Below are 57,671 nucleotides of genomic sequence, written 5' to 3'. Positions count from 1 at the left end.
GGTCGGATTATTAGGATAGTTAACGAAAAACATTTTTGCTTTTTTAGCAACATCTTCAGGGATGGACTTTAAATCAGGCAAATAATTATTCTCTTCCTTAAGCGGCACATGATATACTTCCCCGCTTGCAATCCAGGTTCCTCTGGATAAAACAGGGTAATAAGGGTCGGGAACGATGTTTATATCACCCGGATTAGTATAAGCCAACGCTATATGAGCTAACCCTTCTTTTGCACCTATAAGTGTCTGTATTTCTGTTTCAGGGTCGATATCAACGTTGTATCTCAGTTTCATCCATTTTGCAATATCACGGCGGAATTCTATCCTGCCTTTAAACGAAGGGTAACCGTGATTTACAGGATTTTTAATAGAATCTACAGCAGCACGCACAATAGGGTCAGGGGTAGCTCCATCAGGATTGCCCATTCCTAAATCGACGAATGCAAAACCTCTCGCTCGTGCGGCTTCTTTCCATTCATCCAATTCTGCGAAAATGTAAGTCGGTAAATTTTGAATTTTTTCTGCCGGAACGATGTTTGGTTTCTTGTGCATTTCTTCTCCAATAAATAAGATTACTAACGAAACTAATATATTACTAGCCTTAATACTGCAATTTTATAGCAAAAAACTTTTTTCTACAAATAGACCTTGTGGCTGATGTTTTTTTGCTCGAAAAATTGCAAAATTATACTAAGAGATTCTTAAAGAAGGGGGAGATTACTTGATGAGAAGAGGTATCAGCAAGTTTATTGAAGAAAACAGTTCAGAGCAAACAGATACAATGAGTTTATTATGGGCATGGAAAAATCAGCCGCCTATTATGCGTTGGTGGTTTGCGTTTTCTTGTGTCAGTTTATTTTCAGTTTATTATGTTTTGCTTGTAAAATTATAGAGCGAAGCTATCGTAAGTTGTGAATTATCCGTCTTGATTGCCTTTGGCAATGCCAAAGACCCGATATTCTATACTTCGCGGTAAATACGGCGGCAATTCATAGGACAAGCTCTTAACAAGTCCAAATCCCTGACCATTCCGCCCCAAATACAGGCATTAACATTTTCTCTCAGATAATCGCATTCCGAGCAGCATTGGGGTTCTGCGTCAAGCGTCATAGACGCTCGTCTGCATTTTGCATAATCCTCCAATGTAGGTATATAAGTTACCCTTTTGTTCATTTATCTTCAAATCCCCTAAAAAAATCATATGTTTGTCTTATAATTCTAGAGCATATCCTTTAGACTTTCAAATTGTAAATAAAATTTAATATTAATGTTTGTTTGAACATTTTGTTTCAGATATAATTTTATTGTGGTTAGATTAATTAATAGCAGACTATGGATTTTAAATGTCTTTTTGTCAAACAAGATGAAAATGTTTACAACAGCTTTCCCGATGCGGTAATTGTTTTAGACTTTTTAAAAAATATTACCATTGTAAATAAAAGAGCTGAATTGCTTTTAGGTTACAGTGCAAACGAATTAAAAAACAAGAATATCAAAATGATATTCGGAGATGAGCTTGATAAATTTTTAAAAATTATAGGACTGAGCCACGGTACTATTTTAAGAGCAACAACATCCGCAGGCGAAGTTATTTTTGTAGATGTAACGGCTTATGACGCCCATAATTCCGCTAAAATAATAATCTCGTTAAGAGCGGTAGCTGATAAATATCTGGCGCTTGAGAGCCTGCTTGACGATTACAAACAAACAAAAGAGTTGTTAAATAACAGGGACAGCTTCTTAAGTGAAATGAAGCTTGATTTTATGACACCGTTAAATGCTATAACAGGCTTTTCGCAAAGTCTGCTTGAAAGAGTTTGCGGAGAAATCAATGAAAAGCAGGAAAAATATATTTCCATAATAAACGCTAACAGCAAAAAACTAGCTTACCTGATGGAAAAAACGTTTGATATTATTTCACTTGATGCAAATAAAAGAGAGCTTAATTTCAAGAATTTTGATATCATAAATGTTTTAAATTTTGTGCAGGAAAACTACAGCAAAGCCGCTCAGGCTAAAAGTCTGGAATATAGCTTTCATTACGGCGAGATTGATAAAAGAAATGTTTTCAGTGATGAATACGCTTTTATTCAGATACTGTCTATACTTGTTGAAAACGCCGTAAAATTCACAAATTCCGGAAAAATAAAAGTTGAAGCAGCATTTCCCCAGCCTGAATTTCTTGAAAAAAACGGAATTAAAGTTCCTCCGGGGTACAATGAACGTTCATATATTTTCATCAAAGTTTCTGACACAGGTGTCGGAATAGAAGAAGAACTTTTAAATTCTGTGTTTGATGAATACTCATACAAAAATCTCGCACGTGCCCGCAAAAACGAGGGCAGTGCATTGGGCCTCTCTATAGCACGCAAATTAACCGATAAATTAGGCGGCATGATTTGGTGTGAAAAAGGAAATGAGGGTTTTGCCACGGCATTTAACCTTATTTTGCCTATTGAAAGAATGAGTTTTGAACAGTAAAAACGGCTGATTTATGGATTATTTTGAAGAAAAGCTTTATAAAATTAAAGAAAATGATTGCTTTCGCAGTATAAAAAACATCACTGCAAAAGATGAGAAGTTTGTCTTTTTAAACGGTAAAAAACTCTTAAACCTCTCTTCCAACAACTATCTTGGGGTGGCAGATAATCAAAAAAATTTAAAAGAATTTTTAAAATCACAGGATGAACTTTATTCACTTGGCAGCGCTTCGGCAAGACTGTTGAGCGCTAATCTGCCCGTTTATGATGAGCTGGAACGCACAGTGGCAGGGCTTTATAACAAGCAAAAAGCTCTCTTGTTTAACACGGGGTATCAAGCTAATTTAGGGCTGATAAGCGCTTTAAGCAACTCTGATACAATGTTTTTGGCAGACAAACTTGTTCATGCCAGTATGCTTGACGGCTTAAAGCTCAATAAGGCAAATTTTGCAAGGTATAACCATTTGGATTATGAGCAGCTTGAAGAGCTTTTAAAAAAATATTCTCCCAAATACAAAAACATCTATATAGTATCAGAGTCCGTCTTTAGTATGGATGGTGATATAGCGGATTTAAAAAAATTGTGCGAATTAAAGGAAAAATACAGCGCCAAAATTATACTAGATGAAGCCCACGCATTCGGAGTTTTCGGTCCAAACGCACTTGGAATAGCGGAGCAGGACGGCTTAATTGATAAAATCGATATTATAATAGCAACTTTTGGCAAGGCAATAGGTTCAATGGGTGCGTTTATCGTGTCAGATACCGCAATCATTGATTATTTGATAAATACTGCACGTTCTTTTATATTTTCTACCGCTCTGCCGCCTATGAACATAGCTTTTAGCCTTTGGGTAATAAAGAATATTCTGCCAAATACGCTGGAGCAAAGGACTGCTATGCTGCAAAATGCCGATAGGTTAAGAGATAATTTAATAAACAACGGTTTTAATACATTAGGTTCATCTCAAATTGTACCTGTGATTTTGGGCAAAAGCTCGTTAGCATTGGAAACCGCGGAATATTTGCAGACAAAAGGATTTTTTGTATTGCCTGTAAGACCGCCCAGTGTTAAAGAAAATTCTTCAAGATTGAGGATTTCTTTAACAACGCAAGTCAATGAAAACGATATAGTAGAACTTTCCGAAATACTTATTTATAGCTAATATAATCGTGTTATTACCCTGTTAAACCCATTATATATTATCAATAGAATAAAACTATGACAAATAACACGATTTTTACGATACAACAAAATATAAAGAAATACCGTTTACAAAAGGGATTAACGCAGGATAGGTTAAGTGAAATGGCTGGAATTTCAAGTGATTATCTTTCTGAAATTGAGAGGGGTAAATGTATTCCAAGTTTAAAAAGATTGATTTTGATTGCAAAGACTTTAGATATAGAACCATACAAACTTTTATTAGATTGAGCTGTATTATTCATAACGAAGTGCGTCTATAGGGTTTAGCAAAGAAGCCTTATAGGCGGGATAAAATCCGAATAAAACACCTATAATCCCGGAAAAACCAAAAGAAATGACGATAGAAAATGCTGATATTATGACGCTCATTTCGCTAAAAGAACCTATCAAATAAGCAATACCTACACCGAGCAGCACGCCCAAAAATCCGCCCGAAAGAGATAACATAAGAGCTTCAAACAAAAATTGAAATCTTATATCAAGCGCCTTGGCACCTATTGCCATTCTTATTCCGATTTCTCTTGTCCGCTCTGTAACAGATACAAGCATTATGTTCATAATGCCGATACCTCCGACTAAAAGCGAAACCGAAGCTATAGCGCCTAAAAGTAATGCCATTGTATTAGACGCCGCTTTTGCCATTTCCATCATTTGGGTAAAATTACGAATGCTAAAGTCGTCTTCTTTGTTCTTTCCTAAATTATGCCGTTCTCTGAGTAATATTTTTATTTCTTCTTCAGCCGGGTTTAAAGAATCAGCATCCACAGCCTGAATATTAATAAATTTTACCATCCCCGGGAAGCTCACGCCAAAGAGCTTTTTCTGCGCGGTAGTGAGAGGAATCATCACCAAATCATCTTGATCATGCCCCATACCTGACTGACCTTTTGTTTCCAAAATGCCTGTAACTTTAAAGGGCATACCGGCTATACGGATTGTTTTATTTATAGGGTTTAAATCCCCAAACAGGTTCAGCGCAACACTTGAGCCTAAGACAACAACTTTAGAAGAATTTTTAACATCTTCTTCTGAAATACCCTTCCCCTGCTCTATATGCCAAAGTCTTACCGTCATATATGAAGGTGTAATCCCGTAAACGGCAGTGGACCAGTTTTGGCTGCCGTAAACAAGCTGCTTGACTTCATTTACAATAGGCGCAACGTGGGCAACCGACGGACAGTTTTTTAAAATTGCTTCCGCGTCTTTATCCGTCAAAGTTGATTGCGAGCCGCTTCCCATTCTAACCCCGCTTGAAGTGGTCGAACCCGGGGCTATCATAAGAAGGTTAGAGCCTGTTGATTCTATCTGTTTAGCAATCCGCTGTTTTGCTCCTTCTCCGATGGAAAGCATTATAATAACGGCGCTTACACCGATGATTATACCTAAACTTGTCAAAATCGAGCGCATTTTGTTAACTTTTAGCGAACGGAGCGAGATTTTAAATGTTGAAGTAAAGTCTAGCATCTTGCTTTCACCTCATCTGCTACAATTTTACCGTCTTTGAACCTTACTATCCTTTTGGCATATTGTGCAATATCATTTTCATGGGTAACAAGAATAATTGTTCTGCCTGCTTCTTCGTTTAATTTAACAAAAAACTCCATAACCTCTTCGCTTGTTTTTGTATCCAAATTTCCTGTAGGTTCATCCGCTAAAATCACAGGCGCATCGTTAACAATCGCCCGCGCTATGGCGACTCTTTGCTGCTGCCCGCCGGACATTTGGTTAGGCATATGGTTTGCCCTGTTTTCAAGCCCTACGGTTTTGAGCGCTTCTTTTGCTCTTTTTAACCGCTCTAAATGCGCTACACCTTTGTAAATCATTGGCATTTCCACATTTTCGAGTGCAGTTGTCCTTGATATAAGGTTAAACCCCTGGAAAACAAACCCGAGCTTTAAATTTCTAATCTCGGAAAGTTCATCGCTGTTTAGGGTTTTGACATCAATACCGTCCAGCAGATAAGTCCCGGAGGTTGGTTTATCAAGGCAGCCAAGCATATTCATAAAAGTTGATTTGCCTGAACCCGACGGACCCATAATAGCTACAAATTCACCGTTATCAATGGACAAAGTCACATCATCCAAAGCATTAAACGAAGTATCACCGGAAAAATAAGTCTTTACAAGGTTTTTTATGGTTATTAAATTCACTTTAGAACATCCTCATAGGTGGTTTGGGCATTGAATTTTTCCCTTTATCACCCTTCCTGCTCGTTATAACTTCATCGTTTTCTTTAATATCTTTAGAAATAATTTCGGTTTCACTGCTGTTTTTAGCGCCTGTTTTAATACCCACACGCTCGGGTTTTTTATCCTTTAGCAGCCATAATCCCTGCTGTTCAAATTTTTGACCGCCTGTAATTTCAGTGGGAGAAAACCGCAGCGCTGCAAGAGGAGCGCAAAGAACATTCTCGCTTTTTGCCGTTATGATGGAAACATTAGCGCTCATGCCGGGTTTTATCTGCTGGGATTCGTTGTCTACCAGCACAATAACGTTGTAGGTTACAACATTAGAAACCGTTGTAGGCGAAATTCTGACCTGTGAAACTTCACCTTTTAAAATCAAGTCGGGATAACCGTCAAGAGTATATTCAACCTCTTGACCGACATGAACCTTGCCTATATCAGCTTCTGAAACATTAACTTCTATTTGCATTTCCGTCAAATCCTGTGCTACCAGAAACAAGGTAGGCGTTTGAAAGCTGGATACAACCATTTGTCCTACATCTACGCTTCTTGATACTACTGTACCGTCTACAGGCGAAATTATTTTCGTGTACCTCAAATTGGTAAGCCCTGTCTGCAAAGAAGCCGCATTCTGTTGAATTATTGCCTGCATTGAATTTAACTCTGCCAGTTTGGCAAAATAGTTGGCTTCCGCTAAGTCAAGGTCGCTTTTTGAAACGTAATTTTTGGCATAAAGCTTTTTATAACGGTCATAATTCTTCTTTTCAAAATTCAGCAGACTTTTTGTTTTTTGGTAATTTGCCCTTGCCGAATTAAGGTCATTTTGGGCTTTGTCTACCTGGGCTTGGGGAATAGAGGGGTCAATTTGTGCAAGCACCTGGTTTTTTTTAACTTTGGAATTATAATCAACATAAATATCGGTAATAAGCCCCGAGGTCCCCGCGCCTATATCAACGGTATTAACGGGATTAATTGTGCCGGATGCTTCTACAGTTTCAGTTATTGTACATCTTTTTATCGGCTCTGTTTCATAAATTACGGTGTTTTTAGCCTTTAGTGCAAAAAACAAGCCTGCGGCTGTTAAAATAACAGCAATAAGTATGATGATTATTTTTAATTTTTTATCCATTTGACCCCCATTGATTTTTCAAGCTGAACTTTTGATACATTATAGTCAAAAACAGCCTGTACATAAGCAAGCTGTGCGTTGTTGTAGTTTGTTTGCGCGTCCTGAAGCTCTATAAAATTCCCCAAGCCCACTGTGTATCTGCCGTCTGCAAGCTCAAAATTCTCAAGGGTTTGAGCGACTTTTTGAGCAAGAAGCGGTATTCTCTTTTGGGTTTGAACCATATTTACATAGTTATTTTGAACCTCAAAATATATATTTTTCTTAGCCAAATCGATGTTATTAACCGCCATATCAAGGTATGATTCGCCTTCTTCGATTTTGCACTTTATATCCATAATATTAACGGTAGGGAAGTTTAACCCCAATGCTGCATTGAAAGCATTATTATTTGCGCTGTTTAAATGCCTGAAATTATAGCCCGCACTAAGCTTAATATCAGGCATATAGGCAAGTTTTAAAGCTTTCAAAGCCTCTTCCTGCGCTTTTTCAACAAGAAGGAGAGAATGCAAATCAGGCCTGTTTTCTTCCGCCTTCTTAATCGCATCGTCCATAGAAATTTCAAAAGGGCTGAATTCAAAATTTTGCAGAATATTATTCTTTTCTATATGGGAAGTCAGAACGGCAGCTTGGGCAATGTCGTCTTTTTTGTCTTTAAAAGCGATATTTATTTCGTTAGTAACAGGCTGAGCTTTATGAAAATTAAAGCTCTCTGTATTTTTAATCCCGTAAGTAGGAGCATTTGTGTAGTACATTGCATTGTTCAGCTCAATTAAAGCTGTTTTATAAGTATTTTCGGCACTTATGAGTTTTATTTCGGCATCCGTCAGGTAAACTTCCGAATTAACGACGTCTATTTTTGATTTTAACCCCTCTTCAAATAGCGTACTCGCCCGCTCGTACTGCAGTCTGTTAATATTTACCGAACGATAAAAGACATCATAATTTGCTTTTGCCGCCAAAACCTTATAGTAGGCTATTTTAACTTTATAAATAGTGGTTAAAAGCGCATAATCAACATCATACCCGGTAGCTTCATAGTTATATTTTTTCATGTTGATTTTTGCAATTGTTTTTCCGAAGTTCCAAACCAGCTGATTTACCCCTAAATTAACCGTATAGTAGGAATTCCCGTTTGATGACAAATTTGAAAAATTATTATTGTTGGCTGAATTTGCGGAATTTTCAAAAGTGTAACCGCTTGTACCCGTAAGCGCAGGAAAATAATCAGACTTTGCCTGACCTACCTGACTTTTAGCTGCCTGATGTTTGTTTGTTGTAATCTTTAGGTTAGGGTCATTTTTAATTGCTATTTCTATACAATCGTCAATTGAATAAGTGATAATTTCACCATCAATAGCCTTAACGGCAGTTGATATAAATATAAAGCAGAGCGCAATTATTACTGTATCGAGTATTCTATTATTTTTTATCATTATTACATTATCCTAACAGCAATATTATATCAGATAGTATTATAAATTTTAATGATAATAACAATAAATATACATTTCAATTGAGGGTTGGTGAGAATATTGCTTTTTAATTATTTTATGCAATACTTTATTTATGAGCCTTTCAGGCTTAAATCCAATGAAACAGAGGCGATTTTTCTGGACGCTATAAAAAAAACTATTAAAAAAGCAAATTTGGCAGGATTTTGTTACGGAGTAAAAAGGGCAGTAGACTTAACTCTTGATATCAAAGATAAAAATCCCGAAACAAAAGTTTATATATTTGGCGAACTTATTCATAATAATCAGGTTATTAATCAACTGACAAACCTGGGAATTATCACCATAACTAACATAGATGAAATTCAGGACGGTCAAAATTCCATCTGCATAATTCGTACACATGGTGCTACTCCTCAGGATATTAAACGGATAAAGGAAAAAGGCTGTGAAATCCTTGATACTACGTGTCTTGATGTTAAAAAAGTACAGGAAAAAGCCAAATCCCTCATTCAGGAAGGGTACAAACTGATAATAATAGGTAAATCCGACCACCCTGAAGTTGTAGGGATAAAAGCCCACGCGGAAGAAAATACGAAGGAAGAAGCGTTAGTATTGGCTACTGAACAAGAAGCCCTGGAGAATATAGACAAAATCAAATCCGCAAAAAAAATAGGGATAGTAATTCAAACAACCCAAAAAACAGAAAACCTGCAAAAAATCCTTCCCATAGTAGCGGAACATGCAAAAGAATTAAGGGTATTTAATACTATTTGCAAAACCACTTCAAACAGACAAACCGAGGCCAAAAACATGGCGCAGGAAGTAGATTTAATGGTTGTAGTAGGGAGCAAATCCAGTGCAAATACTTCCCACTTGAGCGAAATATTATGTGAAATTACAAACACTATTCTTGTAGAAAACGAGCAAGAGCTTGAACAATATTCCGATATGATAAAAAATGCTGATAAAATCGGAATAACAGCAGGGGCATCCACCCCCGAAGATATCATTAACAAAGTCATAAATTTTATACAATTGAAAGGAGAATAAAATGACAAAAATGCTGGAAAAAAATGAGGCGCAAATGAGCGAATTTGAAAAATTATTTTTGAACTCACCAAGCTATTCATTTAAAGTAGCCGATGTTGTTAAAGGAACAATAGTTAAATTTGATAAAGCGGAAATTTTAGTCGATATCGGCGCTAAATCAGAAGCGCTTTTACCGTTTAGAGAAGTTTCAAAAAACGACTTTGAAGGTGAAAATAAACTTCAAGTGGGAGATGAAAGAGATTTTTTAATCCTAAAAGAGGAAAATGAAGAAGGGATTATAACCCTTTCATTAAAAAGAGTTTCATTGGCTCAAAACTGGACGCGTCTTGATGAAATCAGACAAAGCAACGAAACTATCACGGCTGAGATTTCTTCATTGGTTAAAGGCGGTGTTGTAGTAGATGTTATGGACTTAAGAGGGTTTGTTCCCTCAAGCCAGTTAAGAACAGGTACACCGTTTGAAGGTCTTATCGGTAAAACTATCGATGTTAAAGTAATTGAAGCTGATCCCAAGAAGAACAAACTTATATTAAGCCAAAGACTGGCGCTGGCTGAACAAAGAGAACAAATCGTCGAAGATGTTATCAACCAGCTTGAAGTTGAGCAGGAAGTTGAAGGACAAGTTGTCAGAATAGCAGACTTCGGTGCTTTTATTGACATCAATGGTGTTGACGGATTACTTCCCATCTCTGAAATTTCATGGCAGAGAATTAAACATCCTTCGGATGTCCTTCAATTGGGTCAATCTATTAAAGTTATCATCCTAAAAATTGATAATGAATTAAACAGAATAAGCCTTTCTTTAAAAAGAATGGGCGAAAATCCCTGGACAAAAATCGAAGGTCAATTTAAGGAAGGTCAGGTTGTTCCCGGGCAAGTTAATAAAATCACCTCTTTCGGTGCGTTTATCAATATTTTCCCCGGAGTGGAAGCATTGCTTCCCGCCGCTGAAATGGGCGAAGGACAAATTAACCCTTACAACGTCTTAAATGTCGGAGATGAAATTGAAGTGCTAATCAAACGTTTCACTCCGCAAGAACACAGAATCGGATTAAGCTTTAAAGATGTTGAAAAGGCTAAAGCGGGAAAGTATATTCCCGAATCTGAAGCCCGCGCAACTTTTGAAGAAAATTAGTTCAAGATAAAATCAGAGGAGAGCCCGTGCAAAGCTGAAAATCAAAGCTTTCTCACGGGCTTTTATGCTTTATTATTGTATGCTAAAATTTAAGAATGAATTTCAACGACAATTTAAAAAAACTGCAAAACAACCTGAAAACAAACGCTATCGATTTTTGTCTGGTTTTTTCATGTGATGAATTTTTGAGAGAAACCTCCAACCTGAATATTAATGCAAGGTATTTACTATCAGGTTTTAGCGGTACATCAGGCAATATGCTCATAACCGGGGATGAAGCGTTTTTATTCGTAGACGGCAGGTATTATATTCAAGCCGATAAACAGGCGGATTTATCAAAAATCACCGTTGTCAAACTATCTATAGGCGAATATCAGGACTTAAAAATTATAGACATAATAAAGTCAAAAAATATTAAATCACCTAAAATTGCTTTTGACAGCGCTAAAATAAGCTGTGAATACTTTGATAAACTTAAAGAAAATCTTGACGAGATAAATCCTCAATTTACGGAACTACCTTCTACCCGTACGGAAATACAGATACTTGATACCAAAGACATACCCGTTGAAATATGCGGACTGAACAGCGAAGCAAAAATCAAAAAGCTTAAACTTGATGAGGGCAAAGCTTTGCTTTGCAGTTGTTTGGATGATATAGCTTATATTTCAAACAAACGTTCTTTTCAGAATGAGTTTTCATCGAGTTTTGATGCTTACGGAATTATAGTTAATAACAAACTGCATTTGACTTACAGCTTAAAAGACTTTGAAGAAAATATTGCTGATTTAAAAGATGAAATAAAAACAATACTTTATAACCCTAAAGCTACGTCAAGAGCTATTTTTAATATGCTGGAAAAAATCGGGGCAGAATTAGTTCCAATCAAACAATCACCTGTAGCCGTTATGAAATCTTTTAAAAATCCCGACGAATTAAGCTATATAAAAGACTGTTATCAAAAAACCGACAAAGCTATAATATCAGCGCAAAAAGAGCTTTGTCAGTCGCTCGTCAATAATCAAACCGTTACCCTCGGCGAATTTTTAAATATTTTAATAACATTATGCAAAAAAGAAGGAATTACCGCCTTGAGTTTTAAGCCGATTTTGGCAATTAATGAACAAAGCGCGGTTATTCACTGTACTGAATTTGATAATCAACAAGTAATTAAAAACGGAGATTTAGTGCTTTTGGACTTTGGGGTATATTTTGCAGGCGGATATGCCACTGATATGACAAGGACTTTTATTGCAGGTGAAGGAATAAACTTTAACCCTGTAATAAAAAAAGCTTATACAACTGTTTTGAGGGCTTTTTTGAATACCTTAAACCATGATATAACGGATGAAACCACATATTTTGACCTTGATGCAAAAGCCCGCAGTATAATTAACAGCGTAAACCTTGAGGATTTCAGCTTCAATCACTCAACAGGTCATGGGGTTGGTATAAATGTCCATGAGCATCCGCCCATTCTTGCACCGTCAGAGCTTTCCAAACAAAAAGTCCTGCCTGACCAAGTGTTTACCATAGAACCCGGGTTATATGCAGAAAATACAGGCGGAGTAAGGCTTGAAAACACAGTTTATACGGAAGCTAAAGACGGCAAAATAAAAATAACTTCTCTTAACCGTCTGCCTTTTGATGAAAGGCTTATAATATTTGAAGATTTGACAGAGCAAGAAAGATTGTGGCTTAAAGAAATACAAAGCGAGGCGCTAAATGGATGAAATAACAAGTTTAAACAATGAATTGGTAAAAACAACGGCAAAACTTTTGCAAAAAAAATACAGAGATGAAACGGGATTGTTTTTAATTGAGGGACAAAAAGCCTGCGAAGAAGCTTTAAGCAAAGGTATAGCGCTTAAACATGTTTTTATAAATAAAAATAATACGGCTTTGGCAGAGCAGTACAAAAATGCTGATATTCACATTGTTGATGAAAAAATCCTGCACAAACTCTCTGATACAAAAAGCGCTCCGCCCATTATTGCCGTGGCAGGACAGCTTGAAAATAATATAAATAAAATTCCGCAAAAAAACAGTGCGATATTAATACTTGAAAATATAAAAGATGCCGGGAATTTAGGCACCATAATAAGAACCGCCTGTGCTTTCGGTATGGACGGCATTGTTCTTTGCGGTGAAAGTGTTGATATATATTCACCCAAAGTTGTCCGCTCATCTGTAGGGTATTTGTTTTCCCTCCCTTTTTATAAAGCAAAGTCTATTGACGAAATAAAAAAATACTTTGCTCTTCATAAATTTTTGGCTACATCGCTCGACAAAACCCTGAACCCGCAAGTACTCGAAAATGTCGATTTAAGAACACCCGTAGCCTTTATGTTTGGGTCTGAAGCCGAAGGACTATCCGATAAGCTGCTGCAATTTGCGGATATTTATGTAACAATACCAATGGAAAAGGCCGTGGAATCTCTAAACCTTAGTATCTCAACAGGAGTTGTACTTTATGAATACTCAAGACAAAGATATAATAGATAAAATAGATGAATGGCTGCAGCCGTTTTACAAGTATAAAATAAGAGTTTTCAGTATTGTGCTTATATTTTTTTTGATGTGGTTTGTCGGTTTCTTTTTTGCCGCCTTCATCATTAAATTCTTTGAGAGCAATATTCCCTTTAAAATTAATTTCTTGCAGCTTTACCCGTATGAGATGCTTTTTAACTATTTGAAGTTCGGTTTTTTATTTTCGGTATTTGTAAACTTCCCGTTTTTTGTATATCAATTCGGTAAAATGAAAGTCAACATAAATAATCTTCAAGATAAATCAAATTTGTTTCTTTTATCACTTATTTTGGTGGTTTCAGCACTTCTTTCGGTTTTTCTGTCTTACAAAATTTTAATCCCTCTTCAGTTGTTTTTGCTTTACGGGCTTAACTTGAATATAGCGGAATTTTCCGTAAATATATCGTCTTTTATTTCAACAATTTGCTTTAATATATATTTGGTAATGCTGCTGTTGTTGCTGCCTGTAGTAAAACAATTGGTAAAAAAAGAAGTATTCTTTAACTATGCAACCTTAGTGAAATATAAAAAACAAGCATTAATAGCGCTTGGTATCATTGCATTTTTTATAATATCCCCTGCGGAAATTGTTGCTTTTGCTATTGTATTTTTTATTTTCGCAGTGTGGTATAAGATTGTAATTCATCTATCAAAGAAAAGGGATTAAAATGGCATTCAAATCAGGCTTTGTAACAATATTAGGCAGAACAAACGTGGGTAAATCAACCCTGTTGAATAAAATAATCGGGCAAAAAATTGTAATAACAAGCGACAAACCCCAAACCACCAGACAACGTCTAAAAGGCGTCTATACCGACGAAAACGGACAAATTGTTTTCATTGATACCCCGGGAGTACATAAGCCAAAGTATAAGCTGGGTGAATATTTAGCGGACGAAATAAAGAACGCTGCAGCAGAATGCGATGTAACAGTGCTTCTGACAGACGGCTCTGTGCCGCCGGGTTCGGGCGATAGGTGGATTATAGATAACCTGCTTAATAAAAACACCAAAATAATATTAGTTATAAATAAGCTGGACTTAATAAAAGATGAACAAAAAAAGAAAGAAAATATAGCAGCCTACAAAGTATTGCTTGCTGGGTTTGACCCTGTTGCGGTTAATATTTCCGCCAAAACAGGAAAGAATGTGGACAATCTTATTAAAAATATAATACGCCAACTGCCAAAAGGTCCGAAATACTACGATGATGATATGGTTACAGACCAAAATATCCGCCTTATAGCACAGGAAATAATACGTGAAAAAATATTGCTTCTTACTCAGGACGAAGTTCCTCACAGCTGCGCCGTTGTGATAGAAAAGTTTGAGGAAACACCCAAAATTACGAAAATCCAGGCCTCTATACATGTTGAACATGATTCTCAAAAAGGAATAATCATAGGCAAAAACGGCGCTATGTTAAAAAAAATCGGCACAAAAGCCAGAGAAGAAATAGAAGCTTTAGTAGAAAATAAAGTGTTTTTGGAACTTTTTGTAAAAGTAACCGATAAGTGGAGAAAAAAAACCAACTCTCTCAAGGCATTCGGTTATGCATTAGAAAACTAAAAGAGGAGGTCAAACCTCCTCTTTTTATGAATTATACTTCTTGAGTTTCACTAACCGATGAAGAACTTGAACTTCCATAATACATCGACATGTTTTTAATCATTAAATCTTTTTGCTCAGCTTTTTTGTTTTCCAGTTCTTCGGTAGCGCAAAAGGCATTTATTTCAGATTCTGAAACTTTTCCGTCGCCGTTTGTATCCATTTTTGCGAAGTTAGAAAGGATTTTCTCGGCAAGCTCAGAATCTATACTTCCTACTGTCTGCATTTGCAGTACCTGATCACGCGTTAATCCGCTTGACAGGTTTGTAAGCATCTCATTTGCTTCTTCTTGCGATAAGTTACCATCGTTATCAGTATCTAAATTAGAAAATTGTCCGTTTATCATTTGGAAAAATTGAGAATTCACTCCCGTTGTATTGTTGTATATATTTGAAGTTACCGTCTGCTGCGTAACTTCCGTATTGTTTTTATACAGATATTGAAGCGCATTTTGCACCCCGCTTTGGGCATTTAAAAAAACCTGTGATGTTTTTGTTTTATCATACATAGCTATCTAACCTTTCACTTTCCAACACTATAATATTATAATTATTTTCATCAGGAAGTCATCATTTAAGAATATTAGATTATAAAGTTAACATATCTTAATAAAAATCACGAGTATATAGCAATTATATACTCGTGATTTATTTTATATATATAAGATTACAAAATAAGAGAGATTAGACATGGCTTCCAATAATGTTCAAAACGATTTATTTTTAAAATTAAAACAACAAGGCGGAGTTAACCCTCTACAACAAGGACAAGATTCCTCAGATAAAATGGTTGATATTTTCTCAGGTGAAAATCAAGCTTCAGCCGGCAGTGCAAACGCAAGCCTTTTTGGAGAGAATCCTGCCGTAACTAATCCCAATACCCCAAAAGTCAACGGTAATGACAAAACAGCAGCGGCTCAGAACCCCAATCAAAATATTGATATATTCTCAGGCGAAAATCAGGCTGTTTCCAATAATCCTAATGAAAGTATCTTTGCTAATCAGCAATCACAAAAATCACAGGGATTTAATTTTTCGCAAATAGGCGATTTTCTTAAACAGAATATAAACAATATAATTCCTCAATCAGGTATCAAAACAGAAGACTATGCCCAAGGTTTAGGACTTGAATTAGGAGCATCCAAACAAACTCAGAATACGGCAGCACAAGGCAGTCCTAATGTCGACAACAATAATCAGGCATCACAAGGAATTCAGTCTTCAACACAATCAAATCCTTTCCTTAAAAATACAAACGTTAATAACAAAGCATCAGAGCAAAACTTTGCAGAAAAATTAAATAATTCCCAAAATGTAAACCCGGAACAACAAGCGGAAGAAACTCAAAAAACACCACAGCAAGAAACAGAAACCGAAAATTTATCATTCGGTCAATCCTTACTGAAAGATTCTCAAAATGTTGAAGAAAATATGTCATTCGGACAAAAACTTCAAGCTGATAATAAAAAATCAGAAGAAGCAAAAACCGCCTCTTCCGGCAAAGAAAACCAATCATCCACCCAATATATGAATGATGCCATTAACCGGGCAAAAACAAGCGCTTCTGCTTCAAAAGGAGGCAAGTCCGGCATTGAGAATAAAAACCCCGGTAATGTAATGTCGTTGAACTTTATCAATAAATCAACAAATGATGTTGCTCAAAAATACCAAGATATAGAAACAAAAGATACATCTAATCTTTCTAAATCCGAAAGAAAAGAAGTTTCACAAAACTCACTGGATGAATCAAAAGTTGCAGAAAAAGACGTCAAGAATGAAATGAATAACGTTACAACAGGTATAGGCAAAACAGAAAAACAAGCCCAGCAAACAGAAAATAACTTATACAAAACCACAAGGAATTTAGATGACACAAAAACAGCTATCACTGATACAAAAGATGAGATAGAAGAGCTTGAAGATGATAACGACGACGGCAGCAATGATGCTAAAATAGCAAAACTTGAAAAGAAATTATCCAAGCTTGAAGATAATAAAGATCAACTTGAAGTTAATAAAAAGAAGCTTGAAAAGAACAAAGAAAACTGCACTGAACATGTTAGTTCGTTGAATGCCCAAATGAATTCACTGCAACAAGTTCTTGAAAAAGCCCAAGATGTTAAATCAGAATCACAAAAACAAGTTGATAACACAGGCTTCACAACAAATTTCAGCAACAAAACAAGCAAAACTACCCAATCACAATCAAATAACACACAAAAAACATCAAATCAAGATAAACAGCAAACAGCAAATCAATCTCAATTCAGCACGTTCTCAGCACAGCTAAAAAATGAAGAGCTTGCAAAATATTCCAATAAAAATATGTCCGCCGCTAATAACGCTATTAACGTAGATGTTGACAACGAAGAAGAGGAAGAATAATATTAAGCCGACTCTAAAGGCAAATCTATAGTAAACTCTGTTCCTACGCCTTCTTTAGAATTTACGGTTATTGTTCCGTTATGTGAATCAATGATTTTCTTTGTAACGTAAAGCCCTAAACCGGTGCCAAATTGTCTGAATTTTTTTGCATAGCTGAAATATCTGTCAAAAATGTATGCTGATTTTTCCTTGGGAATGCCCTTCCCTGTATCTGATATTTTTAAAATCAATTTATCATCCTTAACGGAAGAAGATATTAATACCCTGCCTTTTTCCACATTAAATTTAATGGCATTCGATAATAAATTAGTAATTGCCCTTTTTATCTCAACATAATCGGCTTTAATATTTACAGGCTCTTTCCTCAAATTTAAAACAACTTCCAAATGTTTTTCCTGGAATAAATATTTCAGCTCTTTTATGCAGCTTCGTATGAGCAAATTAATATCAAATTTTGAAAAATTAAGTGAAACGCTGTCAGTTTCGTATTTATATTTAGCAAGCAATGTATCCAGCATGGAAAACATAAACCGGCTGGAATTAAGCATTTCACCGAGAATTTCACTCTGTTCGTTTGTTAATTCGCCAAAACGGCCCTTAAGCAGAAGTTCTAAAGACAAAATCTCCGCCCTGATTGGTGTTTTCAAATCATGCGTGAGGGTAGCGATGAAGTTATCCTTCTGAACCTCTAGCATTTTTTCATCTGTAACATCTCTCATAATAAGTATGTGTCCATCGTTTCCATTTTGCTCATTAAAAATTTCCGACGTATAGACATCTAAAATTCTCTCGGAATTATCAAGCTCTAATTTCAAAAAATAATTCTTTTCTTGCAGAAAATCATCGGGCAACAGAGTAATTGTTTGCATTATTCGTAAAAAATCACACCCCAGTATTTTTTTCTTGGGGAACCAGGAATTAAACTTCTTGCTGCTTGATATAATGACATTATTTCTATCCAGCATAACAATAGCATCGTTGCTGAATTCATTAATATTGTGCAAGATTTCCTTATCCCTTTTCAGCTCGTTTTGTAAATCAATAATTTTAAACAACGATTCAATTCTTGCACTCAGCTCATGCACCTTGAACGGCTTTGTTACATAACCCCAGGAGCCTGATTTTAAACCTCTTACCACATCTTTTGTTTCAGAAAGTGCGCTAATAATGAACACAGGTGTTTCGGAATTCAAGGGTATCTTTTTCAGCTCTTCAAGCAATTTATACCCGTTCATATTCGGCATCATAATATCAAGAAGAATAAGATCAAATGCTTCTTTATTCAAATGTTCCAAAGCTTCAACACAGCTGTAGCAAGCCGTAGGATTACAACCTAAATTTTCGATAATCTCGGCTAACAATTGAAGATTCATATCGCTATCCTCAACTATAAGAACGTTTTTACCCATATTACTATCAATTTTTTCAAACTCATTCAGTGCTAAAATATTACTCATATAACTCTCATAAGACTCCCGTTAATCTCCAGCCTCATCCTATAATAACTATGGGTAAGCTAATATGCAATTAGACAATTGGGGAATATTTAAAAACCAGCACGGCTATATAAATTATTCTTTCATTCCACCCTCTAAAATCCCGTTGATAAAGTACTTTTGCCCTAATAAAAAAATAACAACGGCAGGCAATGTAGTTATAAAGGCGCAAGCCATAAGCTGACCCCACTGCGTTGTTTCCCTGAAGCTCCCGCTAAAAGACGCCAACGCTACAGGCAAAGTTCTTATATTATCAGAATTTGTAACAATCAAAGGCCACATAAAACTATTCCATGTCGTAATAAAAGTAAAAATGCTCAGAGTTGCTACAGCAGGCAATGCTAAAGGTAACGCTATTTTGAAAAATATTTGAAAAGGGTTGCATCCGTCTATTTTTGCAGATTCTTCCAAACCCTTTGGCAGGCTTTTAAACCACTGTCGCATTAAAAATACACCAAAACCGCCAAAAAACCCCGGCACTATAAGTGCCTGCATTGTGTCTATCCAATGTAATTCCTTCATTACAAAAAACAGAGGAATTATATTCACCTGAGGCGGTATCATCATTGTCATAAGCACAAGCAAAAACAAAGGTTCCTTGAACTTAAAATCCATTCTGGCAAAGGCATAACCGCTCATTGACGCTATAATGATTTGACCCAATGTGGTTACCGAAGCTACAAATAAGCTGTTAAAAAAGTACTTAACGACGGGGATTGATTTATAAACTTCAATATAATTTGATTTGACAAGAGGATTAGGGATTAATTCAGGAGGGAATGAATATATCTGACCCTCGGTCATTAAGGAGGTAGCCAGCATCCAGAAAAACGGGAAAATCATCATGGTGCAACCCGATAATAAAATAATGTAAGCAATGATTTTGAAAAAATTTTTATTTATTTTAGCCATTACTTCAACTCATTTAAGATTTCTTCTATTAATATCCGTTCTATATCATCAAAAATCTCTACATCACCGTAAGCAACAGGCAGGACAAAGCGAACTTTACCGTTTTGAATTTTTTTATCATAAGAAAGCGCATCAATAAGCTTATTTGCAGCAATGTTTTTTGGAATAGTATATTTCAGTCCGTAAGAATCTAACAAGTTCATCGCAAAATTGTAGTATTCATCATCAATTTTGTTTAACTTTTTAGAAATAGCAAAAGCACCTCTTATTCCTATAGCCACAGCTTCTCCATGGTTAAAAATATTATAATTTGTACATTTTTCAATAGAATGAGCGATGGTATGTCCAAAGTTCAACACAGCTCTTAATCCGTTTTCTTTTTCATCTTTATTGACCACATCCGCCTTCAATTTACAGCATTCAGAAACAATTTTGGGCATTATTTCACTATCAAGGTCAAAAACGGCTGATTTATTTTTATCAAGGAAGGACAAAAAATCACCAAAAGCTTCACCGCACTTTTTTTCTATAAAGCCGTATTTCACAACTTCTGCCAGCCCTGTTTTAAACTCGCTCAAAGGCAAAGTGTTTAAGAATTTTACATCCGCAAGTACCAATTTAGGCTGATAAAAAGCACCTATAAGGTTTTTGCCGAAAGAACTATTTATGCCGGTCTTGCCGCCGACAGAGCTATCCACCTGCGCCAGAAGCGTTGTGGGAATTTGTACAAAGTCAATCCCGCGTAAATAAATAGAAGCGGCAAATCCAGTAATATCACCTGTAACCCCTCCGCCAAAAGCAACAAAAGCATCCGAGCGGGCAAGCTTATTCTCAAAAGCCTTATTTAATATTTTTTCTAACGCAGCAGCATTTTTATACTTTTCACCGTCGTCCAAAATACAAAAATCAAAACTAAAATCAGCCTGAGAAAGTATAGCCGTAAACCTTTCGCCATAAAGCTTAAAAACAACGGTATTTGTAACTATAAGGATTTTTGAGGCGCTCAGATGTTCTTTCAGATACTGAACTGTCTGAGAAAAAATTCCGTCACCTATTATAATAGGATAAGATGTATTTTCTGTATTTAATATATCAATATTAAGTTTAATATTTTTCATAGCGAACCTTTATTTCTTCAACAATATTTGCCGCACTTTTACCCGAGGTTTCTATTACTTCATCAGAAAGCAAATAACGCTCTTCCCTTTTTTTTAATAATTTTTCAAGTGTATCTTTGGGCTTAAGCGTCTTTAAAAGTGGTCTGTTTTTATCATGTTTTACTCTTTCGTAAAGTTCTTCTGCCGAGGCTTGCAGATAAAACAGTACACCGTTTGAAGACAAATTTATGTAATTTTCTTCATTTTCAAGCGCACCGCCGCCTATTGAAATTATAATATCAGATTCCCGGGAAAAATTTAATATAATTTTATGCTCAAGCTTTCTGAAAAGCTCCTCTCCATAGCACTCAAAAATCTCTACAATAGTTTTACCCGCTTCTTTTTCAATCTCTGTATCTATATCCACAAAATCTTTACGCAACGACATTTTTAACAACCTGCCGACTGTTGTCTTGCCTGCACCCATCATCCCTGTTAAAACAATATTTTTAGGCATTTATAACCTCTTTGCAATCATTTCAATGTAAGAGTTATAATTAGCTGTTAACTCCTCCAGTGAATCGCCGCCAAATTTTTCCAAAAAAGCGTTTAATAGCACGCAAGCACACATAGCCTCTGCTACTATACCGCAAGCAGGAACCGCACAGGTATCGGAACGTTCAAAGTGAGCCTGATGAGCGGATTTATCATCCAAATCTATTGAATTTAAAGGAGTTTGCATCGTAGGAATAGGCTTCATCGCAAAAGTTAAAACAACAGGCTCGCCGTTAGACATGCCGCCTTCTATTCCGCCTGCATTGTTAGAAGAGCGCTCAACTTTGCCGTCATAATATATTTCATCATGCATTTTAGCACCGTCAATTTCAGCCGATTTGACGCCTAATCCGATTTCAACGCTTTTAACAGCCTGAATGCTCATTACAGCCTGTGCCAATAATCCGTCAAGCTTTCTGTCATGATGAACAAAAGACCCCAATCCAACCGGCAAATTCATTATAACAACCTCAACTTTGCCGCCTAAGGTTACACCTTTGGACTTGGCTTCATCTATTCGTGCCTTCATTTTTTCATAAACGGCTTTATCTGCACATCTCAGGTCATTGCTGGAGCAAAGCCCTTTTTTCTCACCATAAGATAAATTTTTATCAACTGTTTCAACACCGCCTATTGAAACTACATTTGAAAAAATCTCAATATTAAAATTCTTAAGTATTTGTTTAGCTATGGCTCCTACTGCTGTTTTTACAGCGGTTTCTCTGGCACTGGAGCGCTCCAGTATATTTCTGATATCGGTTTGGTTATACTTTAATGCCCCTGCTAAATCCGCATGACCCGGGCGGACTTTAGTTATTTTTTTAGAAGCAATAATCTCTGCAAGCTTACTGTCAGATAAATCGGGCGTCCGCACATCCATAGCAGCTGCCCAATTTTCATAGTCTTTATTTTTAATCTCAAGGCAAACAGGCGCACCTGTCGTAAGCCCGAAACGTATACCTGATTTTATCTCTACCGTATCAGACTCTATCTGCATTCTTTCGCCGCGCCCGTAGCCTGATTGGCGTTTTGTTAACGCTTCATTGATTTCATCTTCATTAACAGGGCAATTAGCCGGAAGACCTTCAATGATTGCATTTAAAGATTTCCCATGGGATTCGCCCGAGCATAAAAATCTGAATTTCATTTATATCCTCATTAACTAGAATTTGATTGTAAACCCGCCCTGGAAGGTAATACCGGTTCTTCCGCCATTTCTATAAACGGCTTCAAAAAATCCTGCAAACCTTTCACCAAAGCTTTTTCTCACTCCGCCGCCGTATTCAATATAAGGACGCAAGGTCACGTCAGGCATATTAATGTTATTTACGTTAGCTAAAGTTTTGCCAAACAACGGGAACGCAAAACCGGCGGTTAAATATGGCTGCCAACCTTTGTAATCACCAATCAGTTTAACTCCCGGAGTTACAAGAAGGTTATTCAGTGCATTAACCTTTATTGTTTCTCCGATGGCATTTTGTCCCTCATGTCCTGTCAGGAAAGAATACGCCAACGTTAAATTAGGTTGAAGAATTAAATTAGCAGGTAATCCGATATTATACCCGGTCTTGGAAGACACACCCAAAGTAAACATACCGTAGTTTTGGTTGTTTTTACCCTGATTATCCTGAACATCAATACCAATACCGCCGGCAAGTAAGCTTACTGTTGAGAATGCGTTACCTTTGTATAAATTCAGCATATAGCCGCCAAAACCGCCATTTTGCCAGTTTCTGACATTATCATAATCTTGATTTGAACCTTGATAACCGCCAAATATGGAGCTTTGAAGTTCCAATCCGTTATCCAGAGTTTTAACAGGCAAATCATAGCCAAGCAATACCCCGTAATTGAAGTTTTTAAACCCTGATAACCCGCCCGGGCTGATTGTTTCAATTGTAGTAAATGGTTCTACCCAAACCCCGCCTGAATTCAAGTCATAAGCAGGCTGCGCGCTAATCATTTGATTATAATCAGACCTTAAAGTGGGAAGTTTATTTTCATCGATTAAAATAACCGAATTATCAACGGATTTAGGGAGTACATCAGCATCAAGATTTAAGTGTATATCGGATGATACGCTGGCCGCTGTTTTTTCAACGGTATTTTCTTGTTTCAGCACAGCAGGTGCTGCAGCCACTTGTACTTTATCTGATACTTCTTTTATATCAGCTGATTCTGTAATTAATTCCTGATTTTGTTTCAAGAATTCATTCTGCACTTTAGGATTTTCCTTTTTATTTTTCTTGGTAAATAAACGTTGGAAAGGAGTTTCGCCTTTTACTCCGGATTCATCCGCTGCAGCTATTTCAGGTTGAGATTTGGCGTTTTCAAGCGTAGTTTCTTCTTTTGCTAATTCTTCCTGAGCTTGAACAATTTCTGTCGCCGGAATATAAATTTCGCTTACTTTTTCCTGTTCATTATTTACAGCAATTTCTGATGTATTTTCAGCACTTTTTTGTTGAGCTTTGGCTTTTCTTTCATAGAATTTTTGGATAGAAAGATTTTCGGCTCTCTTGGCAAGCTGGTTATAAATAATATATTGGTTAGCTAAAGCCCCCAGTTGAGCTACCTGACCGCCTTGATAAGAAGTGTCTATCAAGCCTTGTTTTTCTACCCTAAGTCCTGAAGGAGCCGAATATATTCCGTATTTGTAATATTTGCCCTTAGTCTGCATTCCTTCATATAAAGGTTTAACGTTAGCGCCGTCTGCAATCTGGAAGTATGTATCAGCAGCATTGTTTTCATTCATTAAATTAAGGTCTGAAATAGTCAAGTTTCCTAACGCAGGTGAATTAGTAAAGAACCTGTCGTTCAATCCGGTTTGCAAATCCCCATCCATTGTCATATATGGAGTATCTGCCGAAGGTAAGTTTAATGATTTAGCTGTAACAATATCAATTTGGTTATTCATCAAATGTAATTCTGTACCGGCATCAAGCGTGTAATTTCCGCCTTTGAAGAAAGTCGAACCGTTTGTAAAATAAACATCTCCTGTGTATAGATGGAAATCACCGGCGTAACTGCTGTTATTGCCTTTAAATGTAACGGGAGCATCAGAATCTGCGTAAACATTAATCATATTGTTATTATCGGTTCCTGCAATATTTTCAGGTAATACCAATCCTGCATTATTTGAGGCGTTCAAATTCAAAACAGAATTTTGTTCCAAATAAATTGCATTCCCGTTTCCTGAAGTATTATTTGCAAATACTACAGGAGCTGAAGGATTATCAGAATTAATATTGACAACGGCATTGTCGGTTGTTGTTCCTGTCATATAAATAGCAGCGCCATCCAAAACAGCTGTATTATTAACAAATTGAGTACCTTCTTCAATATTAACGATACTTCCGTTTACAAATAATGCACCGCCTTTATTTGCGCTATTAGAATTGAAGACGGTATTAGGACTAAAGTTAATATCACTGAAATTGGTATTAACAGCACCGCCATCTCCTGTTGCGCTATTGCCTGTGAAAGTTGTCTGTCCGATAAATACAAGATTATTATTTAAAGAATAAACAGCACCGCCATCTTGTGCAGTATTAGCGACAAAACTGTGAACATTATCAGAGGCAGTACCTATTATTACAGAACCGAGTTCGTTGTAAATAGCGCCACCCTTTGCAGAAGCCGTATTGCCATTAAATACAGCATTGCCTTCTACAGAAACAGACCCTCCGATATTGGCAATTGCCGCACCATCTTGAGCATTATTAGTCGTAAAATTGTGAATACTGGTCTTATCAACCCCTAATGTTACAGAGCCAAGATTATTAAAAATCGCACCGCCCTGACTTGCTGAAGTATTATTAGTAAACACAGTATTACCTTGCAGATTAGCAACACCCGTTGCATCGTTATAAATAGCGCCGCCTCCTGTAGTGGAAGAAAGAGCAGTATTGCCGCTGAACAAAATATTAGAAGCCGTTACATTAAATGTTGCACCGGCTGTATTTGCAACTGCGCCGCCTGATTGTGCCTGATTGGATGATATACTGATATTATCTGCATTTATCGTAGTTGTTCCGGTAGTGGTGTTATATAAAAATCCACCTTGAGCATTATCCGCCTTGTTCTCTGCTGCTTCAACAGTTGAACCGACTCCGCCTCCTAACGTTAATATTCCCTCGTTATAAACGGCGCCGCCGCTTCCGGCAGTTGCCGAGTTATTATAAAAACCCGTATCCGCATTAAATGTTGCTGTAGAAGTATTATAAATTGCACCGCCATTAATAGCTGCTATATTACCTTTTGTATTATCTGTTGAATCGCCGAATATTACTGTGCCGTTTGAAATCACACTACCTGCATTATAAATGGCACCGCCTGATTGCGCCTGATTGGATAGTATACTGCTATTATCTGCACCTATCGTAGCTGTTCCCGCAGCATCGTTATATAAAAACCCGCCATTACCTGATGAGGCAAGGTTTTCTACTGCTACAAGCTGTGAGCCTGTTCCGCTTCCTAAGGATAATGAGCCTTCATTATAAACAGCGCCGCCATTTCCTGTTGTTGCGGAGTTATTATAAAAACCCGCACTTGCATTAAATGTTGCTGTAGAAGTATTATAAATTGCACCGCCATTAACAGCTGCTATATTACCTTTTGTATTATCTGTTGAATCGCCGAATAATATCGTTCCTGTTGAAACTATAGTTCCTGCATTATAAATGGCTCCGCCTTCCTGTGCCTGGTTGGATAATATGCCGATATTATCCGCATTTATTGTAGTTGTTGCAGCGGTATCGTTATATAAAAATCCGCCATCACCTGATGAGGCAAGGTTTTCTACTGCTGCAATATTTGAACCGGTTCCGCTTCCTAGCGATAATGTTCCCGTATTATAGACAGCGCCGCCGCTTCCTGCAGTTGCCGAGTTATTGTAAAAACCCGTATCCGCATTAAATGTTGCTGTAGAAGGATTATAAATCGCACCACCGTTAGTTCCCGCTGTATTACCCTTTGTATTGTCTGTTGAGCTGCCGAATATTACTGTTCCTGTTGAAGCTACAGTACCTTCGTTATAAATGGCACCGCCTTGTGCGCTGCTTTGATTAGAAGTAAATGCAACATCATCTAAATTCAAATTCGCAGTGCCTGCTGTAGCGCCGTCTTTAAGATAAACCGCAGCCCCGTTTGTACCTACTGCATCGGCAATAGTTATACCGCCTTCAATATTTAATGTTCTCGATACATCATCGGCAGAAGAATCTACCTTAAATAACGAAACTGGTGTCAAGCCGGGAAGAGTAGCCGCGCCTGAAATAGTACCGTTAAATCCGTTGCCTCTAACTGTTAAAGTACCGCCCGGATAAGAACCATCGGTGGTAACATCCATATTAAGCAACCCTTCACCTGAATTAACGGCGCTATTGCCTACATAGTGAATTTCATCCAATGTAGTAATGTCAAAGAATCTTAAACCTTGTTCCGTTACCGCATCTCTTAATCCATCGTTAACGTCTTCGGTTGTCACTCTTATAGTATTTTTAGGATAAGTGTATTCATCTCCCGGATGTAAGTTAGGAGGCATATTTAAGTAAGAAATATAATATCCGTTAGTTGCAGAAAATACAGCAACACGTGGATTATTGTAATCGTTAATATTTACATTATCGTTGGCAACTTCAAAATAATATACATTTCTGCCGCCCGGATTGTTCAAAATATTCGCAGCATTAAAATCAAGTGTTACGGCATTTGTCATTGCATTGGAAACATTTAAATAATCGGTGGTTTGAGCGCCTAAGTCTATATCAAGTCTTACTTTTGCAACGTCAGCAGGGCTTAAAACATTAAAAGTAGCTATGTCTAATGTTTCGGTTTTACCGTTGGATAAATCAAGCAGAGTATTATCCGTCATATTAAGCACATTAAAAGTAATGGTACTTGTCGTATCAGCCATATTTACATTTAATATACCGCCGTTGTTGAGCGTAACTGTTCCTGTGGAAGCAATATTTCCCCCGTTTGCATTTAGTGTAAGTATTGAATTATTTCCGGTTGTCGCAGATGTAAGACCGGCATTCGTAAACGTTGTATCTCCTGCTGTTGAATTAATGACCAAAGAATCATCGGCATTAACGGTTAATGTTCCTAAATCCTGAGTACCTGCGGCAATTTTGTTTAATGTTCCCGCACCGTCTGAAGTAACCCCGGAAATACTTAAACCGCCTGAATTTAGTGTTAAATCTGACGTATTATTAAAGGTAATTACGCCTAATGTTGCAGTATTGGCAGGAACCGTATTTGTAACGGTATTACCTGTTGAATTCACTGTAAGAGATCCCAAGCTGATAGCGCCGGCGATAGTACGGTTTGCATTAATATCAATCTGTGAATTTGCCCCCATTGATACGCTATTGAGTGAAATCGAACCCAATGATACGGCATTTGTTAAACTTAAAATATTACCGTCATTTATACTGATAAGACCCGATGAAGTAAGAGTGCCGGCATCTGATTTAAGATTTAATACAGTATTTCCTGATGTAGCATTGGCAAGGCTTGCGGTTGTAAATGTTGTAGTACCGGCTAAAGAATTAATGGACAATGCATTATCGGAATTAACCGTCAACGTTCCAATATCCTGGCTTCCGGCTACAATTTTATTAACAGTACCTGTTCCGTTTGAAATAATGCTGTCAATTTGAAGATTTCCCGACCCTAAAGTCAAAGAAGACGTATTATTCAAAGTTATATCACCTAAAACAGCATTACTTGATGTAAGGTTATTATAAACAGTATTACCTGTAGAATTAACGGTTAACTTGCCTAAATCTAAAGAATCGGCAGTGGAATTACCCGAAAATGCCCTAACCTGCGAGTCTGCACCAAGTACAACTTCGTTTAAGCTTAAGACTCCCGTAGAATCTGTAGTAAGATTTAAAGTATTATTATCATTTACGCTGACAGCTCCGGTGGAAGAAATATCCGAACCGTTTGAAGTTAAGCTCAAAGTAGTTGTATTACCTGTTGTAGCATTGGTTAAATTTGCAGTAGTAAACGTTGTATCACCCGCCGTAGAAATAATATTTAAAACATTATCGGCACTGACAGCCACTGTTCCCAAATCCTGAGTGCCTGTGGCAGTTTTATTTAAAGTGCCGGTTCCGCTTGAGGTAACACCTGTAATATCAAGACCCGCGGAATTTAATGTTAAATCAGATGTGTTATTAAAGGTAATTACGCCTAATGTTGCAGCATTGGCAGGAACTGTATTTGTAATGGTATTGCCGGTTGAATTAACAGTAACGGCACCTAAATCCATTGAACCCGGTGTTGCATTATTGGCGGCAATGTTAATCTGTGAATCTGCTCCCATTGTTACGCCGTTAAGTGCAAGTGTGCTTCCTGACGCATTATTTGATAAATTCAAGATGTTGTCATCATTTACGCTGACAGCTCCCGTAGAAGCAATATTACCCGCATTTGCATTCAACGTAAGAGTTGTGTTGCCTGATGCAGCATTGGCGAGGCTTGCGGTGGTAAATGTTGTATCACCAGCATTAGAATTAATTGTGAGGGAATTATCGGCAGTAACAGTTAACGAACCTAAATCCAAAGTTCCTGTAGCTGCTTTATTTAATGTACCTGCTCCGTTAGAAACAATTCCTGTTGTTATGCTCAGATTTTGGGTATTTAAAGTTAAATCGGATGTAGAGCTAAATGTAACCGTTCCTATATTGGCATTTGCCCCTGTAGAATCAAGTGTATTACCGGTACCATTAATGTTCAAATTGGTAATCTCTACGGAATCAGCCGTACCCGCATTCAAATTAACGTCTGATGACGTTCCCATTGAAACCGTATTTAAAGAAACAGTACCTGTGGAAGTTGTATTTAAGTCCAATACATTATAATCGTTTACACTGACAGCTCCTGTTGAAGTTACGCTGCCCGCATTAGAATTAACCGTAAAGGTGTTGGGATTGCCTGATGTGCCTGAAGTTATCGCAGCAGTTGTCAGCTGGGTATTGCCTGCATTTGTTAATACTAAAGATGAAGCGGCATTAACCTGAATATCCGCGTTAAAATTCACATTACCCGATGTAATATTTATATTGTTATTAAGCGCATTAGCAATAATATTGTCGTTAAAGACCACCTGGGTAGTCACGGCAGAATCAATATTAACTGTTGAATTTGAATTCATATATATAGCATTGGAGTTGCCGCCTGCAGTATTACCGGTAAAGGTTGTGTCAGAGAGGGAAGCGCTTATATCTACTACAGCAGCATTACCCGGGGCACCTTCCATATAGATAGCTCCGCCTCTGCTTGAAGCTGTATTATTTGATACTGTTGCATTATCAATAGATGTAGATGAACCGGCTCCCGCGTATAAAAATCCGCCATCACCTGCTGTTGCTGTGTTGTTTGAAGCATTCAAAGTTCCGGTAAAATCTACGGTTCCCATGTTGTAAACAGCACCGCCTGATAAAGCAGAGTTGCCGCTAAGCGTAACGTTATTTGAAGTTATATTCACGGTATTAGCACTGCTGTTATATAAGAAACCGCCATCGCCATTACTTGTAGCATTATCTATAGCCGTTAAAGCGGTGCCCCCGATATTCAGGGTGCCTGTATTATAAATTGCGCCGCCATGTGCTGTTAAAGAAGAAGCCGCACTATTATCATAGAATTCTGCTCCGCCTTGCAAATCCATAGTACCCGAATTATAAATAGCCCCGCCATGCCCGTCGGAAACGCTGTTGCCTTGTGAAGCTACAGAACCCGTATAATCACCAAAAATAAGATTTCCCGACGCTGTGAAATTGTTTGAATTATAAATAGCGCCACCGTCCAGTGTGGAAGAGTTAGAAGTAAAAGTTCCCGTAGCGATACCTATCGTACCCATATTAAAAATCGCGCCGCCTTGACCGTTGACAGCGCTGTTGCCTGAGGCTGAAATATCACTTGTTGCCGTGAAAGTAGCGCCTGTAGCATTATAAACAGCCCCACCTATTTGTGCAGTGTTGGAAGTAAGTATAAGGTTATCAGCGGAAGATACTGTCGAAGATGTGTTGTAAAGAAAACCGCCGCTGCCGTTTGCAGCATTGTTTGAATCACCGATAACACTGGTGCCTGCTAAATTAAGCGATGCACTGTTATGAATACCGCCGCCATCGCCTGCACTTCTCAGGAAATTTTTAACGGTAACATTATTTAAAGTATAAATAGAAGGGGTTATTATGGTGAAACCTTCATAAAGGCTTGAACCATCAAGAGAATTCCCTTGCCCGAAAATTGTAAATGTACCGCTAGGGTAATAACTCTGCATATTATCATCAGTAACTGTAATATCAGCATCTAATGTTAATGTATCCCCCGAGATTAATCCGGCGCCCGGCAGTTCAGAATAACTTGTAATAGTAACATTACCGGCTTGTGCCGCATTCTGATTAAGTGAGCAGGCCAAAATTCCTGCTAAGACCAAAGCGGAAATAATATTCTTTTTCATTGATATTCCTTTACTCTTCCAACTACTTTAATCATTAATTAATACTACCATGAAAATCCGACATGGCAAACACTAAAAATTAGTATAGGAAAAGGATTTAAAAGCATTATAAAAAGGCTATTATGTTTAAGCTTTCACATCAAAATTTATGTCGGCAATAATGGATACTAAAGCCGTGCTATCTGACATACCCTTAAGAAGAGCTGTTTCCAGCCTGAAAAGCTCATTTTCCCTATTTTGGCTTGACATTATGGCATTTGGAGCGATTTTTGCTGTTTTAGTTTCTCCGCCGCTCCTGTATCTCAATAAATAAGAATCACCATCAGGTGCGTTTTCAATGCCCCTTACTTGGCTATTGTCAAGGGTTAATTTATCTGCCGTTTTTAAGTCAACTAATCTTAAACCTCGAAAACTTACTTGCATAAAAATACTCCTATAAGCTCTAATAATTCTTTTAAAGCTAAACACAAAAAAAATTAACACATTGTAAACTTTCATTAAGCTTTAAAATATTTAGTAACAAATTATTTTATTAACGCTCTTTAAAAGATACTGGAGGACTCATTAATTTGACCTATAGTTTTTTTTGGAAAAACTGGTACAATTAATTACTAACGGAGAGAAAAAGGAAACGATTTATGGCTGAAGGCACAGGCTTAAACAATCTTAACCGCCCCATAATCAATATGAACAACGCTGAAGTTGCCAATAATCCTAACGACAAAAACTCAAGCGAAGAGTATTTTGACCGCAGAAACAGAGGACAGCAGGATGAAAACAGAGATTTTAACAACTCTAATTTTGTTGACAGAAGCGCCCAACTTCGTGCGACCCTTAACTCTTTGGCAAGTTTAAACAAAGTAAATATAATTAAGACTAAAGACAAGTATAAAAATAATGGGAAAAAAGAGAATACGAGTAAAAATTCAAAAGAAAAAATAGTTCAACCTATTGAAGAAGAGTAAAAATACTAGTCTTATCTGATTTTTTATATTATACTTAATTTTGTTGATATTTTTGGGCAATGAACATGGGAAAAAAAGTTGACACTATACCTATTGAGGTTTATATTTTAACCCCTGATTATGATATAAAAGGCACTGTCCATGTGTCTAAATATACGAATTCCAACAGGGAACTGACAGATTTATTAAATGATTCGGAAAGAAGATTTTTGGCGGTAACTGATGCTGAAATAATGAGCAAAAATGCCAATCAGCCTCCCAGAAAATATAATTTTTTAGAAGTACATATCGACTCTATTTTACTTGTTCACCCGTCTTCACAAGTGTTATTTAAAGAAAATTCCCGTTCTAATGAAGATATAGAACGCTTCAGAGCTTTAAGAAACAAACTTAACCAAACCAGGCCGCACTAGCAAAAAATTTTTTTGCCATGGTTTAACCTGAATAACAGGGAATATTTACGTGCAAATCAACATAATAAATAATATTAATAACTCATTTGGAACTGCTTTATATGATGAGAGCAAGGTTAAAAACCTGTACAATGATTTTTTTACAGGGAATTTCACATACAAACCCGTTCTAATACAGGAAGACCAATTTAACCTACACTCTAATATACTCGATACGGCATTCAAAAGCCTGGAAAGCATAGAATTTAATCCGGAAGATGTGCAACATATCAAAAAACTCGGCGCAAAAATATGTTTTAATAACGGCAAAGAAGCAATAGATTTTGCCGCCGGAAATAAAATATCCATTATTTTTGATGAAGTAGACCATCCTGACATACATGCCCAATGGTCAAAAGAACGCAATACGATTGTGATTAACCAAAAATATAAAAATGAAAAAGGCTTTGATATAATGCTTGCAATCTCAGCCTCCATAATGCATGAATTATCCCATGCCAAAGACAAAGACTATTACTCCTCCATTCAGGAAGAGGTTGATTGTCTGGCTATGAATTCATTGGTTTTTAATGCTTATAATAAAAAATACCCAAATGCCTTTAAAAACTCTGTCGCACCTATAATAAAAGACGGAGTTGAACTGTATGCAAAGCTGTTTTTCAGCCCGGATTCCGCAAGGCTTATCAAGCGTATAAGCGAAAAATACGGTGATTTACCCATTGAAAGCCCTAATCACAAAGCAAATCTTATTGCGCATATGATTAAACAACTTGCAAACGAAAAATAAAACTCTTTAAAAGCTTAATTAACCTGTATTTTAAGCCTTTAAATTTTATTATTAAGATTTATTACTAACCTTAATAAGTTTTATCAAAAAAAGCTTGACAAAGTATAAGAGCATGTGCTAAGTTATAAGTGTAAATGAAACACTAATTATTAAGTATTAATGGAAGAAGAGACCATTAGGATGCAGAAACACACCACCTGTCAAAGGGTGGTTTTTTTATAGGGGGTGGTTTTGGAAGCTTAGAAATTAAATGGCTTAGCGCTTGTCCTTGCCTTCTACTCTTCGTCAGAATACATACTATTAACGGCTATAAGTTTTTCCTGCGGAATATATTTCATCCAGTCCGGTCCCATTTCAGATATAAACTTATGGGCATCTATAACATCATCATAAGAAACAGGCTCTGAACCATCTTCAATATGTTCAGGCATTTCAAGCTCGCCAATACGCTCTATACCTATTATAGCTATGCCATAGTTTTTACTGCAGGTTGTACAAAAAATTCTTACGATAGCGCAGTTATCCTCTATCCTTATTATATCAATACAATCGTCATCAAAATTTGTACCGCATTGAGAACATGCCATTTTACTAAAAATCATTTTTACATAATATTCGGTATTCATACCATACCTCCCGGTAGATTTTACCCATATTTACATTATATACCATGTTGTCTTTGATATTTAGTAATTTAATGAAAAATTTATTATTTCAATATTAAATCTTTTACGGCAGTTATCTCAAGGGTGCTAAAATCCACCCTAAAGTCAGCTATAGACCGGAATTCTACTTCAAAATCACTGTACAGGTCAGACAATAAAATTTCATTCACAGGCTTGGCTTTCAAAAATTCAAATTCGCACAGATTGCCATCTATCGAAATTAAGGTTATAACACCCGTATCCGCCAAAAGGTTCAGGCAGGTTTCCAAGCAATTAAATGATGTTGAAAGAAATACCAGGCTTTTTTTGATATCAAGCTTACCTGAATTATTGTTATAAGAATACTTAAGCATGCCTGATAATGTTTTGATATAATCTACAGGTTCCAAATTATTGGAATTAAAATTAAAGACATGGATTTTTTGAGGTTTGGAATTTGATATAATATCGTTTAAAACCTCAGCCTCACAAGGTGTATCAAGAATAATCAGCTCCTCGCACTTTTGGGTTGAAAACCTGTTAACACTCTTTTCTTTAACCTTATCATAATTAGTAAGCTGCTGCAGGATTTTAGGATTTTCAACAAAAACACAGGCATCTTTTGCAGCTAAATAGCTGTTTAGAGTCTTAAGGTAATCTGTTTTTTTACGGTGGTCAATCAGAATAGATTCTTCTGTTTGGTTGGGTTCTTCAAAGTTTGAGGGGACTTCACGATTTTTTATGTAAATATTTTTAATATTCAGCTGAACCGAGGTTTTATCGTTAAAAGTATTAATTTTAGGGACAAAAGTTAAATCTACCTTATCAAGAAGGTTAACAGGATGTTCATTTTTGTTCCAAATAAGTCCTTCGAAGATTTCTCCGTTTTTAGAAGAGAAAAACATCTTCAAATGAGCATTAGCGCCTATTGTATCAAATTTTTTAAGGACTAAATCTTCCATCCCGAACACACATTGGTTGTTGTTTTGTCCGTAAGGTTCTAGGATAGCAAGTTTGTTTATAAAATCAACCGTTAGATTTTCCGGTTTAACAATGGCATCGATTGATATTTTTGGAGATAAAAATTCATCAGATGCAGACTTGTTGGCTGCATCAAGGATTTTTTGAGACAAATCTTTAACTGTTATTTTGCTCAAATCCGCTACAAAACCGCCTGCAAGCGCATGTCCGCCGTAGCTTTCAAAAATGCCGTCAAGCTGCTGAAGAGTTTCATATACATTAAATCCTTTTACTCCCCTTATAGAGCATTTTGCGAGATTTTCATTTTCATCAATGCTCATTATAAATACGGGTCTGTTAAACATTTCCGCAAGCTTGGAAGCTAAAAGTCCTATAATACCTACATGCCAGATTTTATCAGCCAGAATTACAGCCTTATTTTTTTTGAGCATATTAGATTTATCAAGTTTAATTAAAGCTTCATTAAGCGCAGTATCACACATTTGCTGTCTTAAGTTATTAAGGCGGTTAACCTCCATCACGGCAAATTCTATTTTTTCTTTGTCTTCGCTCACCAAAAGCTCCAAAGCAGTGTTTGCATGTGCCAGCCTTCCCGCCGCATTTATCCTCGGAGCTATAAAATAAGCGATGGTTTCACTGTCTGTTTTTTCTATATCTTTGGTCATTGAGGATAAAAGTTGCAGAATTGATTTCGGTTTATATGTTTTTATACATTCCAAACCCTGTGCAACAATAGCCCTGTTTTCGCCTAAAATAGGCATTACATCCGCAATAGTTCCTATAGTTACGATATACAGCAGCTCTTTCGCAAACTGTTGAAGTTTAAATTCATCCAAAACCGCACAAGCAAGTTTATACGCTACTCCTACGCCTGCAAGGTTTCTTAAATCTTCCACTTGTTCAAACTCTATATCATCAATAAGACATTCGGAATATTTAGGATTTAAAATACAATAAGCCTCAGGTACGCTGCCTGATGGCTCATGGTGGTCTGTCAAAATAACATCACACCCGAAGCTTTGCGCAAGTTTAATCTCTGCATTGTTGCTGATACCGTTATCTACCGTTATTATAAGTTTTGCACGCTGCTTGGAGATAATTTCGCAAACAGCTTTGGAATTAAGCCCATGGTTCTCGCTTGACCTGTCAGGGATATAACAGCCTGCCTTTGCACCGATTTTAACCAGTGTTTTATATAAAAGAGCCGTACTTGTTACGCCATCACAGTCAAAATCACCGTAAATTACAATGTTTTGTGATTGTTCTATGGCTATTTTGATACGTTCAACAGCTTTTTTCATGTCCTTAAAAAGGTACGGCGATGAAAATTCAAATTCTAAAGGGTGCATAAATTTATCAAGTTTTTTAAGGGTATCCACCCCTCTGTTTGCCAAAATTCGGGCAATAATTTCATCCCCTGCAATATCAACAATCTTTTTATCGAAGCTTTTATTTTCCTGAATATCCCATTTTTTTTGCACGTTCTGCCTCAATTTGTTCTTTGTTTTGCCAGGGTTGTATTTATTCCGCCGAATATTTTATTTATTTCTGCTGAGGGTATATTATAAATCCCGTCTGCGGGGGTAACTTTTACCATAACCGTCTTATCATTATACTCGCTTACTGATACGAACATCGGTTTTTGTCCTTTGTAATTGCAAAAAATTCGACCGCTTTGACTGTCAAATGATACTAAATTTATATCGGATTTTTCAATAGTGCTGACAACAGCCATAAAGACATTATCATATCCGCCCTGATAATAGTTTATATATTGGGTTAAAGAAGAGTTTATATTGTCATTAGGCAGTAGCGGCGCCTTTTTTATATTTTTCAGATTTTCCACATTAACATTCAACGAAGGTTTTTGCGCATTAGCCGGCATAATAACAGGCGCTACATAAACCTTGTCCGAATTAATCGTCTTTGGCTGTGTTCCTCTCCCTGTTTCTATTACCGGTATAATATTAAGCTGTATATCCTCCAGTTGCATATTATTAGCATTAGTTACGGTTGATTTTGATTTGTACACAACATCTGCAAAGCCTGCGTTCATAAAAAGCAGTAAAACCATCAACGATAAAAATACACCTAATCTCATATACACTATCCTTATATTGTTATTTTGTTTCCATCCAATTGCCGCCGTATTCAATGTCTGCCACCAGAGGCACATACAAAGGCTGCGAAAGTTCCATACATTCTTTTGTTATATTAGCAATTTCGTCAATCTGCGCCTTGCTTGCCTCTAAAATAAGTTCGTCATGAACCTGTATAATCAGTGTAGCATCCAGCTGTTTAGATTTTATCTTATTTTCCAATTTTATCATAGCCATTTTTATTAAATCAGAAGCTGTACCTTGCAAAGGCGAGTTTATGGCGGCTCTTTGGGCAAATTCGCGAATGTTGCGATTTGAACTTCTAAGCTCTTCGTTAAAATATCTTTTTCGTCCATAAAGCGTTGTTACGTAACCGTTCTGAACCCCAAAGCTTAAAGTTTCTTCCATATACCGTTTAATATCAGGATAGGTTTCAAAGTATTTATCTATAAACTCCTGCGCCTCTTGTTGAGAAATCCCGAGAGTATCGGCTAAACCGTATTTTGTCTGCCCGTATACTATACCGAAATTCACGGCTTTTGCTTTTCGGCGCATATCTTTGGTAACTTTATCCATACTTACCCCAAACACTTTGCTTGCGGTAAGAGAGTGGATATCCTCATTGTTTCTGAAAGCTTCCGTAAGAGTTTTATCTTGCGAATAATGAGCAAGCAGCCGAAGTTCAATTTGGGAATAATCTGCCGTTAAGATGTAATAATTTGAAGGGTCTTGAGGAACAAAAGCCCCTCTTATTTTAATACCTATATTTGTTTTAATCGGAATATTCTGTAAATTGGGGTTAGAGCTGCTTAAGCGTCCTGTTGTTGTAACTGTTTGGTTGTAGCTTGTATGAAGCCTGTTATCCTTTTTGCTTATAAGCAGCGGCAAACTGTCTACAAAAGTGGATTTAATTTTTGATAAATGCCTGTGCTTAAGGATTAAATCAGCTATTTCATAATCTTTCGCCAGACTTTCTAAAATATCCGCGCTTGTGCTGTAACCGGTTTTGGTCTTATTTTTACCCTTAGGCTGTATCTGCAGTCTTTCGAACAGAATTTCACCTATCTGTCTGGGTGAGTTAAGGTTAAAATTCACACCTGCTATAGCAAGAATTTGTTTTTCCAATTCAATAATTTTACCTTCAAGCTCCAAAGAAAGCGTATTAAGATATTTCACATCAAGGCTGACCCCTGCTCTTTCCATGTTATAAAGAACTTTCACAAGCGGCATTTCAATCTTGTAGAAAAGGTTTTTGTCATCTTCGTCGAATTTTTCAATATGATACTTAGCAAGCTCCATGGTTGCATAAGCATCGTCACAGGCGTAATGAGCGGCTTGTTCTATACAAACCATATCCATGGTAATTTCGTTTTTACCTTTACCTATAAGCTCTGTTATTTCCTGCATTTCGAACTTCAAATACTTAAGAGCCTGCTGCTTCAATCCGTGTTTTGCCGCTGAATCATTGACATAGCTGGCTATCATAGTATCAAAAATTACATTTTCAAGCTCAATATTATGGTTTTTCAAAATATGGTATTCAAACTTTGCATTTTGGGCTATTTTGGCAATGGTTTTGCTTTCAAATACAGGTTTTAAAAGCTCAATTACTTTATCAGGGTCAAAATACCTAGCCTCATTATGGTTTATGGGTATATAATAAGAAACGGTTTCTGCCGTATCATCTTCGCAGATTAGCTCTGAATTTTGCACTTTAACAGCTTTATTTAAAGCAAAAGAAACACCCACAATTTTTGATGTAAGAATGTTCAGCCCGTTTGTTTCCGTGTCAAAAGCAAACACTTCCGAGCGGTTCAAATCTTCAAGCAAAGTGTAAAATTTTTCCTTAGTATCTACCGTAATTCTTTTTATCTCATCTTTTTTAAAAGGTGCGCTAAAAGCCTGGCAAGATTGAGGCTGAATAGAAAACAGGCTTAACTGACCTTCATGGGGTTGTTCGTTAAGTTCCTGCATTTTTGGTGGTTTTTCTTCAAAATTAAAGAGCTTCAAAATATCATTTATGTTCTTTAACATACTGTTAAACTCATATTTGGCGAGAAAATCATGCAATTTTAAAGGGTCAGGGATATCCAAATGGGCTGATTCAAAATTAAAGTCAATGTCAACATCCTTGCAAATTCTTGCCAAAAATTGACTCTTATAAGCCATGTCTTTTTGTTCTTCCAGCTTTGTGCGCACAGAGTTTGAAGAGATTTTATCAAGGTTTGCATAGATATTATCAAGCGTTTTAAACTCGTCAAGAAGCTTTGCGGCTGTTTTTTCGCCTATTCCCTTAACCCCCGGGATATTATCAGAGGTATCGCCCCTTAAGGCCTTATAATCAACTATTTGTTCAGGGTAAACGTTTAATTTGTCATACACCTTTTGTGTATCATATTCGACAAGCTCTCCTTTTGAAGGGATTAGAACTTTTATAAAACCTTCTTCATCAATAAGTTGGAACGAATCCTGATCTCCCGTCAGGATTATTGAATGATGCCCAAGCTGTTTTGCTTTTGTAACAATAGTGCCGATTAAATCGTCCGCTTCAAAACCTTCCAGCGTATAAACCGGGATATTAAAAGCTTCGGCACTGTCTACTATTGCCTGCATTTGAGTGCGTAGAGAATCCGGCATGGCTTCTCTGTTTGCTTTATACTCTGAATATTCCTCTGTTCTAAAGGTTTCTCTGCCTACATCAAAAGATATCGCTATAGCATCGGGTTTAATCTTTTTTAAAAGGTCGACGATTGACTTTACAAACCCAAAAATCGCCCACGTGGGGAACTTCTCCGAAGTCTTCATCCCTGTGCGCTCAAGTGCAAAATACATACGATAAGCAAGTGCATGTCCGTCTATTAAAACTAAAGTTTTTTCACCCATAACATATCCCTTTTCTACAGAATATCATGGAAAGATACGTAAATAAGCAAATTTTATTTATTTTTTACTTTTATTTATACATATAACAGTTGGCAAAACAGTGGTAGGGCATGGAATTTTTCAACGTATTAGGGGAAATAAAACGTAATCGCGGGCAGTTTAAAAAATGGGAAGAAACTGGACACAACGACGATTTGCGCAGACAAGCTTTATATGACGCACATAAACCTTCTGTCGAAAAAATGCAAACGGCATAAGATTTAGGCAACAGGGTCATTGATGTAGTTACATTAATGGATCAGCACTCAGAAGATATATCAGAAGATATGGAAGCCGCTACTCAGCCTGCACAAGCTTTGGCTAATGTTGCGGGTTTAGCGGTCGGCTTGGGCGGCGCAGGATTTATAACCTATAAAAATGAAAGAAGGCTGAATAAAAAGCTGCAAGAGTTTTTGAAGGCAAATTCAATAGATTATACTTCTGATATATACCGCAACATTGAAGCAGCAAACCCTAAAAAATATTTATCTAGAGGAGATCTCCTCAATCCTAAAAGATTAAAAAAAATGAATATTAATATTCCTCCAGAATATGCCGCTGCACTGCAAAAACATACTAAAGAATGGGCAAAAATCTCTAAACCTTTAAAAATATGGAGACCTATAGCCGTTACCCTTGCTGTAACCGTTCCTATAGCTGCGTTTGTAGGTTCAACATTATATGGAACCAAGCTGCAAATCGATGCTTCAAGAATAGCTCGTTATCAGGCACGAAAAGAAATTGAAGACCCTAAATACTCCGTGAACTATACCCCCGAGCAGAGAACAAAAGCAAAAGAAGCCGTCAAAAATCGCCCTTCTGAAAAAAGAAGTTTCTGGCAAAAACGCAAAGGTGATGATGACAGGAAAGGCTTTTGGAAAAATATGACAGGTCTTATAAAAGACCGCAAAAGTTATAATGAATGGAAGAAGAATGACACGGACGATGCCAAAATCGTAACTCGTGAATTAACCGAACAAGAAATAAAACAAGCAAAGTCTGACCAACAGGTGATTCACAGAATCGTTAAAAAAGTAAACAATAAAGCGGAAGAATACTCCGAAAACATGGAAACATCAGCAGAAGTTATTCTCTCAAGCTCACTTTTAGGCGGTCCTGTTTTAGGCGCTATATCATCATTTATTGTAAGTAAACTGGGTATCGCAAAAGCAGTTAGTAAAAAATTAATAAAATCTTCAACAGGCAGCGATGAAATTGTAAAAGATTTTGTAACATTCTATGCAATGAAGCAAAAACAAGACCCGGATGCATATAAAGCAGCTTTAAAAAATCTCAGCAGCAAACTTAATAATAACATACGGGAAAAACTTCGCACGGGGAGTAAGATGGCAAAGTTAAAAAGTGTCTTGAGCAGACTTTCCATAACACCTGCCGGCAGATTTGCTATTTTAGCCGTTCCAACCACTGTGATAAGCATGTTTATAGGTATTATGACAGCGTTGAAACTGCAAAAAGCAGCAGCAAGAGCAGGCAGATTCGTTGCAAGAGAAGAGTTTAAGAATAATCCGCAGGAATATCTGAGTTATGATGAAAAAGAGATTGAATCCGTCAAAAATATAAAAGCGCCTAAACAATCTGCGTTTAATTCTTTTATTGAGCATATCTCCTTCTTGCCTCGTTCCGTTAAACATTATTTCCGATATCAAGAATATAAAAAAACAGGACTAAAAGAGGAAAAAGAACTCAAAAAAGAACTCATGAAACAAGAAATAAGCGAAAAACAGCTGAAAAATGCAAGAAATTTACAAAGGAAAGTATTTAATACATTTGAAAAAGTTGATGAAAACTCCCAAAAATACTCAGAAACAATGGAAGCAGCCAATCAGATGATTCAACCTTTGATTTATATTGGAGGCTACGCTGCATTTTTATCGCCGCTGGCAGTTATCGGAATTCTTGTTGCAAAAGGAAAGTTGAGTGTCGGCAAAGTTGCTGATAAAGCTTTTGATATGATGGCATCTTCAAGTAAACTGATGAAAAGCAAACTTTTCAAACGCCACTTAAGAGAAGTCGGAAATAATATAACTGCAAATATAGAGCGTCAAACAGTTCCTGAAATATTACAAAAAATAACCGCTGCTTTAGATCTTAGAGCAATACAGACAAGCGGTAAAATATCAGCATCCGATTTGAAAAATAAAATACCCGTATTAAAACAAATTATAGAAGACTCCGGGCATTATGAGTTCTTTAAATTGCAAAGACTTATGGATCTGGATGATATAATAAAACTGCTTCCCGCTGATATTAAAAGATTTTTCCCTGCCACCACCAGATTATCACAGGAACAAATGCTCCGTATACTTGACAAATTAGACGCTTTGCCGCTTGAGAAAGTTCCCGATATACAAATCAATGTCGGTGCGCTTAAAAAATTGGCGGAACAAGGCAAAAACAGTATCAGCAAATTATACGGTTTAAATCCAAAATCAAAACTGGCAGACTTGGTTAAATATGTAGATAACCTTGATGAAGCAGGGTTTAATAAATTAAAAGGACTTATTGAAGCAAAAGTCGAAAAAACACTCTCATCGGTAAATCTTGAAAATATTAATAAAGAACAAGCCTTGAAACTCGTGGGCTCTATAGAATCACTTTTAGCAAAAACGGGCTGGCAGGACGAGGCGGTGACCGGCTATATCAGAACAGCAAGAGAAGCCATAGGCAAAATTCAATCAAATGATGTACAGAGCTTATCTGCAACAGCCAAACATTTTATACATGAAATGCTTTCCACAATTCAGCTGAAACAAATAGACGAACCTAAACAACTGCTGGCAGAATTTGTAAGAAAAGCACACAAGATAATTCCTGATATAGAGCTTTCTTCGCAGGCTATATTCAACAAACTCAAATCATCTGTGAATAAAATGAGCGATGCAGAATTTGCAAAATTAAATTCTGAAGAAATTCAAGCTTTAGTCCAAAGATACCTGCCTAAGCTGGAACTGGGCAAGTTTAATAAAAAGTCGGCATTAAGTATTATTGAAAGGCTTGAAAAAGTTATAAATAATTTCCCTAAAGGTGAAGGTAAGGCTGAATTCGCAAAAATATTTAATAAGATTCAAGCAGACCCTGTCAAAACTTATATATTATTGAAAGAAAATCCTGAAAAATTAGCAAGCTCTTTTATGACGCCCACCTTAAAAGCTATGTTAGCAGCAGCAGGAATTTCTTGGGGATTATGCTGTACCTTTATGTCATATCTGCTCGCATCATATTTTGCGAAGTTAGAAAAAGAAGCCGGCAGACTGGGCGTTATGAAATCTCTTGAAAGTCTGCAAGACCACAGGTATTATGCAAATGAAGAAGTTGAAGAGGATAAAAAATTGCCTTTGCCCAACAGTCCAATCCCAAGCAGCTGATGATAAATAACATGCTGCAATCCAACTTCAAAGCCTTCGGTGTTTAATAAGTTATACTGCGCCTAAAAACCCCGTTATTTTAGATCTGGCAGCATTTTCAGGCATGGATTTTGTTAATTTTATGTAAACAAAAATACGGTGGAAAACCCCTAAAAGTAACTCTTCTAAATTTCATGTATGAAGCAGTTTGACAAATAAAAAAAATTGAGATAGCATTGGAAAACGATTTAAGGAAAGCAGGGTGAGCTGGGCTTAGTCGAAGCTTGGCGCAGACTTAGTTAAAGTTTGACGCAGGCTTAGTCGGAGCTTAGCGTAGGCTTAATTGAAGTCGACGTGGGCTTGGTTAAAGCCCGACATGCAATCCCCTCACTGGTCCGCAGCCGTTATAGTCGGAATGCTTATTTCGTAACTACCTCGAGACAGGAGATTAGCTATGGGAAGTTTATCGCTGCAATAAAGAAATCAACACCTGTCAGTGTTGTTTTTTTGTGTATAAAATTTTTCAAAAATGATTTTCCTGCAAGTTTGATTAACGTCAAACATTATTTTCACATGTAAAATCACGGAATTTTAGAAGGAGATTCATTATGAACAGAACTGTAAAAACAAATGAGCAGGAAAGAGTGAAGGCTGGCTTGCCTCTTACAAACCCCTATCACTCAAAAATAGAAACTGCGCACGAAAACAATGTTTATAACCTGAATAACATTGTAAGCGTCGCTAATGTAAAAATGGTTGACGAGTATCTGCAAAGGCTTGACTGGCAGGTAAACGAAAACTCTAATATGACCTATTCAATACAAGGATTGAATAACTACATTTCTTCTAACATAAGTAAAAATTACTGGCTTAATAAGATTTACACTCCGGCAATCAGGAATTCCCATCAAAACGGAGACCTTCATATCCATGATTTAAACATGATAAGCGTTTATTGTGTGGGCTGGGATTTAAAAGACCTGTTATCGGAAGGTTTCACCGGAGTGGACGGTAAGGTTAAATGCGCTCCGCCAAAGCATTTCAGAACCGCTTTAGGTCAAATTGTGAACTTCCTGTACACAATGCAGGGTGAGTCTGCGGGCGCGCAAGCCTTCTCTAACTTTGATACGCTTTTGGCTCCGTACATTAAATACGACGGACTGGATTACGAGCAGGTAAAACAAGCTATGCAAGAGTTTGTTTTCAACTTGAACGTACCTACAAGGACAGGCTTCCAAACCCCGTTTACGAATATAACAATGGATTTAAAAGTTCCAAGCTATTATGCAAATCAGGCTGTAATTATCGGCGATGAAATTAAAGAAGAAACTTACAGCGAATTTCAGAACGAAATGAATATTATAAACAAAGCATATTTTGAAATAATGATGAAAGGCGATAATTCAGGTCAGGTATTTACTTTTCCCATCCCTACCTACAATATTACAAAAGATTTCGATTGGGAGAATCCGCAGCTTGACGGACTATGGGAAATGTCTGCAAAATACGGCATACCATACTTCTCAAACTTCATTAATTCTGATATGAGCCCGGAAGATGCACGTTCTATGTGCTGCAGATTGAGAATTGACAACAGAGAACTTGAATACAGGGGCGGCGGATTGTTTGGTTCCAACCCTCTGACAGGTTCAATCGGCGTTGTTACAATCAATATGCCGAGAATCGGGCATCTTGCAAAAAGTGAAAGAGAGTTCTTTGCACTCTTAAGTGAAAGAATGGAGATAGCAAAAGAAAGTCTTGAAATCAAAAGAAAAATTCTTGAAGAATATACAGAAAAAGATCTTTATCCATACACAAAATTCTACTTAAAGGACATAAAAGCACGCTATGGAGTATTTTGGAAAAACCACTTCTCTACAATCGGGCTTGTAGGTATGAATGAAGCTTGTACTAACTTCTTAAACAAAGATATCGGGACAAACGAAGGTAGGAAATTCGCTCTTAAAGTTATGGATTTTATGAGAAACAAAATTAAACAATTCCAAAAAGAAACCCATAACAACTATAATTTGGAAGCAACTCCTGCGGAAGGCACTTCATACAGGCTTGCAAAACTTGATAAGCAGTTCTTCTCTAAAATTCAATGTGCAAACGACCTTGAATACGAAAACTTCAGTGCAAAACCGTTCTATACAAACTCTACTCACCTGCCTATCAATTATTCTGATGACATATTTGAAGTACTTGATTTACAAGATGAGCTGCAAACTAAATATACAGGCGGTACTGTAGTTCACATCTTTGGCGGAGAAAGAATTTACGACTTGAACGTAATGAAGAATCTTGTTAAAAAAGTTTGTGAAAATTATGCGCTGCCATATTTTACCTTCTCACCGACTTTCAGCAGCTGCCATGAACACGGGTATCTTGCGGGTGAACACTTTAAATGCCCTAAATGCGGCAATGATTGTGAAGTATTCTCAAGAGTTGTGGGCTACATAAGACCTGTTAACCAGTGGAATGAAGGTAAAAGGAGCGAATATAAAATGAGAAAGACTTATAAAGTGGAATGCAAATAAATGGTCTTCAAAAATCATCTCTGATAGATTATCCGTCTAAAATCGCAGCTGTAGTGTTTACACAAGGCTGCAATTTTAGATGCGGCTACTGTCATAACCCTGCGCTTGTACAGCCAAATAAACTTGAGCTGAAAAACGAAAAAGAAATATTAGAGTTTTTGAAATCAAGGGTAAACAAAATAGACGGAGTTGTAATTTCAGGCGGTGAACCGACTTTGCAGAAGGATTTGCCGGCTTTTGTAAAGAAGGTAAAAGAAATGGGCTTTGCCGTAAAACTTGATACAAACGGTACAAACCCCAATATGGCGGAAAAACTTCTTGAGCAGCAATTTATAGACTATATAGCAATGGACATCAAGGCTCCTATTGAAAAATACAGCTTGATTACCAATACCAAAGTTAATGAAGTTAATATTTTAAGAAGTATAGGACTTGTGAAGCAGCTGGCTGACAACGGAGAATTCAGAACAACCGTTGTAAAATCCCGACTGGGATTTGATGATTTTGAGAAAATAGGTGAAATGATAGAAGGTGCTTCGAACTATTACTTGCAAAAATTCCTGCCTGATATTACACTAGACCCTTCTTTTATAAACGAAACAACTTACAGTGATGCCGAATTTATAACCATTAAAAATAATATGAAGCAATACGTCAAAAACGTTGTTATAAGAGGATAAATTTGAAGTTAACGGCTCAGGGGCTGAAAATTAATCCACTCCGCTTATTATAACGCTTAGAACAGAGAAAACTAATGCGCCGAGAAACGCCGACCAAAATCCCACAATTTGAAACCCCGGAACTAATTTGGCTGCTAAAAGCATCATAAGAGCGTTAACTACAAGTGTAAACAGTCCCAACGTTAAAATATTGATAGGTAAAGTTAACAAAATCAACAAAGGTTTTATAACAGCATTTATAAGGCCTATAACCACTGCAGCTAAAAGCGCCGTGCTAAAACCCGCAATACTAATTCCCGGAACAATCCAGGCAATAAGTAACAAAGCTAAGGCATACAAAACCCATTTTAATAGCAATTCCATAGTTAATTTCTCCAAGTCTTAATATGTTACAAATATATGATTAAATATAAAATATCTCATTACCTGATGGCATTATATTTATATTATAAGAATAATTTTTTTAAAAACCTTCAAAACAATTTCTTCGGGTAATTTAAAATGAACGAATGATTTTTGCCGTATTGTAAACTATTGTAAATATTCTTTTAAAAAAGCTAAAGTTTTCCCCAAAATAGCCGAATACAATATTACGGTCGAAAAATCAGGGGTTGAAATGTCAGTTAATTTTTCAAACATTAACACCAATATAGGAACTACCTACACAGGTATCGTCACAGGGGCTGAGCTTGAAAGTGTATCAAGAGAAATCTTCGGAGAATCAAAAATTCAAGTAAATCCTCAGGTGCAAACTACGCAGCAAACAACTGTTGCCCCTCAGGTAAACACCCAAATTACTCCTCTTGAGCAACAAACCCAAATTAATGTTTATGAAAAAGGCGCTCAAATTGATGTAACTCAAAAAGTTGCTCAGGCAAAAGCTGATTTTAATGTTCAACTATCCCCTCAGGCGCTTCAAAATATTGAAGCATTGAAATCTTTGGCAATCACTCAATTTATGCAAACTCATAAAATTGTAGACGGCAAGATTTTTATACCTGCAGATAATGTAGTTAAAAAATCAGATGTGGAAACAGCTTTTGCTCTTAAATCACCAACTACCACTCAAAATGCCTTCTCTCTTGAAAAAGACAGAAAAGGCGGAAATCCTTTTGCTTATACAAAAATAATAAAACTTGATAACGAAGATGAAGAAACAGAAACTAAGTCTGTAAACTTCTTCGCATAAAAGAATTTAAAAAGCATTCTATCCAACTTAACCATCCGGGCATTATCCCCGGATTTTTTATGTTAAAATTGAAAAAGCAGTCAGATTAATTAAGGTAAAAAATGAAAGTATTTAACTCGTATTCCCGGCAGTTAGAAGATTTAATCCCCTTAGAGGAAAATAAAATTACAATGTACGTTTGCGGTCCTACCGTGTACGATTTGCCGCACCTCGGGCATGCCAGATGTTACATTACATGGGATGTTGTGTTCAGATACTTGAAGTTCAGGGGCTATGATGTTACATACGCAAGAAATATTACAGACGTTGATGACAAAATAATTAACAAGGCAAAATCCCAAAATACCACGCCTAAAGCAATTGCAGAAGAATTTACAAAAGAATTTCATAAAAGCATGAAGGCGCTGAACCTTCTTGAACCTACCATAGAACCTAAAGCTACGGAAAACATAGACGCAATGCTTGAGATAATTAATATCCTGGTAGAAAAAGGGGTTGCTTATGAAAAAGAAGGCGATGTTTACTTTAAAGTAGATAAATTCCCTAAATACGGTAATCTTTCCGGGCAAAATATTAAAGATTTAGAGGCAGGCGCAAGAGTAGAAGCATCAGGCATTAAGGAGAACGCACTTGATTTTGCAATGTGGAAAAAAGCAAAGGATGAAGATGAAATTTCTTGGGACAGCCCATACGGTAAAGGTCGTCCGGGTTGGCATATAGAGTGTTCAGCTATGGCAAAGGGATATCTTGGGAATACTATCGATATCCATGCGGGCGGGGCTGATTTATTGTTCCCCCATCACGAAAATGAAATCGCACAGTCTGAATGTGCTTGTGGAAAGCCTTTCGCAAGATACTGGCTGCACAACGGTTTTGTAACTATAAATAATGAAAAGATGTCAAAATCATTGGGGAATTTTACATCGATAAATAAACTTCTTGAATCTTACGACGCTAACACAATTAAGTTATTCATATTAACAAATCACTACAGACAGCCCGTTGAATTTTCTCAGGAATCTTTAGAATCGGCAAAGGCCGGCATTCAAAGATTGAAAAATGCAGTTAATGACTTGAAAACAGCGCTTAATATAAAGGAATTTTCACCGCCGTCAGCTGATAATAAACATATACAACAGTTTATAGAAGCAATGGATAGTGATTTTAATACATCAAAGGCGCTTTCCGTATTTTTTGAGCTTGCTAATTTAGCTCAAAAAGAAAAAGAAACCGATAAAGAAAAAGCGTTTGAATATATTTCAACTCTGGTTTATTTATCTGATGTTTTAGGCTTTAATCTTACTGAAGTTAAGTCTATCGATAATGATTTAACAGAAAAATTAATGAACCTTATTATTGGTATCAGAAAACTTGCAAGGGAAGAAAAAAATTGGATAATATCTGATAAAATACGTGATGAACTTAATGCTATCGGTATAACCCTTAAAGATAATAAAGATGGCGCTACGGTTTTTGAAATAAAATAATTTGTCGCTTTTCCATAGTCTCAGCATTCGATTTCTCTATATCTTTTTTTATAAGATAATGTATAATAAATTTTAATACTAGCTGAAAATACAAAATATGAAAGTAAGAAAACGAGTAATATATAAAAGAATATTGCTATATCTTATATTATTAGCGGTGATTTTATCTGTTTTTATTTCCGTACAATTTTCGCCGATATATGAGGGTGTTTTTATCATATTATTGGCAGGTTACCTTACTTTGACTTTAATCCAAAAAGATTATCTCTTAATGAAGCTGTCAATAAAGACGGAAAACCAAAAACAGGTTATTGATAATATTACCAAGTACAGTACAGATATATTTCTTTATAAGGATAAAAATTTTAATATTATATTTTATAACTCTACTTTTCTTAATTTACTTGGTTTTACGGAAGAAGAAAACAAAAAATTAGTCGGTAAAAATGATTTTGAGCTTTTTTCTAAAAATCTTGCGCTTCTTATACGTAAATATGACAAAAGGGTAATAAAAAAATCAGAAACAGTAAGGTATAAATTCAAATCAGACTTAGGTGTTACACATGATGTAGTGTCAGCTCCCATTATAAAAAATAAAAAAGTTACCGGAATTATCAGTGTAATCAGAAATATTTCACGGCAGGAAACTTTTCGTCTGGAGCTTGAAACAAAACAAAAAGAGTTAGAAAGTATTCTGGATAACCTGCCTATTATTGCTATTCTCAAAGATTTGCAAGGTAATTATATATGCGTTAATCAGAACTTTAAGGAAACAATGGGCTGCAATGTTATTGATCCGGATAATTTCCCTGCAGCGTTTTATTCACTGCAGGATATGGATGCAATATTGAGGGAAGACAGAGAAGTTATAGAAACTAAAAAAGGATTAATACTTACAAAGCAGCTGCCAATTTCAAAAGATATAAAAGTATGGTATCAGATTGTTAAAATACCGATTTTTAATCAAGACGGAGACGTTGATAAAATTGCGGTATTCCTAAAAAATATAGACGATGAGAAAAAAATAGAAGAACAAAAGAATACTTTTGTTGCAACATTAACTCATGATTTGAAAAATCCTACCCTCGCCCAAATAAGAGCTTTAGAGTTATTTAGCAAAGGAAGCTTTGGGAATGTTACCCCTAAACAAACAGAAATCATTCAACAATTGCTCAATTCATGCAAATACATGCTCAGTATGATTATGACTATTTTAGATTCATACAGGTACGAAGACGGTAACATAGTGCTTAATATTGAAGAATTTAATTTAGCGGAACTGGTAGAGGAAGTATACAACGAGCTTACGTGTCTTGCTAACGAAAGGAAACAGGGTATAATGATTAAACAGCCCGAAGAAGCAAATATTTGGGCGGATAAATTACAGTTAAAAAGAGTTATCTCAAACTTATTATCAAACACTATTAACCATGGCAAAGAGGAAACCAAAATTAAAATTCTTCTGGAAAATAAAAACAAGGAAATAGCGCTTAAAATAGTAAACCAAGGAGAGCATATACCTCAAGAACAATTAAACACTATTTTTGATAAGTATGTATCAAAAACCTCAGTATTTAATAAAATAAGCTCCGGATTGGGTTTATATCTTACACGTAAAATTATTCAATCCCATAACGGACACATATTTGCAGAAAGTACCCTTGACGGTTGTAATACATTTGGTTTTATTATTGATAAAAGTATTAACAAAAACGAATTGGTACTTGAAAATATTTCAGAATAAAATTATGATTGATTAGTAACTAACACAAGCGGGTAATTTAATATGTATCAAGTATATGTCGAAACAAAAGGTGCTTTTGCTCCTGATTTATTGGGTGAATTTTCCGACCTTGAAGAGGCTCGGGAGCAAGCTAAAAAAGCTAAACAAGAGAACCTTGATCTAACTTATCTTATTGAAAAAACAGACGGCACATTTGATAGCTACGGCGAATTATTAACCACATTTATCGAAAGAGGCTAAACCATAAATGAACTTCGTATGCTATAATTAGACGGTTAATTTATGGAGGTTTTGTTATGCTTCAGGTAAGAAATATTCTTTTTAAATCATTTTTACTGGCAATATTGTTGCTTATTATTTCCAATTTACTTTACTCTTTTAATTCTGATTTCTTCTTTGCTATGTTTGAAAAATATTATTTTATAAAACCCGAACAAGCGGCAGAAATGGTCTTTTTCTTATACGGAATAATCAAAATTATCGCTGTATTTTTATTCTTAATCCCTGCCATAGCAATTCATATGAATGAACATTGTAAATGCTGCAGAGAAAAACAGGATTAAACCGGTAGAAAATAATATAAAATAGAATTATAAGTCTTATGTCATATTGGGGTGAAGCAAGCTACTTAAAATACAAAAAAGTAGAAGGTCGGTTGGGTTTTAACCCAACAAAATATTCTGTGACGCCTATACAAAAAAAGAGCCTTAACAGCTCCTTTTTTCAATGGTACCCCGACAATACACAGTTAGAAAAATTTCCACTACGGTCGGAAAAAATATTTACCCCCAGGGGAATTCGAATCCCCGTCTCCACCGTGAAAGGGTGATGTCCTAGGCCTCTAGACGATGGGGGCATATTTGCCTTCACAGTTATTAAATTATCAAAAGCATAAAACATAGTCAACTACTTTTTATCGAGGTTAAATAGTTTATTAGCGTTTCGGGTGGTTGTTTCTGCAACCTCATCAAGGCTTATTCCTCTTAGTTCAGCTATTACAGAGGCAATAATAGGGATATACATCGGTGAATTAACGCTTCCACGGTATGGATGCGGCGCTAAATAAGGTGAGTCGGTTTCTAACAATAAGTAGTTTATATCAATATTTTTCGCTACCTCTTTAGGTTTTAGCGCATTTTTGAAGGTTACCGGCCCTCCTATTGCAATATAAAAGCCTTCCTTTACACATTGCAGCGCAAATTCGCTGCTGCCCGAAAAGCAATGCATTACAACCCCGACCTGAGCCGCATTGGTTTCTTTTAAGATATTAAATGTATCAAGATGTGCTTCTCTGTCGTGGACAATTACAGGTTTTTTAAGCTCTTTAGCAAGCCTTATTTGTTCTCTGAAAACATGTTTCTGCACATCATTAAATGTTTTGTCCCAGTAGTAATCAAGCCCGATTTCACCTACGGCAACAATTTTTTCATGTTGGGCAAGATTTTTAAAATACTCATAGCTCGTACCATCCCATGTTTTAGCTTCTGAAGGATGTACTCCCAATGCTCCGTAAAACATATCGTATTTTTCTGTCAGCTCTATAATCCTTCGGGAATTGTCTTTATTAACTCCGGGGAGAATAACTTTTTTAATGCCGTTTTTTTTCAGCTCTTCTATCAAATCAGGCATGCTGTCTTTGAATTCATCAAAATCCAAATGAGCATGGGTATCTATAAATGTACTCATTGCATCCTCTTTTTAGTAAGGGTGTTTCTTAAAAATCATTTTATAAAGCCCTTCTCTATAATATAAGTCTATCTCAAAAAAATCCCCGTAGAGGTCATAAGCTAATACTTTTGTTTCATAATACTGGGTTTGAAACTCATATCTGTCGCGAATCTGATACCATTTTTTAGGAGGTTTTTGATAAGCCAGTTTTTTATTTATAATTTCATGCTCAAAAATAGGCACTACATTCTTGACTTTTCCGCTTTCTTTAAACAAAACAACTTTCTTTTTATCATATTCACGAGGGGTCAAAAGATAATATCCCTGCTCTATAGTCTGATTTGCAACATACATTTTCTCTGTAACTCTCAACAGCGGATAGGGCGAAAAGTGTAGTTTTTGTGCATCGTAATATTCATCCGGGTCAATCTGGTCTATAAATTTAACCTGGGCATTTTGAAGGTTCTTGAATATTTCTTCGTAGTGATAGTCAGCTTTAGGCTGAGTATTCTTTACTTTATACTCTTCAATTTCTTCTTCTTTTGAAGGCTTCTTAGTTTTTGTTTTCTTATGTTTTAAAGTGACTTCAGGGTTTTGGATATCTTCGTTAATTTGCTCTTCTGTAGGTATTTTGTTATTTTCTGTATTTTCATTGTCCTGATTTTCAACAGGAGGCTCATCTATTCCAAAAAAATCATGCGGTAAATTTTCGGCGAATGACGACAGCTGCAAAATAAGTATTAAAACCAATGTAATTACTAATTTCTTCATACTATACATGTTACTTATTTTACAGCTAAATGCAAATTTATTTACTTAAGAAGCAATTTTTTCTGAGAGATTTACTTTATTTATTTAGGTAAGGAAAAATAAGGTATAAGGGTAGGCATGTCAGCAGTATCAGCAGTAGCACCACCAATATCAAGTCAAGTCGGTACATTAACTAATGTCGGCGGCAAAGTTTTTACATTCCTTGACGGAACTTGGGCAAAAGCTTATGGGCTTGAACTGTATAATGCGCGTAAAGCCGGAGCTCTAAAGGATTTTCACTGGATAGATACATATAAAAACATAACGGCAGAAAAAATGGCTGTACAACATCCAGGGTTCTTCGCAACCATAAAAGGTGGCTTGAAGAAGCTTGTTGGTAAAAAAAGCGGACTTGGAGGGACAAAAATAATTACAGGAACTCAAGTCGAAGTCAGGGCAGCTGCCAAATCTGCGATGAAAACAGCGTATAAAGAAGCTATGCAAAATGTAGCCGAAGGTACTACAAGGGAAGCAGCAAAACAGCAAGCAATGCGGGCAGCCAGAGTGGCAGGAAAAGCTGCTGCAAAAACAGCTCAAGCTGCTGCAAAAACAGCCCAGGCTGCTGCAAAAACAGGTCAGGCTGCTGCAAAAACAGGTCAAGCCGTTGCAAAAACGGGCCAAGCTGCTGCCAAAACAGGCTTTTTCTCGAAATTATTTGGCACTATAGGCAAAAAACTCGGGCCAATCTTAATTGCAGGCGTGACATTATTTAGCATGTATCAGGGCTACAAAGAAGGCGGAGTAGTAGAAGCGCTTAAGGAAGGCATAAAAGGTATTGCAAGTGTGGCATTCTTCTCCTTATCCATAGCTTTGGCTACAGCAGTACTTGGACCTGTAGCACTACCGTTTGCATTCCTCATAGGTATTGGCGGTTGCATGATCGGAGATAAAATCATGAGCTGTATTTTGGGTAAAAGCATAGCGACCCAAAAAGCTGAGTTGGCTGAAAAACAGGAAAAAGAAGTTAAAAAACAAGCATCAGCAAATGGGGCAAATAACTTGAATACAAATAATATCTATGCTGCTTTAGCGCAAATAGATCCGGTTCTTGCCGCAAAAATGGCACGAGATAACAACTATTACAATAATCCGTATATGCCCGGTAATATAAATGGCAATGCTCTCTACGCTTAAGGCTAGTTGAATTATTTTCTGTCTAAAACTTCTATAAGGTGATAGCCAAATTGTGTCTTCACAGGGTCTGATACTGTATTTACAGGCAATGTAAATGATGCTTTGTCAAATTCAGGCACCATCTGACCTCTTGTGAAATATCCCAAATCACCGCCGTTTTTACCCGAAGGGCATTTTGAGTATTTTTCCGCTGCTTGTGCAAAAGTAATCTTGCCGCTTTCTATTTGCTGCTTGACATTTATTGCTTCATCGTATGACGGTACGAGTATATGTGCAGCTCTGACTGAGGTTGCTTCAGGTTGCTTTTGGTAAAGTGCCTTTGACTGTGTTTCGTTGTTATCCATAAAAACTCCTAAAAATAATGTAAACATAATAATTAAAAATAAGTTTAAAACTTTTTTCATAATAGTTACCCCCTTCTTGTAAACAGATAAATAATGTTTGCCTTTTTATTGAATATAACTAATATTAAAATTTTGTCAACAAAATTATCTTAACTATTATTTATCGTTGAAGGAAAAAGACTGCTCAATATTTAATGTAAAGACAATTCCGTTTCCACGTTCGTTAAAAACAGACTGGCTTTTTATAGCTTCAATAATTTGAGGTGCATCTTCAACGGGCGTTAATATAAGAAGCATTTCTTTTTCCGGCGCTAATCTGACGCCAAAGAATATTGCATCCTCTTCTGTTCCCGTACCTCTTGCTCCGATAATCGTACCTCCCTGCGCACCTGCCTGGCGTGCCACTGACATTAATTCTTCGGTATGAATGCGGTTAACTATGGTTACGATTAATTTCATTTCCGGTTCCATTTTTGTGCTCCTGTCTGAAGTAAATACCTTAAATAACAATACGGTAATTTTAAGACTACGGTCTTGCAATGCAGTATTTGATATTGCATTAATAATTTTACATGGGTCAGAGTTTATTATGCTCAATAAAATACATTGCGAATCATAATAGACGCTTTCTCCTTTTTCGTCATGAACTTCCCCCAGCAGCCTTGTGCAGCCTGATACTCCCGCTTTCCTCATTACATCAAGGACATAATCGCCATAGTCCTCGTTTACGGCGACCGCTAAAAGTTTGGTTGTATCGGGAAAATCATTCATGTCTTGCTCCTTGTGTACTTTTTTACATAAATAAGTAAATAGAAACTGCTCCGGTAATCGTCAAAATAACAGTGTAAGGTAACGCAAGCTTTATCATTTGCCAATAAGATAAATCTACCAAAGGAGCAATGGAAGAGGTGAGGAGGAATAAAAGTGCGGCATGACCGTTAGGAGTAGCCATTGCCGGTATATTCGTACCCATATTAACCACAACTGCAAGCTTTTCATACCGTTCATACGAAAATAAGCCTTCTTCATAAGCCCCTTCCATTCCGTTAATAAATACCGACGCAATAAAAACATTATCGCTGACCAAAGAGAGCATCCCGTTAATAAAATACAATGCAAGCAGTTGAATTGTTCCGCTAAAATTAAACACCCAGCCAATAAGCGGTTTTATAAGGTTTTGGTCGTGAACTACGGCAAGAATAGCAAAGAAAATCGCAATCAATAAGACAAAAGGCATGGCATTGTTAAAAGCTTCCGCAAAATCATGTTCTTTGGTTAAGCCTTTAAATGCTGACATAATTATAATAAGCGCAATACCGACAAGCCCGACCTCAGCCAAATGAAATGCAAGCGCGAAGATAAGTAAAAAAGCTACCGTTCCTTGAAGTATATATGTAAATAAAGTCTGCTTGGTCATTTTTATAAATTTCGATTCAAATTCTTTTGATATGGCATTATAAGCTTTTTGCGGTAATTGGTGGCCAAACCCCGGGAACTTTACGGTTTCTAAAATCGGACATAACATAAAACCTACAATAGCAACAGGTACAGATATAACAGAGCAGTGATGAAAAAAGTCTGCAAAAGACCAGCCCATTTTTGTTGCAATTATCATGTTATGCGGCTCTCCTACAATAGTCATTGTGCCGCCTAAAACAGTACCTATAGCGCCGTGCATGATTATATTACGCAAAAATCCTTTAAATTCTTCCATTTCTTTATGAGAGTCTTCTATCTTGGAATACTCACCTGCAACGCTGTGGTATATAGCAAAGAAATTAAAACAAACAGCAATAATTACTGCCATCAATGCCAACGCATCAAGAAACGCCGATAAAGCTGCGCATATAAAGCAAAATGTAAAAGATAACAATTGCTTGTTTTTAACGGTTGTAAAAAGTTTTGCAAATACAAGGAAAACTATGTCTTTTAAATAATATATACCCGCAACCATAAATATTAGAAGCAAAATTGTGGGTAAATTCACAGATACTTCATGATATACGCTTGCCGGGTTAGTAAGACCTATAATTACCGCTTCCAGCGCTAAAAGTCCGCCTGATGGTATCGGATAACACTTTAACGCCAAAGCTAAAGTGAAAATAAACTCTAATAATAACATCCAACCTGCTAAAAACGGACTGACAAAGAAAAATACTATAGGATTAATTATTAAAAAAGCTAATATTATAATTTTATACCATTGCGGTGTTTTTCCCAGAAAACTATTTATAAAAATTTTAAACATTTATCTTTTTACTTCCTAACGAATTGTTTTTTCTCTTTATCCCATTTTCAATAATATCATACAAACAGGCTTTCTGTAAAATTATAAAGCATTTTAAGCGACGTACCGCCGCTGTTGACAAGCCACATGAGCTTTACAGCTAAGAATATCCCTTGGGGGAGTAACATGCCGTGTGAGAGACATGGTTAGCAGCCTTAAAAAATTGGAGGATGTAGTTCTGGCAGCAAAAGCTTATCACGTCATGCTGAACTTGTTTCAGCATCGCATGGTCGTGCCTAGTTTATATCAAATTATTTTTTCATATAAATCTTCAAATGTTGAATTAAAATCTTTGATTAAATTTATTTTCCACTGTCTATGCCATCTTTTTAATTGTTTTTCTCTTGCAATTGCACTCTCAATATCACCCGCAATTTCATAATAAATAAGCTTATTCAGATTATATTGTTTAGAAAAGCCGCCTTCTGCTACTTTATTTTTATGTTCCCAAATACGCTTTACAAGATCAGAAGTAACACCTATATAAAAGACTTTATTATATTTATTAGTCAATATGTAAACATAAGAATCTTTTTTCATAATTAGCTTATTTTATCATAAATGCGTACAACAATGCGATCCTGAAACAAGTTCAGGATGACATTACTTTTTTTATATACATAAACGGGGCTAGGTAAAATGCAAAAATGGAGCGTACGAGACTCGCTTGAGCTGTTGGTGAGTATCACGAAGCCTACAGCTCAGGATACCCCTTGCGGGTAGAACTCGGTATGTTACGACCTTCGGGAGTAACATACTGTGAGAGTCAAAAACATAAGTCGTAAAATGTACAAATGGAGCGTACGAGACTCGCTTGAGCTGTTGGTGAGTATCACGAAGCCTACAGCTCAGGATACCCCTTGCGGGTAGAACTCGGTATGTTACGACCTTCGGGAGTAACATACTGTGAGAGTCAAAA

At 36.5% G+C, this 57,671-nt stretch carries 49 protein-coding genes and 1 tRNA gene (1 of these 50 cut by a window edge); 24 read left to right on the top strand and 26 right to left on the bottom strand.

Annotation, left to right across the window (positions count from 1 at the left end):
* Window positions 1-552 carry the beginning of an LL-diaminopimelate aminotransferase gene (locus tag PHX18_06050; GenBank protein ID MDD3594171.1) on the bottom strand. The gene continues 642 nt to the left of window position 1, outside the view, so 552 of the gene's 1,194 nt are visible here — the first part of the coding sequence; its start codon is at window positions 550-552; its stop codon lies beyond the left edge, outside the window.
* Window positions 553-721: 169 nt separating this feature from the next.
* On the opposite strand from PHX18_06050, the gene PHX18_06045 reads away from it, so the two are divergent.
* Window positions 722-892, top strand: coding sequence for a hypothetical protein (locus PHX18_06045; protein ID MDD3594170.1), 171 nt, complete (start codon window positions 722-724; stop codon window positions 890-892).
* A 68-nt stretch (window positions 893-960) separates the two neighbouring features.
* Here the strand turns inward: PHX18_06045 and PHX18_06040 are convergent, their stop codons facing one another.
* Window positions 961-1,173: a hypothetical protein gene (locus tag PHX18_06040; protein ID MDD3594169.1), complete on the bottom strand. Its 213-nt coding sequence runs from the start codon at window positions 1,171-1,173 to the stop codon at window positions 961-963.
* Between the two features lie 159 nt (window positions 1,174-1,332).
* Between PHX18_06040 and PHX18_06035 the strand changes: the two genes are divergently transcribed.
* Genes PHX18_06035 through PHX18_06025 form a run of 3 tightly spaced genes read left to right on the top strand, consistent with a single transcriptional unit; the run spans window position 1,333 to window position 3,915 of the window.
* Window positions 1,333-2,481, top strand: a complete 1,149-nt coding sequence (locus tag PHX18_06035) for a PAS domain-containing sensor histidine kinase (protein ID MDD3594168.1) — start codon at window positions 1,333-1,335, stop codon at window positions 2,479-2,481.
* A gap of 13 nt (window positions 2,482-2,494) precedes the next feature.
* Window positions 2,495-3,646, top strand: a complete 1,152-nt coding sequence (locus PHX18_06030) for an 8-amino-7-oxononanoate synthase (GenBank protein ID MDD3594167.1) — start codon at window positions 2,495-2,497, stop codon at window positions 3,644-3,646.
* 56 nt (window positions 3,647-3,702) lie between these two features.
* Window positions 3,703-3,915, top strand: a complete 213-nt coding sequence (locus PHX18_06025; GenBank protein ID MDD3594166.1) for a helix-turn-helix transcriptional regulator — start codon at window positions 3,703-3,705, stop codon at window positions 3,913-3,915.
* Window positions 3,916-3,921: 6 nt separating this feature from the next.
* On the opposite strand, the gene PHX18_06020 is transcribed toward PHX18_06025, so the two are convergent.
* Genes PHX18_06020 through PHX18_06005 form a run of 4 tightly spaced genes read right to left on the bottom strand, consistent with a single transcriptional unit; the run spans window position 3,922 to window position 8,435 of the window.
* Window positions 3,922-5,151 carry an ABC transporter permease gene (locus PHX18_06020; GenBank protein MDD3594165.1) on the bottom strand — a complete coding sequence of 410 codons (1,230 nt, stop codon included), beginning with the start codon at window positions 5,149-5,151 and terminating at the stop codon, window positions 3,922-3,924.
* Window positions 5,145-5,837 carry an ABC transporter ATP-binding protein gene (locus tag PHX18_06015; GenBank protein ID MDD3594164.1) on the bottom strand — a complete coding sequence of 231 codons (693 nt, stop codon included), beginning with the start codon at window positions 5,835-5,837 and terminating at the stop codon, window positions 5,145-5,147. The genes PHX18_06020 and PHX18_06015 overlap by 7 nt, the downstream gene beginning before the upstream one ends.
* 1 nt (window position 5,838) lies before the next feature.
* Window positions 5,839-7,002 (bottom strand): efflux RND transporter periplasmic adaptor subunit, encoded by a 1,164-nt coding sequence (locus PHX18_06010; protein MDD3594163.1) that lies wholly within the window; start codon window positions 7,000-7,002, stop codon window positions 5,839-5,841.
* Window positions 6,987-8,435 (bottom strand): TolC family protein, encoded by a 1,449-nt coding sequence (locus tag PHX18_06005; GenBank protein ID MDD3594162.1) that lies wholly within the window; start codon window positions 8,433-8,435, stop codon window positions 6,987-6,989. Before PHX18_06005 ends, PHX18_06010 begins: the two co-directional genes overlap by 16 nt.
* Before the next feature lie 117 nt (window positions 8,436-8,552).
* On the opposite strand from PHX18_06005, the gene ispH reads away from it, so the two are divergent.
* The 6 genes from ispH to era all read left to right on the top strand — a co-directional run bounded on the left by ispH (window position 8,553) and on the right by era (window position 14,738).
* Window positions 8,553-9,506 (top strand): 4-hydroxy-3-methylbut-2-enyl diphosphate reductase, encoded by a 954-nt coding sequence (gene ispH / locus PHX18_06000; protein MDD3594161.1) that lies wholly within the window; start codon window positions 8,553-8,555, stop codon window positions 9,504-9,506.
* A 1-nt stretch (window position 9,507) separates the two neighbouring features.
* Entirely contained in the window at window positions 9,508-10,641 is a 1,134-nt protein-coding gene (locus PHX18_05995) for a S1 RNA-binding domain-containing protein (GenBank protein MDD3594160.1), read from the top strand.
* A 95-nt stretch (window positions 10,642-10,736) separates the two neighbouring features.
* Window positions 10,737-12,374, top strand: coding sequence for a M24 family metallopeptidase (locus PHX18_05990; GenBank protein MDD3594159.1), 1,638 nt, complete (start codon window positions 10,737-10,739; stop codon window positions 12,372-12,374).
* Entirely contained in the window at window positions 12,367-13,146 is a 780-nt protein-coding gene (locus PHX18_05985; GenBank protein MDD3594158.1) for an RNA methyltransferase, read from the top strand. The genes PHX18_05990 and PHX18_05985 overlap by 8 nt, the downstream gene beginning before the upstream one ends.
* Window positions 13,115-13,837, top strand: a complete 723-nt coding sequence (locus PHX18_05980) for a twin-arginine translocase subunit TatC (GenBank protein MDD3594157.1) — start codon at window positions 13,115-13,117, stop codon at window positions 13,835-13,837. Before PHX18_05985 ends, PHX18_05980 begins: the two co-directional genes overlap by 32 nt.
* Before the next feature lies 1 nt (window position 13,838).
* Window positions 13,839-14,738 (top strand): GTPase Era, encoded by a 900-nt coding sequence (gene era, locus PHX18_05975; protein MDD3594156.1) that lies wholly within the window; start codon window positions 13,839-13,841, stop codon window positions 14,736-14,738.
* A 31-nt stretch (window positions 14,739-14,769) separates the two neighbouring features.
* Here era and PHX18_05970 read toward each other — a convergent pair whose 3' ends face one another.
* A complete protein-coding gene (locus PHX18_05970; GenBank protein MDD3594155.1) occupies window positions 14,770-15,285 on the bottom strand; it encodes an EF-hand domain-containing protein in 516 nt (171 codons plus the stop codon).
* Window positions 15,286-15,466: 181 nt separating this feature from the next.
* On the opposite strand from PHX18_05970, the gene PHX18_05965 reads away from it, so the two are divergent.
* A complete protein-coding gene (locus PHX18_05965) occupies window positions 15,467-17,161 on the top strand; it encodes a hypothetical protein (protein MDD3594154.1) in 1,695 nt (564 codons plus the stop codon).
* A 2-nt stretch (window positions 17,162-17,163) separates the two neighbouring features.
* On the opposite strand, the gene PHX18_05960 is transcribed toward PHX18_05965, so the two are convergent.
* From PHX18_05960 to PHX18_05930, 7 genes are all read right to left on the bottom strand, one after another.
* Entirely contained in the window at window positions 17,164-18,618 is a 1,455-nt protein-coding gene (locus PHX18_05960) for a response regulator (protein MDD3594153.1), read from the bottom strand.
* A gap of 114 nt (window positions 18,619-18,732) precedes the next feature.
* A complete protein-coding gene (locus tag PHX18_05955; protein ID MDD3594152.1) occupies window positions 18,733-19,569 on the bottom strand; it encodes a carbohydrate ABC transporter permease in 837 nt (278 codons plus the stop codon).
* Window positions 19,569-20,687, bottom strand: a complete 1,119-nt coding sequence (gene aroB, locus PHX18_05950) for a 3-dehydroquinate synthase (protein MDD3594151.1) — start codon at window positions 20,685-20,687, stop codon at window positions 19,569-19,571. Before aroB ends, PHX18_05955 begins: the two co-directional genes overlap by 1 nt.
* The gene (locus tag PHX18_05945) at window positions 20,674-21,183 is read right to left on the bottom strand and encodes a shikimate kinase (GenBank protein MDD3594150.1); all 510 of its coding nucleotides are present in this window, start codon (window positions 21,181-21,183) and stop codon (window positions 20,674-20,676) included. The genes aroB and PHX18_05945 overlap by 14 nt, the downstream gene beginning before the upstream one ends.
* A complete protein-coding gene (gene aroC / locus PHX18_05940; GenBank protein ID MDD3594149.1) occupies window positions 21,184-22,368 on the bottom strand; it encodes a chorismate synthase in 1,185 nt (394 codons plus the stop codon).
* Between the two features lie 15 nt (window positions 22,369-22,383).
* Entirely contained in the window at window positions 22,384-30,693 is an 8,310-nt protein-coding gene (locus PHX18_05935; protein ID MDD3594148.1) for a hypothetical protein, read from the bottom strand.
* 126 nt (window positions 30,694-30,819) lie between these two features.
* Window positions 30,820-31,116 carry a hypothetical protein gene (locus PHX18_05930; GenBank protein MDD3594147.1) on the bottom strand — a complete coding sequence of 99 codons (297 nt, stop codon included), beginning with the start codon at window positions 31,114-31,116 and terminating at the stop codon, window positions 30,820-30,822.
* Between the two features lie 215 nt (window positions 31,117-31,331).
* On the opposite strand from PHX18_05930, the gene PHX18_05925 reads away from it, so the two are divergent.
* The 3 genes from PHX18_05925 to PHX18_05915 all read left to right on the top strand — a co-directional run bounded on the left by PHX18_05925 (window position 31,332) and on the right by PHX18_05915 (window position 32,858).
* Entirely contained in the window at window positions 31,332-31,658 is a 327-nt protein-coding gene (locus PHX18_05925) for a hypothetical protein (protein ID MDD3594146.1), read from the top strand.
* A gap of 65 nt (window positions 31,659-31,723) precedes the next feature.
* Window positions 31,724-32,071 (top strand): hypothetical protein, encoded by a 348-nt coding sequence (locus PHX18_05920; protein MDD3594145.1) that lies wholly within the window; start codon window positions 31,724-31,726, stop codon window positions 32,069-32,071.
* A gap of 49 nt (window positions 32,072-32,120) precedes the next feature.
* Entirely contained in the window at window positions 32,121-32,858 is a 738-nt protein-coding gene (locus PHX18_05915; protein ID MDD3594144.1) for a hypothetical protein, read from the top strand.
* A 275-nt stretch (window positions 32,859-33,133) separates the two neighbouring features.
* Here the strand turns inward: PHX18_05915 and PHX18_05910 are convergent, their stop codons facing one another.
* The 4 genes from PHX18_05910 to polA all read right to left on the bottom strand — a co-directional run bounded on the left by PHX18_05910 (window position 33,134) and on the right by polA (window position 39,465).
* Window positions 33,134-33,484: a hypothetical protein gene (locus PHX18_05910; protein MDD3594143.1), complete on the bottom strand. Its 351-nt coding sequence runs from the start codon at window positions 33,482-33,484 to the stop codon at window positions 33,134-33,136.
* 83 nt (window positions 33,485-33,567) lie between these two features.
* Window positions 33,568-35,964 carry a single-stranded-DNA-specific exonuclease RecJ gene (gene recJ, locus PHX18_05905; GenBank protein MDD3594142.1) on the bottom strand — a complete coding sequence of 799 codons (2,397 nt, stop codon included), beginning with the start codon at window positions 35,962-35,964 and terminating at the stop codon, window positions 33,568-33,570.
* Window positions 35,965-35,972: 8 nt separating this feature from the next.
* Window positions 35,973-36,584 carry a hypothetical protein gene (locus PHX18_05900; GenBank protein MDD3594141.1) on the bottom strand — a complete coding sequence of 204 codons (612 nt, stop codon included), beginning with the start codon at window positions 36,582-36,584 and terminating at the stop codon, window positions 35,973-35,975.
* A 19-nt stretch (window positions 36,585-36,603) separates the two neighbouring features.
* Window positions 36,604-39,465 carry a DNA polymerase I gene (polA, locus tag PHX18_05895; protein MDD3594140.1) on the bottom strand — a complete coding sequence of 954 codons (2,862 nt, stop codon included), beginning with the start codon at window positions 39,463-39,465 and terminating at the stop codon, window positions 36,604-36,606.
* Between the two features lie 110 nt (window positions 39,466-39,575).
* On the opposite strand from polA, the gene PHX18_05890 reads away from it, so the two are divergent.
* From PHX18_05890 to PHX18_05875, 4 genes are all read left to right on the top strand, one after another.
* A complete protein-coding gene (locus PHX18_05890; protein MDD3594139.1) occupies window positions 39,576-39,722 on the top strand; it encodes a hypothetical protein in 147 nt (48 codons plus the stop codon).
* Between the two features lie 36 nt (window positions 39,723-39,758).
* Window positions 39,759-42,890 carry a hypothetical protein gene (locus PHX18_05885; GenBank protein MDD3594138.1) on the top strand — a complete coding sequence of 1,044 codons (3,132 nt, stop codon included), beginning with the start codon at window positions 39,759-39,761 and terminating at the stop codon, window positions 42,888-42,890.
* A gap of 587 nt (window positions 42,891-43,477) precedes the next feature.
* Window positions 43,478-45,409 carry a ribonucleoside triphosphate reductase gene (locus tag PHX18_05880; protein MDD3594137.1) on the top strand — a complete coding sequence of 644 codons (1,932 nt, stop codon included), beginning with the start codon at window positions 43,478-43,480 and terminating at the stop codon, window positions 45,407-45,409.
* Window positions 45,400-46,089, top strand: a complete 690-nt coding sequence (locus PHX18_05875; GenBank protein ID MDD3594136.1) for an anaerobic ribonucleoside-triphosphate reductase activating protein — start codon at window positions 45,400-45,402, stop codon at window positions 46,087-46,089. Before PHX18_05880 ends, PHX18_05875 begins: the two co-directional genes overlap by 10 nt.
* Before the next feature lie 30 nt (window positions 46,090-46,119).
* Here PHX18_05875 and PHX18_05870 read toward each other — a convergent pair whose 3' ends face one another.
* Entirely contained in the window at window positions 46,120-46,452 is a 333-nt protein-coding gene (locus tag PHX18_05870; protein ID MDD3594135.1) for a phage holin family protein, read from the bottom strand.
* A 253-nt stretch (window positions 46,453-46,705) separates the two neighbouring features.
* On the opposite strand from PHX18_05870, the gene PHX18_05865 reads away from it, so the two are divergent.
* The 5 genes from PHX18_05865 (at window position 46,706) to PHX18_05845 (ending at window position 51,072) form a co-directional block, all read left to right on the top strand.
* Window positions 46,706-47,278 carry a hypothetical protein gene (locus tag PHX18_05865; protein ID MDD3594134.1) on the top strand — a complete coding sequence of 191 codons (573 nt, stop codon included), beginning with the start codon at window positions 46,706-46,708 and terminating at the stop codon, window positions 47,276-47,278.
* A 101-nt stretch (window positions 47,279-47,379) separates the two neighbouring features.
* Complete coding sequence (cysS, locus tag PHX18_05860) at window positions 47,380-48,765, top strand: cysteine--tRNA ligase (GenBank protein ID MDD3594133.1); 1,386 nt, start codon at window positions 47,380-47,382, stop codon at window positions 48,763-48,765.
* 97 nt (window positions 48,766-48,862) lie between these two features.
* Window positions 48,863-50,509, top strand: coding sequence for an ATP-binding protein (locus tag PHX18_05855; GenBank protein ID MDD3594132.1), 1,647 nt, complete (start codon window positions 48,863-48,865; stop codon window positions 50,507-50,509).
* Window positions 50,510-50,551: 42 nt separating this feature from the next.
* Window positions 50,552-50,749 carry a hypothetical protein gene (locus PHX18_05850; protein ID MDD3594131.1) on the top strand — a complete coding sequence of 66 codons (198 nt, stop codon included), beginning with the start codon at window positions 50,552-50,554 and terminating at the stop codon, window positions 50,747-50,749.
* Window positions 50,750-50,805: 56 nt separating this feature from the next.
* Window positions 50,806-51,072 (top strand): hypothetical protein, encoded by a 267-nt coding sequence (locus tag PHX18_05845; protein ID MDD3594130.1) that lies wholly within the window; start codon window positions 50,806-50,808, stop codon window positions 51,070-51,072.
* 220 nt (window positions 51,073-51,292) lie between these two features.
* On the opposite strand, the gene PHX18_05840 is transcribed toward PHX18_05845, so the two are convergent.
* The 3 genes from PHX18_05840 to PHX18_05830 all read right to left on the bottom strand — a co-directional run bounded on the left by PHX18_05840 (window position 51,293) and on the right by PHX18_05830 (window position 52,957).
* A tRNA-Glu gene (locus PHX18_05840) sits at window positions 51,293-51,365 on the bottom strand.
* A gap of 50 nt (window positions 51,366-51,415) precedes the next feature.
* The gene (locus PHX18_05835) at window positions 51,416-52,195 is read right to left on the bottom strand and encodes a TatD family hydrolase (protein ID MDD3594129.1); all 780 of its coding nucleotides are present in this window, start codon (window positions 52,193-52,195) and stop codon (window positions 51,416-51,418) included.
* Window positions 52,196-52,207: 12 nt separating this feature from the next.
* Window positions 52,208-52,957 carry a hypothetical protein gene (locus PHX18_05830; protein MDD3594128.1) on the bottom strand — a complete coding sequence of 250 codons (750 nt, stop codon included), beginning with the start codon at window positions 52,955-52,957 and terminating at the stop codon, window positions 52,208-52,210.
* A 108-nt stretch (window positions 52,958-53,065) separates the two neighbouring features.
* On the opposite strand from PHX18_05830, the gene PHX18_05825 reads away from it, so the two are divergent.
* Window positions 53,066-54,121, top strand: coding sequence for a hypothetical protein (locus PHX18_05825; GenBank protein ID MDD3594127.1), 1,056 nt, complete (start codon window positions 53,066-53,068; stop codon window positions 54,119-54,121).
* 11 nt (window positions 54,122-54,132) lie between these two features.
* Here the strand turns inward: PHX18_05825 and PHX18_05820 are convergent, their stop codons facing one another.
* The 4 genes from PHX18_05820 to PHX18_05805 form a co-directional block, all read right to left on the bottom strand.
* Window positions 54,133-54,465 (bottom strand): peptidylprolyl isomerase, encoded by a 333-nt coding sequence (locus PHX18_05820; protein MDD3594126.1) that lies wholly within the window; start codon window positions 54,463-54,465, stop codon window positions 54,133-54,135.
* A gap of 156 nt (window positions 54,466-54,621) precedes the next feature.
* Window positions 54,622-55,236 (bottom strand): P-II family nitrogen regulator, encoded by a 615-nt coding sequence (locus tag PHX18_05815; protein MDD3594125.1) that lies wholly within the window; start codon window positions 55,234-55,236, stop codon window positions 54,622-54,624.
* A gap of 22 nt (window positions 55,237-55,258) precedes the next feature.
* Window positions 55,259-56,713, bottom strand: coding sequence for a hypothetical protein (locus PHX18_05810; GenBank protein ID MDD3594124.1), 1,455 nt, complete (start codon window positions 56,711-56,713; stop codon window positions 55,259-55,261).
* A 285-nt stretch (window positions 56,714-56,998) separates the two neighbouring features.
* Complete coding sequence (locus PHX18_05805) at window positions 56,999-57,292, bottom strand: GIY-YIG nuclease family protein (protein ID MDD3594123.1); 294 nt, start codon at window positions 57,290-57,292, stop codon at window positions 56,999-57,001.
* Window positions 57,293-57,671 lie beyond the last annotated feature (379 nt).

This window comes from Candidatus Gastranaerophilales bacterium, assembly GCA_028696075.1.
Classification (GTDB): Bacteria; Cyanobacteriota; Vampirovibrionia; order Gastranaerophilales; family JAILCC01; genus JAQVHS01.
Note: the sequence above shows the minus strand (reverse complement) of the source record. Positions and strands in the feature narration are given on the sequence as shown.

Coding starts and splice junctions, on each gene's coding strand:
- PHX18_06040 (MDD3594169.1), bottom strand. CDS start 1,173: ATGAACAAAAGGGTAACTTATATACCTACATTGGAGGATTATGCAAAA.
- PHX18_06035 (MDD3594168.1), top strand. CDS start 1,333: ATGGATTTTAAATGTCTTTTTGTCAAACAAGATGAAAATGTTTACAAC.
- PHX18_06030 (MDD3594167.1), top strand. CDS start 2,495: ATGGATTATTTTGAAGAAAAGCTTTATAAAATTAAAGAAAATGATTGC.
- PHX18_06025 (MDD3594166.1), top strand. CDS start 3,703: ATGACAAATAACACGATTTTTACGATACAACAAAATATAAAGAAATAC.
- PHX18_06020 (MDD3594165.1), bottom strand. CDS start 5,151: ATGCTAGACTTTACTTCAACATTTAAAATCTCGCTCCGTTCGCTAAAA.
- PHX18_06010 (MDD3594163.1), bottom strand. CDS start 7,002: ATGGATAAAAAATTAAAAATAATCATCATACTTATTGCTGTTATTTTA.
- PHX18_06005 (MDD3594162.1), bottom strand. CDS start 8,435: ATGATAAAAAATAATAGAATACTCGATACAGTAATAATTGCGCTCTGC.
- ispH (MDD3594161.1), top strand. CDS start 8,553: ATGCAATACTTTATTTATGAGCCTTTCAGGCTTAAATCCAATGAAACA.
- PHX18_05995 (MDD3594160.1), top strand. CDS start 9,508: ATGACAAAAATGCTGGAAAAAAATGAGGCGCAAATGAGCGAATTTGAA.
- PHX18_05990 (MDD3594159.1), top strand. CDS start 10,737: ATGAATTTCAACGACAATTTAAAAAAACTGCAAAACAACCTGAAAACA.
- PHX18_05985 (MDD3594158.1), top strand. CDS start 12,367: ATGGATGAAATAACAAGTTTAAACAATGAATTGGTAAAAACAACGGCA.
- PHX18_05980 (MDD3594157.1), top strand. CDS start 13,115: ATGAATACTCAAGACAAAGATATAATAGATAAAATAGATGAATGGCTG.
- era (MDD3594156.1), top strand. CDS start 13,839: ATGGCATTCAAATCAGGCTTTGTAACAATATTAGGCAGAACAAACGTG.
- PHX18_05970 (MDD3594155.1), bottom strand. CDS start 15,285: ATGTATGATAAAACAAAAACATCACAGGTTTTTTTAAATGCCCAAAGC.
- PHX18_05965 (MDD3594154.1), top strand. CDS start 15,467: ATGGCTTCCAATAATGTTCAAAACGATTTATTTTTAAAATTAAAACAA.
- PHX18_05960 (MDD3594153.1), bottom strand. CDS start 18,618: ATGAGTAATATTTTAGCACTGAATGAGTTTGAAAAAATTGATAGTAAT.
- PHX18_05955 (MDD3594152.1), bottom strand. CDS start 19,569: ATGGCTAAAATAAATAAAAATTTTTTCAAAATCATTGCTTACATTATT.
- aroB (MDD3594151.1), bottom strand. CDS start 20,687: ATGAAAAATATTAAACTTAATATTGATATATTAAATACAGAAAATACA.
- PHX18_05945 (MDD3594150.1), bottom strand. CDS start 21,183: ATGCCTAAAAATATTGTTTTAACAGGGATGATGGGTGCAGGCAAGACA.
- aroC (MDD3594149.1), bottom strand. CDS start 22,368: ATGAAATTCAGATTTTTATGCTCGGGCGAATCCCATGGGAAATCTTTA.
- PHX18_05935 (MDD3594148.1), bottom strand. CDS start 30,693: ATGAAAAAGAATATTATTTCCGCTTTGGTCTTAGCAGGAATTTTGGCC.
- PHX18_05930 (MDD3594147.1), bottom strand. CDS start 31,116: ATGCAAGTAAGTTTTCGAGGTTTAAGATTAGTTGACTTAAAAACGGCA.
- PHX18_05925 (MDD3594146.1), top strand. CDS start 31,332: ATGGCTGAAGGCACAGGCTTAAACAATCTTAACCGCCCCATAATCAAT.
- PHX18_05920 (MDD3594145.1), top strand. CDS start 31,724: ATGGGAAAAAAAGTTGACACTATACCTATTGAGGTTTATATTTTAACC.
- PHX18_05910 (MDD3594143.1), bottom strand. CDS start 33,484: ATGAATACCGAATATTATGTAAAAATGATTTTTAGTAAAATGGCATGT.
- PHX18_05900 (MDD3594141.1), bottom strand. CDS start 36,584: ATGAGATTAGGTGTATTTTTATCGTTGATGGTTTTACTGCTTTTTATG.
- polA (MDD3594140.1), bottom strand. CDS start 39,465: ATGGGTGAAAAAACTTTAGTTTTAATAGACGGACATGCACTTGCTTAT.
- PHX18_05890 (MDD3594139.1), top strand. CDS start 39,576: ATGGAATTTTTCAACGTATTAGGGGAAATAAAACGTAATCGCGGGCAG.
- PHX18_05885 (MDD3594138.1), top strand. CDS start 39,759: ATGGATCAGCACTCAGAAGATATATCAGAAGATATGGAAGCCGCTACT.
- PHX18_05880 (MDD3594137.1), top strand. CDS start 43,478: ATGAACAGAACTGTAAAAACAAATGAGCAGGAAAGAGTGAAGGCTGGC.
- PHX18_05875 (MDD3594136.1), top strand. CDS start 45,400: ATGCAAATAAATGGTCTTCAAAAATCATCTCTGATAGATTATCCGTCT.
- PHX18_05870 (MDD3594135.1), bottom strand. CDS start 46,452: ATGGAATTGCTATTAAAATGGGTTTTGTATGCCTTAGCTTTGTTACTT.
- PHX18_05865 (MDD3594134.1), top strand. CDS start 46,706: ATGTCAGTTAATTTTTCAAACATTAACACCAATATAGGAACTACCTAC.
- cysS (MDD3594133.1), top strand. CDS start 47,380: ATGAAAGTATTTAACTCGTATTCCCGGCAGTTAGAAGATTTAATCCCC.
- PHX18_05855 (MDD3594132.1), top strand. CDS start 48,863: ATGAAAGTAAGAAAACGAGTAATATATAAAAGAATATTGCTATATCTT.
- PHX18_05850 (MDD3594131.1), top strand. CDS start 50,552: ATGTATCAAGTATATGTCGAAACAAAAGGTGCTTTTGCTCCTGATTTA.
- PHX18_05845 (MDD3594130.1), top strand. CDS start 50,806: ATGCTTCAGGTAAGAAATATTCTTTTTAAATCATTTTTACTGGCAATA.
- PHX18_05835 (MDD3594129.1), bottom strand. CDS start 52,195: ATGAGTACATTTATAGATACCCATGCTCATTTGGATTTTGATGAATTC.
- PHX18_05830 (MDD3594128.1), bottom strand. CDS start 52,957: ATGTATAGTATGAAGAAATTAGTAATTACATTGGTTTTAATACTTATT.
- PHX18_05825 (MDD3594127.1), top strand. CDS start 53,066: ATGTCAGCAGTATCAGCAGTAGCACCACCAATATCAAGTCAAGTCGGT.
- PHX18_05820 (MDD3594126.1), bottom strand. CDS start 54,465: ATGGATAACAACGAAACACAGTCAAAGGCACTTTACCAAAAGCAACCT.
- PHX18_05815 (MDD3594125.1), bottom strand. CDS start 55,236: ATGAATGATTTTCCCGATACAACCAAACTTTTAGCGGTCGCCGTAAAC.
- PHX18_05810 (MDD3594124.1), bottom strand. CDS start 56,713: ATGTTTAAAATTTTTATAAATAGTTTTCTGGGAAAAACACCGCAATGG.
- PHX18_05805 (MDD3594123.1), bottom strand. CDS start 57,292: ATGAAAAAAGATTCTTATGTTTACATATTGACTAATAAATATAATAAA.